This window comes from Streptomyces sp. NPDC014864 (assembly GCF_043081525.1).
In the GTDB taxonomy this organism is placed as follows: Bacteria; Actinomycetota; Actinomycetes; order Streptomycetales; family Streptomycetaceae; genus Streptomyces.
This window is the reverse complement of the sequence record NZ_JBIBWT010000015.1, coordinates 113501-171171: the sequence shown is the minus strand read 5'-3', so window position 1 is coordinate 171171 and position 57671 is coordinate 113501. Positions and strand designations below refer to the sequence as shown.

At 71.6% G+C, this 57671-nt stretch carries 47 protein-coding genes and 1 pseudogene (2 of these 48 running past the window's edge); 27 read left to right on the top strand and 21 right to left on the bottom strand.

What is annotated here, in order from left to right:
• Together recA and recX are read left to right on the top strand one after the other, a co-directional pair.
• Positions 1 to 498, top strand: partial view of a recombinase RecA gene (gene recA, locus ACF1A5_RS25595; protein ID WP_392195201.1) — the final stretch only. 627 nt of this gene lie to the left of the window's left edge; the window shows 498 of its 1125 coding nt (coding positions 628–1125); its start codon lies beyond the left edge, outside the window; it ends in the stop codon at positions 496 to 498.
• Between the two features lie 3 nt (positions 499 to 501).
• Positions 502 to 1290, top strand: a complete 789-nt coding sequence (gene recX / locus ACF1A5_RS25590; protein ID WP_392195200.1) for a recombination regulator RecX — start codon at positions 502 to 504, stop codon at positions 1288 to 1290.
• Positions 1291 to 1356: 66 nt separating this feature from the next.
• On the opposite strand, the gene ACF1A5_RS25585 is transcribed toward recX, so the two are convergent.
• The 6 genes from ACF1A5_RS25585 to ACF1A5_RS25560 form a co-directional block, all read right to left on the bottom strand.
• Entirely contained in the window at positions 1357 to 1809 is a 453-nt protein-coding gene (locus ACF1A5_RS25585) for a rhodanese-like domain-containing protein (protein ID WP_392195199.1), read from the bottom strand.
• Positions 1806 to 2360, bottom strand: a complete 555-nt coding sequence (locus ACF1A5_RS25580) for a cysteine dioxygenase (protein WP_392195198.1) — start codon at positions 2358 to 2360, stop codon at positions 1806 to 1808. The genes ACF1A5_RS25585 and ACF1A5_RS25580 overlap by 4 nt, the downstream gene beginning before the upstream one ends.
• An 80-nt stretch (positions 2361 to 2440) precedes the next feature.
• Positions 2441 to 2527, bottom strand: coding sequence for a putative leader peptide (locus ACF1A5_RS25575; protein WP_311605579.1), 87 nt, complete (start codon positions 2525 to 2527; stop codon positions 2441 to 2443).
• Between the two features lie 191 nt (positions 2528 to 2718).
• Positions 2719 to 4320 (bottom strand): FAD-dependent monooxygenase, encoded by a 1602-nt coding sequence (locus tag ACF1A5_RS25570; RefSeq protein ID WP_392195197.1) that lies wholly within the window; start codon positions 4318 to 4320, stop codon positions 2719 to 2721.
• A 232-nt stretch (positions 4321 to 4552) separates the two neighbouring features.
• Entirely contained in the window at positions 4553 to 5167 is a 615-nt protein-coding gene (locus ACF1A5_RS25565) for a response regulator transcription factor (protein WP_392195196.1), read from the bottom strand.
• A gap of 1895 nt (positions 5168 to 7062) precedes the next feature.
• Positions 7063 to 7932: a transposase family protein gene (locus tag ACF1A5_RS25560; protein WP_392195227.1), complete on the bottom strand. Its 870-nt coding sequence runs from the start codon at positions 7930 to 7932 to the stop codon at positions 7063 to 7065.
• Between the two features lie 167 nt (positions 7933 to 8099).
• Between ACF1A5_RS25560 and ACF1A5_RS25555 the strand changes: the two genes are divergently transcribed.
• Complete coding sequence (locus ACF1A5_RS25555) at positions 8100 to 8870, top strand: transposase family protein (protein ID WP_392195195.1); 771 nt, start codon at positions 8100 to 8102, stop codon at positions 8868 to 8870.
• Positions 8871 to 8928: 58 nt separating this feature from the next.
• Here ACF1A5_RS25555 and ACF1A5_RS25550 read toward each other — a convergent pair.
• The 5 genes and pseudogenes from ACF1A5_RS25550 to ACF1A5_RS25530 all read right to left on the bottom strand — a co-directional run.
• Positions 8929 to 10092 (bottom strand): annotated as a pseudogene (locus tag ACF1A5_RS25550) (IS1380 family transposase); the annotation flags it as partial.
• Between the two features lie 192 nt (positions 10093 to 10284).
• Positions 10285 to 11229, bottom strand: a complete 945-nt coding sequence (locus ACF1A5_RS25545) for an amino acid ABC transporter permease (protein ID WP_392195194.1) — start codon at positions 11227 to 11229, stop codon at positions 10285 to 10287.
• A complete protein-coding gene (locus tag ACF1A5_RS25540) occupies positions 11226 to 11873 on the bottom strand; it encodes an amino acid ABC transporter permease (protein ID WP_392195193.1) in 648 nt (215 codons plus the stop codon). The genes ACF1A5_RS25545 and ACF1A5_RS25540 overlap by 4 nt, the downstream gene beginning before the upstream one ends.
• 162 nt (positions 11874 to 12035) lie before the next feature.
• Positions 12036 to 12953 carry a glutamate ABC transporter substrate-binding protein gene (locus ACF1A5_RS25535; protein WP_392195192.1) on the bottom strand — a complete coding sequence of 306 codons (918 nt, stop codon included), beginning with the start codon at positions 12951 to 12953 and terminating at the stop codon, positions 12036 to 12038.
• 101 nt (positions 12954 to 13054) lie between these two features.
• Positions 13055 to 13831: an amino acid ABC transporter ATP-binding protein gene (locus tag ACF1A5_RS25530; RefSeq protein WP_392195191.1), complete on the bottom strand. Its 777-nt coding sequence runs from the start codon at positions 13829 to 13831 to the stop codon at positions 13055 to 13057.
• Between the two features lie 286 nt (positions 13832 to 14117).
• Between ACF1A5_RS25530 and ACF1A5_RS25525 the strand changes: the two genes are divergently transcribed.
• Together ACF1A5_RS25525 and ACF1A5_RS25520 are read left to right on the top strand one after the other, a co-directional pair.
• Positions 14118 to 14804, top strand: a complete 687-nt coding sequence (locus tag ACF1A5_RS25525) for a response regulator transcription factor (protein WP_392195190.1) — start codon at positions 14118 to 14120, stop codon at positions 14802 to 14804.
• Between the two features lie 9 nt (positions 14805 to 14813).
• Positions 14814 to 16223, top strand: coding sequence for an ATP-binding protein (locus ACF1A5_RS25520; protein WP_392195189.1), 1410 nt, complete (start codon positions 14814 to 14816; stop codon positions 16221 to 16223).
• Positions 16224 to 16441: 218 nt separating this feature from the next.
• On the opposite strand, the gene ACF1A5_RS25515 is transcribed toward ACF1A5_RS25520, so the two are convergent.
• Positions 16442 to 17440: a TAXI family TRAP transporter solute-binding subunit gene (locus tag ACF1A5_RS25515; RefSeq protein ID WP_392195188.1), complete on the bottom strand. Its 999-nt coding sequence runs from the start codon at positions 17438 to 17440 to the stop codon at positions 16442 to 16444.
• Between the two features lie 95 nt (positions 17441 to 17535).
• Here ACF1A5_RS25515 and ACF1A5_RS25510 point away from each other — a divergent pair, with 95 nt between their 5' ends.
• Positions 17536 to 17940, top strand: a complete 405-nt coding sequence (locus ACF1A5_RS25510) for a MazG nucleotide pyrophosphohydrolase domain-containing protein (RefSeq protein WP_392195187.1) — start codon at positions 17536 to 17538, stop codon at positions 17938 to 17940.
• Positions 17941 to 18008: 68 nt separating this feature from the next.
• On the opposite strand, the gene ACF1A5_RS25505 is transcribed toward ACF1A5_RS25510, so the two are convergent.
• Complete coding sequence (locus ACF1A5_RS25505) at positions 18009 to 19397, bottom strand: glycosyltransferase 87 family protein (RefSeq protein WP_392195186.1); 1389 nt, start codon at positions 19395 to 19397, stop codon at positions 18009 to 18011.
• 162 nt (positions 19398 to 19559) lie between these two features.
• Here ACF1A5_RS25505 and miaB point away from each other — a divergent pair, with 162 nt between their 5' ends.
• Both miaB and ACF1A5_RS25495 read left to right on the top strand, forming a co-directional pair.
• Positions 19560 to 21080, top strand: a complete 1521-nt coding sequence (gene miaB / locus ACF1A5_RS25500) for a tRNA (N6-isopentenyl adenosine(37)-C2)-methylthiotransferase MiaB (protein ID WP_392195185.1) — start codon at positions 19560 to 19562, stop codon at positions 21078 to 21080.
• A 330-nt stretch (positions 21081 to 21410) separates the two neighbouring features.
• On the top strand, positions 21411 to 22124 hold the full coding sequence (locus tag ACF1A5_RS25495) for a class III extradiol dioxygenase subunit B-like domain-containing protein (protein ID WP_392195184.1): 714 nt from the start codon (positions 21411 to 21413) through the stop codon (positions 22122 to 22124).
• Positions 22125 to 22149: 25 nt separating this feature from the next.
• On the opposite strand, the gene ACF1A5_RS25490 is transcribed toward ACF1A5_RS25495, so the two are convergent.
• A complete protein-coding gene (locus tag ACF1A5_RS25490) occupies positions 22150 to 22581 on the bottom strand; it encodes a hypothetical protein (protein ID WP_392195183.1) in 432 nt (143 codons plus the stop codon).
• 196 nt (positions 22582 to 22777) lie between these two features.
• Here ACF1A5_RS25490 and miaA point away from each other — a divergent pair, with 196 nt between their 5' ends.
• From miaA to hflX, 6 genes are all read left to right on the top strand, one after another.
• The gene (gene miaA / locus ACF1A5_RS25485) at positions 22778 to 23716 is read left to right on the top strand and encodes a tRNA (adenosine(37)-N6)-dimethylallyltransferase MiaA (RefSeq protein WP_392195182.1); all 939 of its coding nucleotides are present in this window, start codon (positions 22778 to 22780) and stop codon (positions 23714 to 23716) included.
• Positions 23717 to 23824: 108 nt separating this feature from the next.
• Positions 23825 to 24325 (top strand): hypothetical protein, encoded by a 501-nt coding sequence (locus ACF1A5_RS25480; protein ID WP_392195226.1) that lies wholly within the window; start codon positions 23825 to 23827, stop codon positions 24323 to 24325.
• Between the two features lie 155 nt (positions 24326 to 24480).
• The gene (dapF, locus tag ACF1A5_RS25475) at positions 24481 to 25350 is read left to right on the top strand and encodes a diaminopimelate epimerase (RefSeq protein WP_392195181.1); all 870 of its coding nucleotides are present in this window, start codon (positions 24481 to 24483) and stop codon (positions 25348 to 25350) included.
• A gap of 301 nt (positions 25351 to 25651) precedes the next feature.
• Entirely contained in the window at positions 25652 to 28156 is a 2505-nt protein-coding gene (locus ACF1A5_RS25470; RefSeq protein ID WP_392195180.1) for a RelA/SpoT family protein, read from the top strand.
• An 88-nt stretch (positions 28157 to 28244) separates the two neighbouring features.
• Positions 28245 to 29831 (top strand): M1 family metallopeptidase, encoded by a 1587-nt coding sequence (locus ACF1A5_RS25465; protein WP_392195179.1) that lies wholly within the window; start codon positions 28245 to 28247, stop codon positions 29829 to 29831.
• Between the two features lie 359 nt (positions 29832 to 30190).
• Entirely contained in the window at positions 30191 to 31519 is a 1329-nt protein-coding gene (gene hflX, locus ACF1A5_RS25460) for a GTPase HflX (protein ID WP_392195225.1), read from the top strand.
• Between the two features lie 70 nt (positions 31520 to 31589).
• Here hflX and ACF1A5_RS25455 read toward each other — a convergent pair whose 3' ends face one another.
• Together ACF1A5_RS25455 and ACF1A5_RS25450 are read right to left on the bottom strand one after the other, a co-directional pair.
• Positions 31590 to 32810: a trypsin-like serine peptidase gene (locus ACF1A5_RS25455; protein ID WP_392195178.1), complete on the bottom strand. Its 1221-nt coding sequence runs from the start codon at positions 32808 to 32810 to the stop codon at positions 31590 to 31592.
• Positions 32811 to 32975: 165 nt separating this feature from the next.
• The gene (locus tag ACF1A5_RS25450; protein ID WP_392195177.1) at positions 32976 to 34217 is read right to left on the bottom strand and encodes a trypsin-like serine peptidase; all 1242 of its coding nucleotides are present in this window, start codon (positions 34215 to 34217) and stop codon (positions 32976 to 32978) included.
• Positions 34218 to 34583: 366 nt separating this feature from the next.
• Here ACF1A5_RS25450 and ACF1A5_RS25445 point away from each other — a divergent pair, with 366 nt between their 5' ends.
• The 4 genes from ACF1A5_RS25445 to ACF1A5_RS25430 all read left to right on the top strand — a co-directional run bounded on the left by ACF1A5_RS25445 (position 34584) and on the right by ACF1A5_RS25430 (position 41412).
• Complete coding sequence (locus tag ACF1A5_RS25445; RefSeq protein ID WP_392195176.1) at positions 34584 to 36044, top strand: diaminobutyrate--2-oxoglutarate transaminase family protein; 1461 nt, start codon at positions 34584 to 34586, stop codon at positions 36042 to 36044.
• Between the two features lie 277 nt (positions 36045 to 36321).
• Positions 36322 to 38415 (top strand): IucA/IucC family protein, encoded by a 2094-nt coding sequence (locus ACF1A5_RS25440; RefSeq protein WP_392195175.1) that lies wholly within the window; start codon positions 36322 to 36324, stop codon positions 38413 to 38415.
• A 66-nt stretch (positions 38416 to 38481) separates the two neighbouring features.
• Positions 38482 to 39297: a GNAT family N-acetyltransferase gene (locus ACF1A5_RS25435; protein ID WP_392195174.1), complete on the top strand. Its 816-nt coding sequence runs from the start codon at positions 38482 to 38484 to the stop codon at positions 39295 to 39297.
• Positions 39298 to 39435: 138 nt separating this feature from the next.
• Complete coding sequence (locus ACF1A5_RS25430; RefSeq protein ID WP_392195173.1) at positions 39436 to 41412, top strand: ATP-dependent DNA helicase; 1977 nt, start codon at positions 39436 to 39438, stop codon at positions 41410 to 41412.
• A 318-nt stretch (positions 41413 to 41730) separates the two neighbouring features.
• Here the strand turns inward: ACF1A5_RS25430 and lexA are convergent, their stop codons facing one another.
• A complete protein-coding gene (gene lexA, locus ACF1A5_RS25425; protein ID WP_392195172.1) occupies positions 41731 to 42510 on the bottom strand; it encodes a transcriptional repressor LexA in 780 nt (259 codons plus the stop codon).
• A 573-nt stretch (positions 42511 to 43083) separates the two neighbouring features.
• Here lexA and nrdR point away from each other — a divergent pair.
• Complete coding sequence (gene nrdR, locus ACF1A5_RS25420) at positions 43084 to 43644, top strand: transcriptional regulator NrdR (RefSeq protein WP_392195171.1); 561 nt, start codon at positions 43084 to 43086, stop codon at positions 43642 to 43644.
• A gap of 163 nt (positions 43645 to 43807) precedes the next feature.
• Positions 43808 to 46702 carry a vitamin B12-dependent ribonucleotide reductase gene (locus ACF1A5_RS25415; protein ID WP_392195170.1) on the top strand — a complete coding sequence of 965 codons (2895 nt, stop codon included), beginning with the start codon at positions 43808 to 43810 and terminating at the stop codon, positions 46700 to 46702.
• Positions 46703 to 46789: 87 nt separating this feature from the next.
• Here ACF1A5_RS25415 and ACF1A5_RS25410 read toward each other — a convergent pair whose 3' ends face one another.
• The gene (locus tag ACF1A5_RS25410) at positions 46790 to 47323 is read right to left on the bottom strand and encodes a TerD family protein (RefSeq protein WP_392195169.1); all 534 of its coding nucleotides are present in this window, start codon (positions 47321 to 47323) and stop codon (positions 46790 to 46792) included.
• 157 nt (positions 47324 to 47480) lie between these two features.
• Between ACF1A5_RS25410 and ACF1A5_RS25405 the strand changes: the two genes are divergently transcribed.
• From ACF1A5_RS25405 to ACF1A5_RS25395, 3 genes are all read left to right on the top strand, one after another.
• Positions 47481 to 48086 carry a YdbC family protein gene (locus ACF1A5_RS25405; RefSeq protein ID WP_392195168.1) on the top strand — a complete coding sequence of 202 codons (606 nt, stop codon included), beginning with the start codon at positions 47481 to 47483 and terminating at the stop codon, positions 48084 to 48086.
• Between the two features lie 134 nt (positions 48087 to 48220).
• Positions 48221 to 48880: a histidine phosphatase family protein gene (locus ACF1A5_RS25400; RefSeq protein WP_392195167.1), complete on the top strand. Its 660-nt coding sequence runs from the start codon at positions 48221 to 48223 to the stop codon at positions 48878 to 48880.
• A gap of 12 nt (positions 48881 to 48892) precedes the next feature.
• Positions 48893 to 49801, top strand: a complete 909-nt coding sequence (locus tag ACF1A5_RS25395; protein ID WP_392195166.1) for an ADP-ribosylglycohydrolase family protein — start codon at positions 48893 to 48895, stop codon at positions 49799 to 49801.
• A gap of 38 nt (positions 49802 to 49839) precedes the next feature.
• On the opposite strand, the gene ACF1A5_RS25390 is transcribed toward ACF1A5_RS25395, so the two are convergent.
• Complete coding sequence (locus ACF1A5_RS25390) at positions 49840 to 51387, bottom strand: MFS transporter (RefSeq protein ID WP_392195165.1); 1548 nt, start codon at positions 51385 to 51387, stop codon at positions 49840 to 49842.
• Positions 51388 to 51569: 182 nt separating this feature from the next.
• Between ACF1A5_RS25390 and ACF1A5_RS25385 the strand changes: the two genes are divergently transcribed.
• From ACF1A5_RS25385 to ACF1A5_RS25375, 3 genes are all read left to right on the top strand, one after another.
• A complete protein-coding gene (locus ACF1A5_RS25385; protein WP_392195164.1) occupies positions 51570 to 52193 on the top strand; it encodes a TetR/AcrR family transcriptional regulator in 624 nt (207 codons plus the stop codon).
• Positions 52194 to 52275: 82 nt separating this feature from the next.
• On the top strand, positions 52276 to 52977 hold the full coding sequence (locus ACF1A5_RS25380; RefSeq protein WP_392195163.1) for a ribonuclease HII: 702 nt from the start codon (positions 52276 to 52278) through the stop codon (positions 52975 to 52977).
• Positions 52978 to 53045: 68 nt separating this feature from the next.
• Positions 53046 to 53675 (top strand): hypothetical protein, encoded by a 630-nt coding sequence (locus ACF1A5_RS25375; RefSeq protein WP_392195162.1) that lies wholly within the window; start codon positions 53046 to 53048, stop codon positions 53673 to 53675.
• 392 nt (positions 53676 to 54067) lie between these two features.
• Here the strand turns inward: ACF1A5_RS25375 and ACF1A5_RS25370 are convergent, their stop codons facing one another.
• Both ACF1A5_RS25370 and ACF1A5_RS25365 read right to left on the bottom strand, forming a co-directional pair.
• Positions 54068 to 54682, bottom strand: a complete 615-nt coding sequence (locus ACF1A5_RS25370; protein WP_392195161.1) for a hypothetical protein — start codon at positions 54680 to 54682, stop codon at positions 54068 to 54070.
• A gap of 328 nt (positions 54683 to 55010) precedes the next feature.
• Entirely contained in the window at positions 55011 to 57176 is a 2166-nt protein-coding gene (locus ACF1A5_RS25365; protein ID WP_392195160.1) for a RecQ family ATP-dependent DNA helicase, read from the bottom strand.
• A 132-nt stretch (positions 57177 to 57308) separates the two neighbouring features.
• Between ACF1A5_RS25365 and ACF1A5_RS25360 the strand changes: the two genes are divergently transcribed.
• Positions 57309 to 57671 carry the beginning of a DUF4192 family protein gene (locus ACF1A5_RS25360; protein WP_392195159.1) on the top strand. The gene runs 1458 nt beyond the window's last position, so only the first 363 of its 1821 coding nucleotides appear in the window; its start codon is at positions 57309 to 57311; the stop codon falls past the right edge of the window.

The following is a 57671-nucleotide window of genomic DNA, read 5'->3' as shown; positions in this document are numbered from 1 at the left end:
ACCGGTGGCCGGGCGCTGAAGTTCTACGCCTCGGTGCGCATCGACATCCGCCGCATCGAGACCCTGAAGGACGGCACGGAGGCGGTCGGCAACCGCACCCGCTGCAAGGTCGTCAAGAACAAGGTCGCGCCGCCCTTCAAGCAGGCCGAGTTCGACATCCTCTACGGCCAGGGCATCAGCCGCGAGGGCGGTCTGATCGACATGGGCGTGGAGCACGGCTTCGTCCGCAAGGCCGGCGCCTGGTACACGTACGAGGGCGACCAGCTCGGCCAGGGCAAGGAGAACGCGCGCAACTTCCTGAAGGACAACCCCGACCTGGCCAACGAGATCGAGAAGAAGATCAAGGAGAAGCTGGGCGTCGGCGTCCGTCCGGAGGAGCCGACCGCCGAGCCGGGCACGGACGCCGCGGTCTCCGCCGGCGCCGGGGACGCCCCGAAGGCGGTGCCCGCGTCGGCGACCAAGACCACCAAGCCCAAGGCCGCCGCAGCCAAGAGCTGACCCGTGACACGACGAACGGACTGGGCCGAGTACGAGTACGCCGTTCCCGGTGCCCCACGGGGGAGGGGCACCGGTGACGACACCGGCTCCGTCACGGACGGCGCGATGGACGGTCTCGGCGCGCACGGGGGTGCCGAGACCGGATCACGCGCGGGCGGCTCGCGCGCAGGTGGCTCACGTGACGGTGGGTCGCAGCGGGGCCGTGGGCGTCGTCGGCGTGGGTTCGGCGAGACGTCCGCCGAGGACGGAGGCGCCTTCTCCTCATCGAGGGCCGAGCAGGAGGAGTCTCCGGGGGACCCGGTGGAGCGGGCGCGCGCGATCTGCCTGCGCCTGCTCACCGGGACCCCGCGCACCCGCAAGCAGCTCGCCGACGCCCTGCGCAAGCGGGAGATCCCGGACGACGCTGCGGAGGAGGTGCTGTCTCGGTTCGAGGAGGTCGGGCTGATCAACGACGGCGCGTTCGCGGACGCATGGGTGGAGTCCCGGCACCACGGACGGGGACTGGCCCGGCGGGCCCTCGCGCAGGAGCTGCGCACCAAGGGCGTCGACGCGGCGCTGATCGACGAGGCCGTCAACCAGCTCGACACCGAGCAGGAGGAGGCCACCGCGCGCGAACTCGTCGACCGCAAACTGCGCGCCACGCGCGGCCTCGACCGTGACAAACGCCTGCGCCGTCTCGCCGGCATGCTCGCCCGCAAGGGCTACTCCGAGGGCATGGCCCTGCGGGTGGTCCGCCGGGCCCTGGAGGAAGAGGGCGAGGACCCGGAGTTCCTGGGGGACGAGGGCTACTGACGGGTGCTGAGAAGGCACCTCACGGCTCTCCCCCGTACCCCGGTGTCCAGCGGTGTGCGGCGGCTGTCAGGTCGCACCGGGCCGTCGCGGACCGGTCCGTGCCTGGGCGTCGTGAACCGGTGGCGGTGTCACGGGCAGCCCGGCCGCCCGCCACGCCTGGAAACCACCCACGAGGTCGGTCGCCCGGTGCAGACCCAGCTGGTGCAGGGACGCGGCGGCCAGGCTCGACGCGTAGCCCTCGTTGCAGATGACGACGATGCGCAGGCCGTGGCCGGTGGCCTCGGGCACGCGGTGGCTGCCCCGGGGGTCGAGTCGCCACTCCAGCTCGTTGCGTTCGACGACGAGGGCGCCGGGGATCAGGCCGTCCCTGTCGCGCAGCGCCGCGTAGCGGATGTCCACCAGGAGGGCCTCGCCGGCCCGGTGGGCCCAGTGCGCCTCCCGCGGTTCGATCCGGTGGTAACCCTGGCGCACCCGCTCCAGCAGTTCGTCGATGCCGACCGGCGGCCGACCCGCGCTCACTGCCAGTCCTCCGGTCGCTCGACCTGCTCGAGGCGCAGTACCTGCCCGGTGCGGCTGTAGCGGCGGATCCGGGGCAGCGGCGGGTGGTAGGCGTGCACCGAGACGGCGTGCCGGTCGGGGGACTCGTTGACTACCTCGTGGACATGGTGACGGCCGAAGGAGCGGCCCCGGCCCGCCGGGAGGCGCCGCTCGCGGTCCACGCCGTCGGTGAGCTCCAGGGTCTTCCAGCCGTCGGTGGGCAGCGGGGCGGCGAGCGAGTTCTCCTTCAGCTCGCCGGAGGCGGTGACGAAGGCGCCGACCGACACGGCGTGGTCGTGCCAGCCGGTGCCACTGCCGGGCGGCCAGCCGATCAGCCACGCCTCGCTGCCCCCGGGGCCCTCCAGGCGCACCCAGGTGCGGCCTTCCGGGTCGAGCGGGAGCGAGGCGATCAGCTCGGAGTCGGCGGCGGTGCGCCGGACGAAGTCGAGGAGGTCCGCCTGTGTGGGCGCCGGCGCGGCGGGCGCGGTCACGGGAACGGACGTGGAGGGGGAGGGCGAGAGGGAGACAGACACGTACACCGTCCTGGAAATGCGTCGAGAAGGGCGCGCGGCGGCAGGGAGCGGCGTGGCGCCCGAGGAGGGGAAATGCGCATTCAGCAGGACGGACGACACACGCAGCCCGCGTAGCGGACGAGGTCCATGTGGACCCTCCGCCACAGGCGCACATCGGTGTCGGTCATGATCCGGAGTACACCACGGGGGTGCGAAACGGTCAACCGACCGTCACCATGCGGACGCGGCGGCGCGCCGGGCACCCGCAGGCCGGCGCCTGCGCGGGACCGCGCCCGCCCACCAGCCTGCGACCCCGCGCCCTGCGTCCCGCGCTCGGCGCGTCCCCGCCGCCGGCGTCAGCGAGCCGACCCACCGATGCTCAGCGCGCCCCCGCCTCAGCCCGTGCCGTCGACGGGAGGGGGCCGCCGAGTGTCGCCTCCGCCGCCGAGTACAGGTCGGCCGGCCGTACCCCGCTCAGCGCGGTGACGAGGTGCCCGTCGGGCCGTACGAGGAGCACGGTGTGGGCGGCGGCGCCCGGGTAGCTCTCGGCGACGAGCAGTTCGGCCGGTCGGGGCAGCGCGGTCACCGCGGCCGCCAGCCGGGGCATGAGACCGGCGCTCACCCAGTGCCGGCGCTCCCACACGACGGTGCCCGGCGCGACCAGCACCACCAGCAGCGCGCCGCGGCCGAGCCGGTCCCGCAGCGGTACGAGGGAGCCGTCCTCCGCGGTGACCGGTACGTCGGCGACCTGCGCACCGACCGGCGTCTCGACCGGGATCTCGCTCTCGGCGGGCGGGGGCGCGAGCGGCGAGTCGGCGTACGTGCCCGGCGCGCCCAGCGGCCCGCGCCCCAGATGGGCGTCCAGGAAGAGGGCGTCGTGCCCGCGGGACGTCCCGGGGACGTACGAGCGCAGCCCGCCGCCCCCGCGCAGCAGGGGCAGGGCCTGGTCCGCGGCGCGCAGCCGGGCGGCGACGGCGGCCCGTCGCTCCGCCTGGTAGCTGTCCAACAGGGCCTCGTGCGGCCCGTGGTGCCAGCCGAGCGAGAGCTTCCAGGCGAGGTTGTCGGCGTCCCTGAGTCCCTCGTCGAGGCCCTGTGTGCCGAACGCGCCGAGCAGGTGCGCCGCGTCGCCGGCGAGGAAGACCCGCCCGGCGCGCCAGCGGCGGGCCAGCCGGTGGTGGACCGTGTGGACGCCGGTGTCCAGCAGCTCGTACGTCGGTGTGGGGTCGCCGGTCCAGCCGGTGAGGGTCTCGCGGACGCGAGTGATGAGCAGTTCCGGTGTGACCAGGTCCTTGCCGGGCGGCAGCAGCCAGTCCAGGCGCCAGGTCCCGCCGGGAAGCGGGCGCGCGGAGACCTCCCCGGCCGAAGGGCCGGTGGTCCGCCAGGGCGGCAGCCGGTGGAGGAACGCTTCGCCCGGCCGGGGGAGTTCCGCGCGCAACGCGGCGACGGCGTGCCGCTCGACGGCCGTACGGCCGGGGAAGCGGATGTCCTCCAGCTTGCGCACGGTCGACCGCGGACCGTCGCAGCCCACCAGGTAACTGCCGCGCCACCATGTGCCCTTGGGGCCGCGGGTGTGTGCGGTCACGCCCGACGGCTCCTGCTCGATCGCGTCGAGGCGGCTGTCCACGGCGAGTTCGACCAGTGGTTCGTCGGCGATGGCGGCGCGCAGGGCGCCGGTCAGGACGTGCTGGGCGAGGTGCAGGGGAGCGGACCCGGCGTCGTCGAAGGCGACCTCGCGCATCACCTGCTTGCGCCGCATCGACCGCCAGCCGGCCCAGCGCAGTCCCGCGTCGCCGAGCGGGACCCGCGCGAGGCGCTCCACCAGGGCGGCCGTGTCGGCGCGCAGCACCACGGTGCGCGCGGCGCGCGCCGCGTCCCTGCCCGGCCCCTCGTCCAGGACGACGGACGGCACCTCCTGACGCGCCAGCGCCAGCGCCAGCGTGAGCCCGACGGGCCCCGCCCCGACGACGATCACCGGATCCACGACGCAGCGCCCCCTGCCCGTGTCGGTGTCCCGAGGGCCGCGAGCGAACAGGTTGGTGAAGCAGGGTGCACGATCACAGAACGTATGCAACAGATTGCCGTTGTCTGCGTCAAGCGATGCCGACTGTGCCATGGCCGGGCGTCACCTCGGCCGGTGACCGTTCCCTCCTTACCCGCGCTGATTCGGCTGGTGCTCGTGAGTTCCCTGGGTGGTGCCGATGCGTGACCAGTCGTCAGGCGGGCATGGCGACGACTCCGGCCTGCCACGCGATTCGGGCCGCGTGGATGCGATTGCCGGCTTGAAGCTTGACGCACAGTGTGCGTACGTGGTCCTTCACCGTTTCCGGGCTGATGTGGAGTGCCTCGCCGATGGCCCGGTTCGGGAGGCCGTTGCTGAGGAGTGCCAGGACCTCGCGCTCCCGTGCGCTCAGGTTGGCCACGCGCTCCCGCGCCCCGTGGGACGAGCGAACCGGCGTGGGGCAGCCCTGGATGATCGCGTCCGCGATCTCGGGGGAGAGCGCACGGCTGCCCTCGGTGACGGCGGTGAGTGCCCAGGTCAGATGTTGGGGGGCGGAACGGTGGAGCAGGACGCCGGCCGCGCCCCGGGCGAGGAGGATACGAACGTCCTTGTCCGTGATGCGCTCCGCGATCACCAGAATGGCGGGTGACGCCGGAAGCCGGGAAACGGTCTCCACCAGCGGGAGAGAGTCCCTGCCACACGCGTCACCGCTGATCAGAAGGTCCGGGCGGGTCGTCTTCACCAGCGTCGCCGCCTGCGCGCGCTTCCCTTCGGCGACGACGCTTGCCAGCAGCTTCCGGTACGGATCCGGAGCCAGGTCCTGCAACATCCCCCGTAGTCCTGCGCGGCACAGCGATCTGTCATCGGTGATTCCCACCGGTGGCATGCGATCCCCGTGTGGTTCTGTCCGTACGCGACGATACCTGCGACATCGCTCCCGTCCGGTCACGACGAGAGCACTAGCCGCGTGAAAGATCGAGGCTAAAAAAGCTCAGCGTTGCGGGATAAGGATGGCTGCGGCAATCGACGTGATTCGATTTCAGGCTGACGCGGGACCTGCAGAAAATTCGCCGGAACTTCAGCGCGTTACATCTCGTTCGACGTTTACCCGAGGCTGGGCCCATGCACGGTTGCCCTGCACTGAATCAGGACGAATAACGAAGAGCGCGCCCTCGCGCAGGCCGCTTGGCAGACAACAAGAAGATCTCCGGGCCGATATTATGGCGACTTGAAACGCCCCGCTGGCACGATAATATCGTGTGTTGCGGACCTCGGCCGCCATCGCCCTAGCCACCCGGCCAGCAGTCGTGAAAAAGTCGAGTAAACCTTCTGTCCACTGTATCGGCAGAGCGAACGAGGGATGTGGCGTCCCATTCGGGAAGCCCGATGGGACGCCACATTGGCCAGACCGGCTCGCAGGTGGTCATCGTTCCGGACGCTGCGAGCGATTCAGTTTACCTGGTGGCCCTAGTCCAGATGCCAGCCTCCTTGTACACGCTAAATGCCGGGCAGAAGACTAAGGATTCTCCGCTGGTTTTCCAGACTGTCGCATCGCGAGTGAAGGCACTTCCGCCATCCAGGGGAAGGCATATAACATTCGCCTTGTAGCTGCCGCCGTTGCTGTGATCGCAAGAGGCGCGCGCGCCGTTGCTGCCCTGGGGCGCCCTCCCGTAGGAGCATCCTGTGGGATGGGCTGTGGGGGCCGCAGTGGCCGTGCCTTGGAGTCCGAGGGTTGCCATGGCGATGGTGGCGAACAGTGTCGCGCATACCTTCTTCACTGCCGTTGATCCTTTCTGGATCGATCAGTCCGCTATCGGACTCGAGTCTCGATGCCCGGGGTAATTGGCTTGGTGATTCCGTTGCAGTACGCGTAGGACCATCCTGTCTTCCTCCACGCGCCATAATAGTCATACGTCTTTCCGGTCTCCGGGTCCTTGCAGATGACCGCAGCTCGGTAGGAGCCGCCGTTATCGCTGGTACAATGCGCGACCGCCCCAAATTTGGCGTCGGGAATTTCGTAGTGACAACCTGTAGGATGCGCCATGACGCTGGTATCGGAAGCTGATGCGGTTGTCCCGGCACCGAGCGAGAAGAGACCGGCCAGCAGCACTCCAAGTGCCGGGGCAGTGACAGTTCGCCGAAGGCGAGTATTATTCAGCAACTTTTTCACCTATTTCCTTTGCGGTGGTGAACGCTTGAAGGTTATTCGGCAGGATCACAGGGGGCGCGGTAAACATACGCACCACAGGTCCTGTTGTGCGCAGGAAGCACTTCCGCTCCGGCGCGGTCATGACAGTTCCATACCGCGCAAAGTCACGCAAGGGGGAGAGTGATTATTTGAGGGTTGCTTGAGCATCATCCCCAAAAGAACATAGAGACAGGCGAAGCGTGACACGGTCGCCTTCAAAATGAAAGGTTTAATTCCGGTTCCGTCAGGTCGAAATTCGCAAGAAGTATTTCGGCCGCATGACGGCCGGAACTCGAGAGAAGTAATTTCGGCCGCACGACGGCCGAAATGCGTCGCACGTCTACTGTCACGCTCGGTCCGATGGCAATCCGGCACCCGGTCAACCCATGGACATCCCGTACGTTTTCACACGAGGACACCCGCATGACGGCGACGATGCGCCTGCTGCGATCGAGCAGGCTCGCGCTCAGCGCCGCCGCTTACGAGCTCGTGCACGGTAGGCGGAGAGGCGTCGAGGGTGGCGTGGAGCTTGGTGCTCACATCTGCCGAGCCGACGTCAGGTCCGCGGTCTGCTGGTGGGACAGCAGGCTGGCGACGGCTTGGACGATGTCGCTCATGTGCTCGCGGCGGCCGAGATGGCGAGCCAGGGCACGCCAGTTCTTCATGTGCGCAATGCCGTGCTCGACCCGGATGCGTCGTGAGGAGTGCGCGTTGCGCTGTCGCTCGTGCATCTCCTCGTACCAGTCCGGGGCGTTCTTCTTGAACTTGCGGTGCGGAGGTGTGACCACACGTCCGCCTGTCTGGGCACCCAGGCCCTGGTAGCCGGCATCGGCGAGGATCTCCACGGCGGGACCGTCGGCCAGGAGCTTGACCAGCCCTAACTGGCGGGCGTGGGTGATGTCCGCGCAGCTTCCAGGCCTGGTCGGGCTGCAGAACAGCATCCGGCCGTCCCCGTCGGTGAGCACCATGGCCTTGACGGCGTTCTGCTTGCTCTTGCCAGAGATGAACTTGTCCCGGTCCTTGCGTCCGACGGCCGGCCGCCGGACCCGGATCTCGGTGCCGTCGATGATCCCGGTCGTCCCGCTGGTACCGAGATAGTCGACGACCTCGGTCAGAGTCTGCAGTCGCACGCCGGGACTCACAGTGCATCCTCGCTCGGCGAGCAGCGGTCGTACCTCGCCGATGGCGCGGGTGATGGTGGAGCGGTCCACGTTGAACCAGCAGGCCAGCACGTCGTGCGTGGCCCCGTGTCGCAGATGCACGAGGGTGGCCAGGAGCCGGTCGACGAAGACCAGCCGGTGCTTCGCCCCCGCAACCAGAGCGCGCTTCCGCGGTCTCGAGGCAAGCCTCGCCTGGTGCCGCTCATGCCACAACGGCCCCAACTCAGCTACGAGTTCAGCGATCACATCGGCCGACAGGCCCGTGATCCTCCGGTCGCTGATGATCGCTGCACGAGACGCATTCCGAACCACACGACCATGATCGGCGATCCGGAGCTCGACGCCTCTCCGCCTACCGTGCACGAGCTCGTAAAGGGTGTTGCACAAGGCCGTGAGCTGGGCATCTCCTAGGTATGGCCGCGGTGTTACGTGCTGAGCGGGTGTGGGTGGAGACGTTCACGGGGCTGCGGATGACGCAGTTTTCGGGTCTGTTGAAGGTGGTGCGGGAGCGGGGCGGCAACGGCACCCTGCAAGGGCGACCGTGGGCCTTACCGCTGGCCGAGCGGGTCCTGATGGTCGCGGTGTACTACCGAACGAACCTGACCATGCGGCAGCTGGGCCCGCTGTTCGGCGTCTCGTCCTCCACGGTGTGCCGTGTCATCCAGCGGCTGGGACCGTTGCTCGCGCTGGAGCCCGTCTCCCGCCCCTCTGACGCCCCGGAGCGGATGTGGATCGTGGACGGCACCCTCATCCCGGTCCGCGACCGTGGCGTCGGTGCCTCTTCCCGCAACTACCGGTTCTCGGCGAAGGTGCAGGTCATCGTGGATGCCGTTACCCGCCTCGTGGTGGCAGCAGCCCGGCCAGTGCCCGGCAACACCGCCAATGCCAGGGCTTGGCGGGACTCCGGTCTGGCCGAGCACTGCCACGGTGTGACGGTGCTCGGCGACGGCGCTTATATCAACACGGGTCTGGTCGTCCCGCATCGCAAACGGCCGGGACGAGCGCTGATGAAGGGCGAGGAAGAGGACAACGCTGCCCACCGCAAGGTCCGCGCACGCGTCGAGCACGTCTTCTCCCGCATGAAGAACTACAAGATCCTCCGCGACTGCCGGCAGCGCGGCGACGGTCTCCACCACGCTGTCCAGGCCGTGGCCCGCATGCGCAACCTTGCCCTCGCCGCATGACCACCAAGCCCAGCCTCACGCTTCAGGCTGCTTGATCACGGCCTTGTGCAACACCCTTCGCGATCTGGACGATCTCCAGCCAGATGCGGTTCTGGGCGGCGTCATGCAGGGGGAGGTTCCGCAGGCCGGTGGCCCGGGCGGCCCTGATGCGGTCCTCCGCGCGGGCCCGCAGGCGGTGACGGAGTTCGAGGTCGGCGATCGGCAGGTTGTTGGTGTTGGTGGCGAAGCAGGTCAGCCGCATGCCGTCCGCGTCGATGAGTCTCAACTGGGCCCCGGGGGGCGGTCTTTCTTTGCGGACGATCAGCCGCATGCCCGTGGGCCAGCCGGCCAGGACATCGCCGCTGAGTTCGGCGACCCAGGCGCCGTCCCGGATCTCGCGGTCCGGCTCGACGGCCGGTGTCCAGGCCGACGCCGGGACCCTCAGCACGTGCTGGTGGATCGCGTCGGTGATCACCATGCCGACGGAATAGGAGAGCCAGCGCCCGCGCTGGGCGAGCCAAGCGACGAAGTCATGGGTGCCGCCGGCGGAGTCGGTGCGGATCAGGGTCTGCCGTCCGCGCCGGTATTTCTTCGGTAGTTGCGCCAGTGCCAGGCGGGCGGCGGTGATGTGGTCGCAGGCGGTGTTCGAGCCCGCGTTGCCCGGTCTGAGCAGGGCCGCGACAGGTTCCCTGGTGCCGCCCGGGCCGTGGTCGACGAACCCCATCAGTGGGTGGTGGCCATAGGCCCGCTTCCAGGTCGGGGCGGCGTCCTGCTTGTCGGAGTGCGCGATCACCAGCACCCCGTCCAGGTCGATGGTCACCGTCCCGTCCGCGTCCGGCGCCTTCCGGCCCGCCAACCGCCAGACTGCGTCACGGACTCCGGACCGGGCGGAGCGGATGGCCCGAAGGGCGGTGTCGCCGCAGGAGGCAAGGGTGTCGATCAGGCGGGAGACCGTCGGGTCGGAGGCGACCGGCCCGAACACGGCCGGCTCCGTCCGCAGCATGCCGACGTCGGCCAGGCAGTCGCCGCCCATCGCGATCGCCAAGGCGAGGTCCAGGACAACCTTCCCCGGATCGTGGACGGCCCGCGGCCTCCGCCACGGAGCAAGCGCGGCGGACATCGCCTGGTCAAGACCGGCCTTGCGGAGCGTCTCCAGCAGCAGGACCGAGCCGGCCTGCGAAACCACCTGGCGGCCGTCCCCCTGGACACGGACACGCGGGTACGACGAGATAGGCTCTCTCACCTGGAAAGTGCTCTTTTCCTTGCAGCCAACAGGACCCTCAGCAAGTCCCATCGTTGCAGGTCAAGGGCACTTTCCGCGTTTCTGATCAGCTCTTGGACAGCCTGCCTCGTGAAAGCGCGAGGCTAATCCGAGGCACCGCAGGTGTCCTGGCCGTCCCCACCGCGGCGGCCAGGACACCTGCGCTTCGGCGGGCTACCTCACTGTTTTGTTGGCGTCGCCGTCGGCTGCGCCGAGGGACCCTCCGGTCACGTCGAGCACCCCCGGCTGCTCGGCCGGTTCGGCCGCAGCCGCCACGGCGACTCCGGTCCTCGTACGGCGCCCCCGCCGCTCGATCCAGGTCGCGAGCGAGGACAGCGCCAGACACATCGCGATGTAGATCGCCGCGACGACGATGGTGACCGCCGTGAACGGGTTCTCCCCGTTGACGATGATGTTGTTCGCCATCGTCCGCGTGGCGAACAGAAGCTCCGTGTAAGTGATGACGTAGCCGAGCGAGGTGTCCTTCAGGGTGACCACGAGCTGACTGATCATCGTCGGCATCATGGAACGCACCGCCTGAGGCAGCAACAGCGTCGTCATGACCTGGTACTTGCGCAGACCGAGCGCGTACGCGGCCTCCACCTGTCCCCTGGGCACCGCGTTGATGCCCGCGCGGAAGACCTCGGCCTGGACACAGCCGTTGTAGACGGTCAGGCCGATGACGAGACCCCAGAACGCGGTGTTCTCCCCGACGACTCCGAGATCGCTCTTGTAGGTGAGGAACAGCACCCACAGGGCGTAGATGGTGATGAGGAGCGGGATCGCGCGGAACAGTTCGACGAAGGTGGTCGCGACCCAGCTGACTGCCCGGTGCTCGGAAAGCCGCGCCACGGCGAGCAGCAGCCCGAGAGCCAGGGACAGCGCACCCGCGAGGGCGAACACCTTCAGGGTGGTCAGTACGCCGTCGCGGATGTTTGTGCGCACCCCGGCGTTGTTGAAGATATCCCAGACCTTCGGGTCCAACTGGCCCTTGACGTCCAGCCGATATACGACGAAGGCGAGCACGGCGGCCACGGCCAGCGAGCCGATCACCGAGTAGAGGCGGTTGCGGGTACGGGCCTTGGGACCCGGCGCGTCGTACAGAACGCTCGAACTCATCGTGCGACCCCCAGACGTCGCTCCAGCAGTCGGAAAAGACCGCTGATCGAGAACGTGATCACGAGATAGCCCAAAGCCACCCACAGAAAGATCCAGGCGATGGCGAACCCTTGGTCGCTCAACATCTTCTGCACGCCGAACAGCTCCGTGACGCTGAAGGCGCCCGCGATCGCCGAGTTCTTGGTCAGCGCGATGAAGATCGAGCTCAGCGGCGGGAGCACGGTGCGCGTCGCCTGCGGGAGGACGATGAGACGCAGGGTCTGCGAGAAGGTCATGCCGATAGACCGGGCGGCCTCAGCCTGCCCCAGGGGCACGGTGTTGATGCCGGACCGCACGGCCTCGCAGACAAAGGCCGAGGTGTACAGGCCCAGGGCCAGGAGTGCCTTCGCCCACGGGCTGAGCCCCGGCACGAAGATGACCGGGACGACGAACCAGGCGATGAGGAACAGCAGGGTGAGGGGGGTGTTCCGGAAGAGGGTGACCCACGCGGTGCCGAACATCCGCAGCGGAGGCACGGGGGAGACACGGAACCCGGCGATGATGACACCCAGCACCATCGCGAGGACTCCGCTGGCGAGGGTCAGCAATACGGTGCCGATGAACCCCTCGCGGAATTCAGCGAGATGGTCGAGCAATACGTTCACGGGGAGGTCCTCGTGGCGGTGTACGGGCAGGGAAGAGCGCGTCCACGGCGGTGCGCCGAGCGGCGCCGCCGGGACGGGCCGGCCTGCCGACCGGCCCCCGGTGAGGGACCGGGGCCGGTCGGCAGACCCGTCCGACGCTGTAGCTGCGACGTCTCGGACTTGTCAGTAGCGGTTGACGGCCGGCGGCTCCGTGTACGGGGACCCCGACAGGCCGAGGGTCGCCTCGTACGCCTTCTTGTAGTCGCCGTTCTTCTCGTGCTTCTCGATCGCGTCGTTGACTGCGTCGCGCAGGGCCTTGTCGTCCTTGTTCATCCCGACGCCGTACGGCTCCTGAGTGAACGGCTTGCCGACCACCTTGAGCTTGGTCGGCCGCTGCGCCGCGTAACCCTTGAGGATCGCGTCGTCAGTGGTCACGGCGTCGACCTCGTTGTTGAGCAGCTGCTGCACACACTCGGAGTACTTCGACAGCTCAACCGTCTTGGCCCCGTACTTGGGCTTCTTGATCTCCTGCAGAGGCGTGGAGCCCTTGATGGAGCAGACCGTCTTGCCCTTAAGTGAATCGGGTCCCGTGATGCCCTTCTCGTCCTTGCGGACGAGCAGGTCCGCGCCGGCCAGGAAGTACGGACCCGCGAAGCCGACCTGCTTCTTACGCTCGTCGTTGATCGTGTACGTACCGACGTACAGGTCGACCTCTCCCTTGGAGATGGTGGTCTCACGGACGTTGGAGTCGACGGTCTTGAACTCGATCTGGGAGGGCTTGAACCCAAGGTCGGCGGCGACCATCTTGGCGATCTCGATGTCGAAGCCGGTGCGCTTGCCGCTCGTGTCCTCGAAGCCGAGATACGGCTGGTCGTTCTTGGCGCCGATGACGAGCTTGCCGGCCTGCTGGGCCTTCTTCAGCGTGGGGGAGCCAAGCTTCACGCTCCCCGCGACGGCATACGTCGGCAGCTTGGGCGCGTTCGAGCCGCTGGCCTCGCCCGCGGGCTGGTCGCCGGCGTTGCCGGATTCCCCGCCGCAGGCCGTGAGGGCCAGCGCGAGCGCGGTGAGGACTGCCGCGGAGGCAGACGTACGGAACTTCATCGTGGACATCCTTCGAGTCGGCAGATGCATGAGCAGCATCGTGGGTGTCACTTGGCTCGGACTCCCGAGGTCGTCGGAGTCGGCGGGACGTGGGCTCGGCGTCAGTGGTTGAGGATCTTCGACAGGAAGTCCTTGGCCCGGTCGCTGCGCGGGTTGCTGAAGAACTGGTCGGGGGTGGCCTGCTCGACGATCCGGCCGTCGGCCATGAAGACCACACGGTTGGCGGCCGACCGGGCGAAGCCCATCTCGTGGGTGACGACGATCATCGTCATGCCGTCCCGGGCGAGCTGCTGCATGACCTCCAGGACCTCGTTGATCATCTCCGGGTCCAGGGCGGAGGTCGGCTCGTCGAAGAGCATGACCTTCGGGTCCATCGCCAGCGCCCGGGCGATGGCCACGCGCTGCTGCTGGCCGCCCGAGAGCTGGGCGGGGTACTTGTCGGCCTGGGCGCCCACGCCCACCCGGTCGAGCAGGGCACGGGCCCGCTCCTCGGCCTTCTTCCTGTCCGCCTTGCGGACCTTGACCTGGCCCAGGGTGACGTTCTCGAGCACGGTCTTGTGCGCGAAGAGATTGAAGGACTGGAAGACCATGCCGACGTCGGCGCGCAGCCGGGCCAGCTCCCTGCCCTCGTGGGGCAGCGGCTTCCCGTCGATCGTGATCGTGCCCGAGTCGATCGTCTCCAGGCGGTTGATGGTGCGGCACAGGGTGGACTTCCCGGACCCGGAGGGCCCGATGACCACGACGACCTCGCCGCGGGCGATCGTCAGGTCGATGTCCTGGAGCACGTGCAACGCGCCGAAGTGCTTGTTGACGCTCTTCAGGGCGACCAGATCCCCGGTCGAAGCCACGTCTTCCTTGGCCATCGATACTTCGGTCATCGCTTCTCTGGCTCCGTCCTCCTCGGTTTCGGAGGACACTAATTTCCACGTACGACCTGCGTCATTACATCTGAGGGAGATCTGAGCATCACGATCCGATAGCAATCGGACACGTGTCGTAGCAGTGGCCGCCGGGCCGCGTACCGGCTGCATAACGGAAGCCGTGCGCGACCGGAACCCTCTTGACGCCGTCGTCGTCCATCAGCGTGACTGCCATGGTGCACACGTGCGTGCACACGCCTCTACAGACCACGATCGTACGACGCATGAACCGGAGGGGGCCGGGATGAGACTGCTCCTCGTCGAGGACGACAACCACGTCGCCGCCGCCCTGTCCGCGATCCTGGCGCGGCACGGTTTCGACGTCACGCACGCCCGCAGCGGCGAGGAGGCCCTCCAGGCACTCGTTCCGGAGAGCGCCGGCTTCGGGGTGGTCCTGCTCGACCTGGGCCTGCCCGACCAGGACGGCTACGAGGTCTGCGGCAAGATCCGCAAGCGCACCAGCACTCCGGTGATCATGGTCACCGCCCGCTCCGACGTCCGCTCCCGCATCCACGGCCTCAACCTCGGCGCCGACGACTACGTCGTGAAGCCCTACGACACCGGAGAGCTCCTCGCCCGCATCCACGCCGTCAGCAGACGCACCGCCCACGAGGAGCAGGACAGCGGCGGCGAGACCGCGCTGCGCCTCGGCCCCGTGCTCATCGAACTGCCCACCCGGCAGGTCAGCGTCGACGGCTCGGTCGTCCAGCTGACCCGCAAGGAGTTCGACCTCCTCGCCCTGCTCGCCCAGCGCCCGGGTGTCGTCTTCCGGCGGGAGCAGATCATCAGCGAGGTGTGGCGCACCAGTTGGGAGGGCACCGGACGCACCCTGGAGGTGCACGTCGCCTCCCTGCGCTCCAAGCTGCGCATGCCGGCCCTGATCGAGACCGTACGCGGCGTCGGCTACCGCCTCGTCGCCCCGGCCGCGTAGCGGGCACGGGTGCGCACGCGTCTTCTGCCGCTGCTCATCGTCCTGATGGCGGCGGTGCTGCTCGCGCTCGGCGTCCCGCTCGCCGTCAGCGTGGCCGCGGCCGAGCAGCAGAAGGTGGTCGTCGACCGGATCGACGACACGGCACGCTTCGCCGCCCTCGCCCAGTTCGTCACCGACCGCCCCTCCGGCTCCCGCCAGACGACCCCGGACGAGCGCCGCGACACCCTCGGCCGTGAACTCGAGAGCTACTACGAGGTCTACGGCATTCGGGCCGGGGTCTTCTACCGCACCCGCACCCCCATGGCCAACGCGCCGACGGACTGGTTCCTCCCCCGGACGGGCGAGGTCCGCGACGCGTTCCAGGAGGCGCTGCTCAGCCGCCGCAGCCACGACCCCGCCCAGGTCTGGCCCTGGCAGCGCCGCCGGCTGGTCGTCGCCTCGCCCGTCATCCGGGACGGGGACGTCGTCGCGGTCGTCGTCACCGACTCGCCGACCGGGCAGATGCGGGCGAGCACACTGCACGGCTGGCTGCTCATCGGCGCGGGGGAGATCGCCGCGATGCTGCTCGCCGTCGGCGCCGCGCTGAGGCTGACCGGCTGGGTGCTCAAACCCGTCGGGGTCCTCGACGCCACCACGCACGACATCGCCACCGGACGGCTGAAGTCACGGGTCGCGGTGGCCAGCGGGCCGCCGGAACTGCGCCGGCTGGCCCGGTCGTTCAACGAGATGGCGGACAACGTCGAGGACGTGCTGGAGCAGCAGCGCGCCTTCGTCGCCGACGCCTCGCACCAACTGCGCAACCCGCTCTCGGCACTGCTGCTGCGCATCGAGCTTCTCGCGCTGGAGCTGCCCGAGGACAACGAGGAGATCGCCTCGGTCCGCACCGAGGGCAAGCGCCTGACCCAGGTCCTGGACGACCTGCTCGATCTGGCGCTAGCCGAGCACGCCGAGGCGGACATCCGGCTCACCGACATCGGCGCGCTGACCGGGGAACGGGTCGCGGCCTGGGCTCCGGCCGCCGAGGCCAAGGGGGTGCGGCTGGTGGCGGACTGCCCCGCCACCACGGCATGGGCCGACCCGGTGGCGCTGTCGTCGGCGCTGGACGCCGTGATCGACAACGCGGTGAAGTTCACCCCGGAGGGCGAGCGGGTCGAGGTGACGGTCTCCGCGGACGGCGGCACCTCGACGATCGTCGTCGCCGACCGCGGCCCCGGCCTCGCCGAGGAGGAACTCGCCCGCGTCGGAGACCGCTTCTGGCGCAGCGGCCGCCACCAGAACATCAAGGGCTCCGGCCTCGGCCTGTCCATCGCGCGGGCGCTCCTCGCGGCGGGCGGCGGCTCTATCGCCTACGACCGCAACGAACCGCACGGCCTGAGGGTGACCGTGACGGTGCCCAGGTCGGAGCCGGGGGCGGGGTAGGCCCAAGGGCGGGTTCGCAGGTGCCGGGGCGGATGTGCCGTTGGCGGGGGTGCTGCCCGTGGGCGTCCTGGGGGGTGTGTCCGCAGGTTCCCTGGAGGAGGTTGGACGGCAGGCGCCGGGGCCGGTGTGCCGCGGCGGAGGCGCCGGACCGCGGGCGCCCGGGCCTCAGGGCCGTGGTGTCCAGGCGCAGGGGCCGTGCGCCCGGGCGGCGGCGGGTGCTACGGCTTGACCGAGCGGTAGTAGCGGCGCGCGCCCTCGTGCAGGACCAGCGGGTCGGTGTAGATGGCGGTGCGCAGATCGACCAGCTGGGCCGAGTGGACGTAGTGGCCGATCTTGTCGCGGCTCTTGATCACCGTACGGGTCACCCAGTCGGTGAGGGTGGGGTCCATGTCCTTGCGGGTGATCAGCACATTGGACACGGCGATCGTCGGCACGGTCGAGCCCTGCTGGACGGTCGGATAGGCCGACTCCGGCATGTTCGTGGCGCGGTAGTAGCGGGTGGCGCCCCCCGTCGCGTGCAACCGGGCCACGAGGTCGGGCTCGATCGGCACGAAGCGGAACGCGAACTTCTCGGACAGTTGCGTGAGCCCGGCCGTCGGCAGCCCGCCCGACCAGAAGAACGCGTCGATCGCGCCCCGCCGCAGCTGGTCCGGGGCGGTGTCTATGCCGTCGCGCTGCGGCCGGATCCCCTTGACCGGGTCGATCCCCGCAGCCTTGAGCACCCGGCCGGCGATCAGCCGCACCCCCGAGTCCTGGGGCCCGATCGCCACCCGCTTGCCCCGCAGGTCCGCGACGGAGGCGATGCGCGAGTCACGCGGGACGACGAGCTGCACGTAGTCGTCGTAGAGGCGGGCGACACCGCGCAGGCGGGCGGTGCCCGGTCCGTCGTTCAGCTCGTACGTCTCCACCGCGTCGGCCGCGGCGATCGCGAAGTCGGCCTGTCCGGTCGCCACGCGCGCGACGTTCTCCTGGGAGCCGTCGCTGTTCCGCAGCCGCACCTTCAAGCCCGGCAGCTCCCGGTCGAGCTCGGTGCGCAGCAGCGTGGCGTACTCCTGGTAGACGCCGCGGGAGGTACCGGTGCTGATGGTGATCGTCCCGCTCGGCGGCTCGTCGCCCAGCGGCAGCAGCCACCACAGCAGGAGGCCGAGCGCCACGACGCCGGCGGCCGCGCCCCGCAGGGCCCCGCGCCTGCCGATCCGGGAGAACATCTTGGACATGCGCGCGATCCTGCCAGCAGGGACGCCGTGCTGACCAGGGCCGGGCGCCCGCATGCCCGGGCGGGGAGGTCCCGGGCGGCGACTACAGTCGCCGTATGAGCTCCTCGCCCGCCGATCTCGTCCGTGAGTTCCACCGCGCCTTCGGGCTCGACACCCGCGGCACACCCGCCGAGGTGTCACCGGAACTCGCCGCGCACCGCGGGGAACTGCTCGCCGAGGAGGCCGCGGAGGTCGCCGAGGTCTCGGTCGGCGGACCGCTGGACCGGCTCGCGCACGAACTGGCGGACGTCGTGTACGTGGCGTACGGCACAGCTCTGGTGCACGGCATCGACCTCGACGAGGTGATCGCCGAGATCCACCGCTCCAACATGACCAAGCTCGGCCCCGACGGGAAGGTGGCCCGCCGCGCCGACGGCAAGGTGCTCAAGGGCGACCACTACCGCGCACCCGACGTGTCGGCCGTCCTGCGCCGTCAGGGCTGGACGCCCGAGGGCGCCTGACATCCACGCGTCGGGATGGTGCGGTGCCCCGGCGTGCCCGAGACGCGCCGGTCGGCCGCCCCGCGTGGTCAGCGGCTGCCTTCACGCACGCCGTTCCGGGACGGCGCGCGGCCCGAGGGCGGGAGGGGCACCTGGGGAACGGGACGGTCCGGATTCCGCGCCCGATCTGCGGTCCGCGCCCGGTCCGTGGCCGGTGCCCGGTCCGCGGGCAGCGCCCGGTCCATGGACGGCGCCGGCTCGGCGGCCGCCCGGGCGGGGAACGGCCGCGCGCACCGCACGGCCAGCGCCGACGCGAGCAGGGCCAGGGTGACCGCGTCCTTGAACGCCCGGCGCATCGGGGCGTCCAGCAGCGGAAACGTGAACTCGGGGACCTGCGGGAGGAGCGCCGCCCAGAACCACGGCGAGCGCGTCACCGAGTCCCTCTCCAGCGCACCGGCCACCAGCAGCGGCACGACGACGACCAGATAGTGGTCGTAGGACGGGCGGGACACCAGGTAGGACGCCAGCATGAGCATCGCGGCCGTGTCCGCGAGCCGCGCCGGGCCGGGGTCGGCGCGGCGGCGGCGCAGCCAGGCGCACCCCACGCCGGCCGCCGCCGCGGCCAGGGCGACCCCTTCCGCGAGGGCGGGCGGCACCCCCAGGCGCGGCAGCACCGCGGGCAGGGAGGAGTCGAACGGACGCATCAGGGCGTCCCCGCCCTTGAGGAGGAAGGGCAGCGTGCGGGTGAAGAACCCGCCCGGGTCCGGCATCATCAGGGCCGCGCCCAGCGACAGTGCCGCGGGCAGTCCCGCCATCCACGCCAGGGCGCGCCACCGCCGGGCCAGGACGAACAGCAGGACGACGGGCAGCAGCAGCGGCTTGACGGCCACGGAGATCCCGAGGACCACCCCGGCGGCGTCCCAGCGTCCGCGGTCCGCCAGCAGCAGCGCCAGCGGCAGGGCGAGGGCACTGACGGCGGTCCAGTTGCCGAGGTTCACCAGGTGGCCGACGGGCGCCCAGGCCAGCACCAGTCCCAGCAGTCCGAGGACCGCGAACCGGCTTCGCGCCGGCACCCGGAACAGCCGTACGGCGCACCACCAGCCGCCGGCGATCAGCGCCACGCAGACGACGGGCGCGGCGACGCGCAGCAGGGGCGCCGGCAGCGCCGCCTGCGCCCCGGCGAACAGCACGGCGCTCGGCAGGTACAGAAACCGCCGGTCCGCGTAGGGGGCGCCACCGTGCAGCCAGACCTGCCCGGCGTGGACGACGAAGGCGTTGTCCATGCCGCCCCCCGCGAAGGCGACCGCCACCCGCGCGGCCCGGGCGGCCAGCACGACGGCGAGGAGCGCGACCGTGACGGGCCCGGCCGGACGCAGCAGCCACGCGCGCAGCGCCCCGGCCGAGGGGACGCCGGCCCGGGGGGCGCCGATCGAGGTGGCGCCGGGCGCGGTCGTCCGGAGGGCGTCACGAAGCTGCATCACACCTGCCTGTCCGGGAGGGTCCGCGGGAGCGGCGCTCCGCGGTGGCCATGCTGCGACCCCATTTTGTGCTCTTTGCCCTCATTTCCCGGTGATTCCGGTGAGGCGTTCCCCGCCCTTCCGCCGTCCGGACGCACTTCGCGGACCGCCTACCCTTGTGGCATGAGCAGCATCGACCGGAGCCGAGAAGTGGGCGTCACTCGCAGCTATGAGATCCGCACCTACGGGTGCCAGATGAACGTCCACGACTCCGAGCGGCTCGCCGGGCTGCTCGAGGACGCCGGCTACGTGCGGGCGCCGGAGGGGGCGGACGGCGAGGCGGACGTCGTCGTCTTCAACACCTGCGCCGTGCGGGAGAACGCCGACAACCGGCTCTACGGCAACCTCGGCCACCTCGCGCCGAAGAAGGCCGCGCGGCCCGGGATGCAGATCGCGGTCGGCGGCTGCCTCGCGCAGAAGGACCGCGACACCATCGTGAAGAAGGCGCCCTGGGTGGACGTCGTCTTCGGCACGCACAACATCGGCAAGCTCCCGGTCCTGCTGGAGCGCGCACGCGTCCAGGAGGAGGCGCAGGTCGAGATCGCCGAGTCCCTCGAGGCCTTCCCCTCCACGCTGCCGACGCGGCGCGAGAGCGCGTACGCGGCCTGGGTCTCCATCTCGGTCGGCTGCAACAACACCTGCACCTTCTGCATCGTCCCCGCGCTGCGCGGCAAGGAGAAGGACCGCCGCACCGGCGACATCCTCGCCGAGATCGAGGCCCTCGTCGGGGAGGGCGTCTCCGAGATCACCCTGCTCGGCCAGAACGTCAACGCCTACGGCTCCGACATCGGCGACCGCGAGGCGTTCAGCAAGCTGCTGCGGGCCTGCGGGAACATCGACGGCCTGGAGCGGGTCCGCTTCACCTCCCCGCACCCGCGCGACTTCACCGACGACGTCATCGCCGCGATGGCGGAGACGCCGAACGTGATGCCGCAGCTGCACATGCCGCTCCAGTCCGGCTCCGATCCGGTCCTGAAGGCCATGCGCCGCTCCTACCGGCAGGAGCGCTACCTCGGGATCATCGAGAAGGTCCGGGCCGCCATCCCGGACGCGGCGATCACCACCGACATCATCGTGGGCTTCCCCGGCGAGACCGAGGAGGACTTCGAGCAGACGCTGCACGTGGTCCGCGAGGCCCGGTTCGCGCAGGCGTTCACCTTCCAGTACTCCAAGCGGCCCGGCACCCCGGCCGCCGAGATGGACAACCAGATCCCCAAGGAGGTCGTCCAGGCGCGCTACGAGCGTCTCGTCGTCCTCCAGGAGGAGATCTCCTGGGAGGAGAACAAGAAGCAGGTCGGCCGCACGCTGGAGCTCATGGTCGCCGAGGGCGAGGGCCGCAAGGACGGCGCCACGCACCGCCTCTCCGGTCGCGCTCCCGACAACCGGCTGGTCCACTTCACCAAGCCGGAGCAGGAGGTCCGCCCCGGCGACGTGGTCACGGTGGAGATCACCTACGCCGCTCCGCACCACCTGCTCGCCGAGGGCGCGGTGCTCGACGTGCGCCGCACCCGCGCGGGCGACGCCTGGGAGAAGCGCAACGCGGCCGAGGCGGCCACGCCGGCCGGCGTGATGCTCGGCCTGCCCAAGATCGGCGTTCCGGCCCCGCTGCCGGCGGCCACGGGCAGCGGCTGCGGCTGCGACTGATGGGCGGCAAACGGCTGCGTCTGGTCGGCGGCCGCGGCTGAGTGGCGCGGGCTCCGGCTGAGTGGCGCGGGCTCCGGCTGAAGGCCGGACGGGCCGGCCCCTGCGGCAGCGGCCGCGAGTGACCGGCTGCAACGACTGCGCCTGACCGGCGGGCGCGGCCGGGGGCCGGCTCCGGCTGAGGCGCGGAGAGGAGCCGGCCACTACTGCGGCTGAAGACCGGGACCGGCCGGCGGCTGAAGAGCACCGGCTGCGGCGACCGGGCGACCGGCTTCCGGCTCTCCCACCCCGGGGAATGCCGTACCGGCGGCGAGCGGCGTTACCCTGCCGATCATGCTTGTCGCCGCCGCAGTCTGCCCCTGCCCGCCCCTTCTCGTCCCCGCGGTCGCCGCGGGAGCCGCGCACGAGCTGGACGTCGCGCGGGCCGCGTGCACCGACGCCCTCGGCGTCCTCGCCGCCGCCCGGCCCGACAGGCTCGTGGTCGTGGGACCGGCCGAGGGGCCCGGGCGCGGACAGCACCCCGAGGGCACCCCGGGCTCGTTCCGGGGCTTCGGCGTGGACCTCGACGTACGGCTCGGCCGGGACACGGGCACCGCGTCCGGGCGCACGCTGCCGCCCTCGCTCGCCGTCGCCGCATGGCTCCTGGAGCGGACAGGCTGGTCCGACGCGCCGATCGAGGGGCTCGGCGTCGGGGAGACGCTGGAGCCCGAGCGGTGCGCCGAGACCGGGCGGGACATCGCCGCGCGGTCCGAGCGGGTCGCCCTGATGGTGATGGGCGACGCCAGCGCCTGCCGCACCCTCAAGGCGCCGGGTTACCTCGACGAACGGGCCGCGCCCTTCGACGCGGAGGTCGCGCGCGCCCTCGGGGAGGCGGACGTGGCGGCCCTCAGGGCGCTCGACCCCGGACTGGCCGACGAGCTGAAGGCGTCGGGCCGGGCCCCCTGGCAGGTGCTCGCGGGCGCCGCCGAGGAGGCGGGCCTCTCCGGTGCCCTGCTCTACGACGACGCTCCGTACGGGGTGGGATACATGGTCGCCACCTGGTCGTGACGGCCCCGCGTCCGGCGCCCCGGCGTCAGGTGCGGGCGCCCTCGCCGACCTCGTGCCCGGCCGCCTCCGAAGCGGACTGCTGCCGGGGAAGCTCCACACCTTCGGCATCGGAGCCCGCGCCTGCCGGGCTCTTCGGCTCGTCGGCGGCCGGCTCCGCCACACCGTCCCCGGCCACCGGGGCTGCCGCGACCGCCGCCACAGTGCCCTCCTCGGCCCCCGCAGCCGCCACAGTGCCCTCCTCGGTCCCCGCAGCCGCCACAGTGCCGTCGTCGGCCTCCGCAGCCGCCGCGGCGCCGTCGTCGGTCCGCGCCGTCGCCGGCGCGTCCCCCTCGCCGGCGCCCTCCGCCTCCGGGCCGGCCGGCGCCGGGTCGAGATCGGTGCGGTCCGCTCGCTCCCCGGCGGCCGATGCCTCCTCCGCAGCCCTCGACCTGCCGAAAAGCCGCGCGAATACGCCCATGTCCACTCCCTAGGTCACTCCTGCGTGCGGGCGACGACCCGACCGGCCCGGCGCGTCCCACCGCGATGTCCCGCAAGGGGCGGACCGCGGCGGCCGGAATCCGGCAACGGATGTCTCACAACGCGCAACGAACCCCGGCCCGGGCCGTCACGTAACTCGTTCGAGGCGCCGCCAGGACGTTTGCGAGACTGGTGCGGTGAGCAGTGCACCCACCGCCCCCCGTGTCATCGCCGTCGTCGGCCCCACCGCTGCCGGAAAGTCCGATCTCGGCGTCTTCCTGGCCCGGCACCTCGGCGGTGAGGTCGTCAACGCCGACTCCATGCAGCTCTACCGAGGGATGGACATCGGTACCGCGAAGCTGACGCCCGAGGAGCGTCAGGGCGTCCCGCACCACCTCCTCGACATCTGGGACGTCACGGTCGCCGCCTCCGTCGCCGAGTACCAGCGGCTCGCCCGGGAGCGGATCGACGCGCTGCTCGCCGCGGGACGCTGGCCGGTCCTGGTCGGCGGTTCCGGCCTCTACGTCCGGGGGGCCGTCGACAACCTGGAGTTCCCCGGCACCGACCCCGAGGTCCGCGCCCGGCTGGAGGACGAGCTCGCGCTGCGCGGCTCGGGAGCGCTGCACGCCCGCCTCGCCGCCGCCGACCCCGAGGCGGGGCGGGCGATCCTGCCCAGCAACGGCCGCCGCATCGTCCGGGCGCTGGAGGTGATCGAGATCACCGGCAGCCCCTTCACCGCCAACCTGCCCGGCCACGACTCCGTCTACGACACCGTGCAGATCGGTGTCGACGTGGCGCGCCCCGAACTGGACGAGCGCATCGCCCGCCGGGTCGACCGGATGTGGGAGGCGGGTCTCGTGGACGAGGTGCGCGCGCTGGAGGAGCAGGGTCTGCGCGAGGGGCGCACGTCCTCACGCGCGCTCGGCTACCAGCAGGTGCTCGCGGCGCTCGCCGGGGAGTGCACCCTCGACGACGCGCGCGCGGAGACCGTGCGCGCCACCAAGCGCTTCGCGCGCCGCCAGGACACCTGGTTCCGCCGCGACCCGCGAGTGCACTGGCTGAGCGGAGCTGCGGCGGATGTCACAGAACTTCCGCACCGCGCCCTGGCATTGGTCGAACGACCGGTTACAGCCTGATCACGTGATTGCATCGGGACGCCCAGGCCGTCATCCGGGCCTCCGGCGCCATGCCATCATCGAGCTTCGATCGACCAAGTGGAGTCCGAGTTGGGAGGGCGCGTGGCGATGGAGGCCGGCCCTCGCGACACCGCACAAGGCACCGAGCACATCATCGTGGAACGCGTTGACGCGGATCCGGACGAGGGCTCGCTGAGCCCCGACGGGCCCGACGAGACGCAGGGCGGTGTGACCGACGACGGTCCGGCGCCCGAGGAGATGTTCGTCGGGCCCCAGGTCGAGGTCGAGCTGCGCCCGCAGCGGCGGCTGCGCATCTGGCAGCTCGCCCCCATCGTCGGCCTGGCCGCGGTCGGCTCCCTCATGTTCGCCTTCCCGCTGGCCTTCGACTTCGGCGACAGCGGCGCCGTGATCGCCATGCTGGGCCTGCTGATCTGCTCCTGCGCGGCCGGCTGGGGCATGATGGCCGCCCGCCGGGTCGGCCACACCTGGCCGGGGTTCCCGCAGCGGGGTTCCGGCCGGCGCCCCGACTGGCGCGTGGTCGGCATGTACGCCCTCCTCGTCGCCGTGGTCGTGTTCCTCGCCGTGTGGAGAGTGGCCCGGCTGCGCTAGGCACGTCCGGCAGCCCATGGCCGTGCTCGTGCCCATGCCTGTGCCGAGCCGGGCAACCGAAGCCCGGAAGCCCTGCCCGGTGGGTCGTGCTCACGCGCCACCGACCGTGATCGGCCGGCGGTCCTGTGGACGTACCGACCACGTACGATCGAGGGATGAGCACGCGGATCGCCTTCCTCAAGGGGCACGGTACGGAGAACGACTTCGTGATCGTCCCCGACCCGGAGAACACCGTCGACCTCTCCCCGGCCGCCGTCGCCGCCCTGTGCGACCGCCGCGCGGGCATCGGCGGGGACGGCGTGCTGCACGTCGTACGGTCGGCCGCCCACCCGGAGGCCAGGGCGATGGCCGCCGAGGCGGAGTGGTTCATGGACTACCGCAACGGCGACGGCTCGGTCGCGGAGATGTGCGGCAACGGCGTTCGGGTCTTCGCGCGCTACCTCCAGCACGCCGGGCACGTGACGGAGGGCGACCTCGCGATCGCCACGCGCGGGGGAGTGAAGACCGTGCACCTCGCCAAGGACGGGGACGTCACCGTCGGCATGGGCCGGGCACGGCTCCCCGAGGGCGACGTCACGGTGAGCGTCGGCGAACGCAGCTGGCCCGCCCGGAACGTGAACATGGGCAACCCGCACGCGGTCGCCTTCGTGGACGACCTCTCGGACGCCGGGACCCTGTACTCCGCGCCCCCGTTCAGTCCGGCCTCCGCCTATCCGGACGGGGTGAACGTCGAGTTCGTGGTCGACTGCGGCCCCCGCCATGTGGCGATGCGCGTACACGAGCGCGGCTCCGGTGAGACCCGCTCGTGCGGCACGGGCGCCTGTGCCGTCGCGGTGGCGGCCGCCCGGCGGGAAGGCGCCGACCCCGCGGTCACCGGCAGCCCGGTGACGTACACGGTCGACCTGCCCGGCGGCACCCTGGTGATCACCGAACGGCCGGACGGCGAGATCGAGATGACCGGCCCGGCGGTGATCGTCGCCGAGGGCGAGATCGACGCCGAGTGGCTGGAAAACGCGGTTCGCTGACACCACGGCGGGCGAGGCATCGCAGCCGGGGCCGCCTTTCGTCACGGCCTCTCACCTGTTCGCGGGCCGGCCCCGGAAGTGAATCCACGGCTGACCGCCCATCAGGTGACCGGAAATCGTAAACCTCGCAACTATCGCTCGATTGGGTGATCCGTTTCACGCTCGCCGAGAGACGGCCGGTTGCGCGTGCTGGGGTCGGTAGCATCAAGCACCGGCCCGGACGGGGGAATCCGAAGCCATCCCCTGAGCCGTGTACGCCCTGGGGCACCCCGTCCGTCGGTCCACGCAGCCGGAGGTGCCCATGAGTGCGGATGCCACGAATCCTGCGACGCCGGGCCCAGTCGCTCCCGCGGCGCCCCGCAGGAGGGCGCGCCCCCGGATCGACCTGCGCCGCCTCGGCCGGGCGGCCTTGCTCGGCACCGCCTCCCGCGACCGGCTGCCCGACGCCATCGGCCACGTGGCCGAGGCTCATCGCGCCCACTTCCCCGACGCCGACCTCGAACCGCTGCGCCGCGCCTACGTCCTGGCCGAGTCCTCGCACCGCGGCCAGATGCGCAAGAGCGGCGAGCCGTACATCACGCACCCCCTCGCCGTGACCCTGATCCTCGCCGAACTGGGCGCGGAGACCACGACGTTGACGGCGTCCCTGCTCCACGACACGGTCGAGGACACGGACGTGACCTTGGATCAGGTCGGCGAGCAGTTCGGCGCGGAGGTGCGCTATCTCGTCGACGGCGTCACCAAACTGGAGAAGGTCGACTACGGCGCCGCGGCCGAGCCGGAGACGTTCCGCAAGATGCTCGTCGCCACCGGCAACGACGTCCGCGTGATGTCGATCAAACTCGCCGACCGGCTGCACAACATGCGCACCCTGGGCGTCATGCGCCCGGAGAAACAGGCCCGCATCGCCAAGGTCACCCGGGACGTCCTCATCCCGCTCGCCGAACGGCTCGGCGTGCAGGCGCTCAAGTCCGAACTGGAAGACCTCGTCTTCGCGATCCTGCACCCCGAAGAGTACGAGCACACCCGCGAGTTGATCGCGCACAACGCGGCCCGCCCGGACGACTCGCTGGCCGTGACCGCCGAGAGAGTCCGGACCGTCCTGCGCGAGGCCGACATCCAGGCCGAAGTCCTCATCCGCCCACGGCACTTCGTCTCCGTGCACCGGGTGGCCCGCAAACGCGGCCGACTGCGCGACTGCGACTTCGGCCGCCTGCTGGTCCTGGTCAACGAGGACGCCGACTGCTACGCGGTCCTCGGCGAACTGCACACCTGCATGACGCCCGTCGTCTCGGAGTTCAAGGACTTCATCGCCGTCCCGAAGTTCAACCTGTACCAGTCGCTGCACACCGCCGTGGCCCTCCCGAAGGCGCGGCCGGACGGCCCCGCGGGGCTCCCGGCGGACGAACAGGTCGTCGAAGTCCTCATCCGCACCCACCAGATGCACAAGGTCGCCGAGGCCGGCGTCGTCGCGCTGGGCAACCCCTACGCCCCGGTCGCCGACCCCTCCACCGCCGACACCACCGCCCTCGACGCCCCCGCCGACGGCGAGCGCGTCGACCCCACCCGGCCCGGCTGGCTCTCCCGCCTCCTCGACTGGCAGCGGGCCGCACCCGACCCCGACACCTTCTGGTCCACCCTGCGCGAGGACCTCGCCCAGGACCGCGAGATCACCGTCTTCCGCCCCGACGGCGGCAGGCTGGTCCTGCCCGAGGGGGCCAGCTGCGTGGACGCCGCTTACGCGCAGTACGGCGAGGACGCGCACGCGTGCATCGGCGCCCGGGTCAACGGCCGGCTGGCGACGCTGAGCACCGTCCTGCGGGACGGCGACACCGTGCAGCTCCTCATGGGCCAGGACCCCGCCTCGGAGCCCTCCAGGGAGTGGCTGGACCATGCGCACACCCCGGCAGCGCGCATCGCGATCCAGCGCTGGCTGACGGCCCATCCGGCCCCGGCCGGCGACGGGACCGGGGAGAACGTGGCCGCATACTCCCCTTCTTCCGGTTCTTCCGGTCCGGCGGCCGGAGCGCCGGGGAGACCCGCCTCGGTCGCCCTCGCCCCGGACGGCCCGGCCGGCGCGGCGGCTTCCGACGGCACGAGAGAGGGCGCAGGTCCGGGAGGGCGGGAGGGCGCGGAGGCCGGGGAAGGCGACGCCGTGAATTCCCTCCCGACCACGAGCGCCGCACCGACAGCGCAGACGGCACACGCCGCACACGTCGCACAAATCCCACGGACCGCACGGGGATCACACGGGGCACGGACCGGACAGTTCACACAGCCCGCACAGACACCGCAGGCCGCACCACCCGCCGACGGCACCTCCGCGAGCGGCCCGGCCCGCCGCCCCGGCCGGGCGAGCGCCGTGGTCGTGGACCGGCCGCGGGCGACCGCGCGGCTCGCCGGCTGCTGCACTCCGGTGCCGCCCGACGAGGTGACCGGGTTCTCCGTGCGCGGGGGAGTGGTGACGGTGCACCGCGTGGAGTGCTCCGCGGTGGAGCGGATGAAGGAGGCGGGGCGCGCGGAGGTCGCCGTGCGCTGGGGCGACACCACCGCGTGCCGGGTCACGCTGCTCGCCGAATCGTTCGGCCGCCCGCATCTGCTCGCCGACCTCACGGAGGCCATCGCCCTCGAAGGCGTCGAGATCGTCTCGGCGACCGTGGCCCCGCCGGCCCAGCAGCGCGTCCGCCACACGTACACCCTCCAACTCCCCGACGCGGCCGGACTGCCCGCCCTCATGCGGGCCATGCGCAACGTCCCGGGCGTGTACGACGTGAGCCGCACCCAGCCCCAGCCGCCGAACGCCTGAGCGGAACCGACTGCCGGGAAAACCCCGTTCGGGTGGGCCGGGCGCGCGCCGCCGCCGCCCCGCCCGTGCGCGCTGGTAGCCGTGGTGCATGGCGATCACCTTCCGCAATCAGGTCCGCCCCTCCGGCCCCGGCGCCTCCGATCCAGGCGCCGACGTCCACCCCCACGACATCCGGCCGACCGGCCCGCGCCCCGCGGCCCGCCGACGCCCCCTGACGGCGGCACTGCTCGCGAGCGCCGCCTCCCTCGGCCTCCTCGCCGCGAGCGCCCCGCCCGCACCGCTGGGCGTCGGCGACAGGCTCTTCCCGACCCTCGGAAACCCCGGGTACGACGTGACGTCGTACGACCTCTCCTTCACCTATCCCGGCCGCAACAGCGAGCCGCTGCGCGCCGTCACCACGATCGACGCGCGGGTCACCTCCACGCTCGAGCGCGTGAACCTCGACTTCGCGCACGGCACCGTCGACTCGGTGCAGGTCGACGGACTGCCCGCGACGTTCGCCTCCGCCGGCGAGGATCTGGTGATCACCCCGGCCGTGCCGCTGCCCCGGGGCAGCTGGATGCGGATCACCGTGCACCACACCAGCGACCCCGTGCCCGAGAAGGGACGCGACGGTGGCTGGGTGCGCACCGAGGACGGCCTCGCCATGGCCAACCAGGCCGACGCCGCCCACCTGGTGTTCCCGTGCAACGACCACCCCTCCGACAAGGCGATGTTCACCATCCGGGTCACCGCACCCCACGGCTACACCGCCGTCGCCAACGGGCTGCCCGTCACCGACGTCGTGCCCGGCCGCGCCGGCCGGACCGCCGGCGAGACCACCTGGACGTACCGCACCCGCCACCCCATGGCCACCGAACTGGCGCAGGTCTCCATCGGCCGCTCCACGGTGCTGCACCGCACCGGCCCGCACGGCCTGCCCGTGCGGGACGTCGTCCCCACCGCCGACCGCGCGGCGCTGGAACCCTGGCTCGCCAAGACCCCCGGCCAGATCGCCTGGCTGGAGGGCAAGGTCGGGCGGTACCCCTTCGAGACCTACGGTGTCCTCATGGCCTCCGCCGCCACCGGCTTCGAACTGGAGACGCAGACCCTCTCCCTCTTCGAGAAGGGCATCTTCACCCAGCCCGCCTTCCCCCAGTGGTACGTCGAGTCGGTCATGGTGCACGAGCTCTCCCACCAGTGGTTCGGCGACAGCGTCACCCCGCGCACCTGGTCCGACCTGTGGCTCAACGAGGGACACGCGACCTGGTACGAGGCCCTGTACGCGGAGGAGAAGGCGGACAAGCCCATGGCGGTCCGCATGAGGGCCGCCTACGCCGCCTCCGACGGCTGGCGGGCCTCCGGCGGCCCGCCCGCGCTGCCCAAGGCGCCCAAGCCGGGCCAGAAGATCAGCATCTTCCGCCCGAACGTCTACGACGGCGCCGCCCTCGTCCTCTACGCGCTGCGCCAGGAGATCGGCAAGCCCGCCTTCGAGCGCCTGGAGCGCGCCTGGGTGCGCACACACCGGGACGGCACCGCGACCACGGCCGACTTCGAACGCCTCGCCGAACAGATCTCCGGACGCGACCTGAGCGGCTTCTTCCAGGCCTGGCTGTACGGCGCGAAGACCCCGCCGATGCCGGGCCACCCGGACTGGAAGCCCGCACCGCCCCGGCCGGCGAAGGTCAAGAAGTAGCTCCGGGAGGCGAAGCAATAACACCGTGGCGGGACGATCCGTGCCGTGCGACCATCTTCGGGTCGGCGCGGCACGGGGCACGGGAATCTCCCGGGGCACCCGAGCGTTGTGAGCAGTGACGGAGTGGCTGTCGAGGCCCTGAGGTTCCGCCGCGGCTCCGTCGCCGCACTACGGATTCCCAACGACGTAAGGACCCAATGACCTCCTCTTCTTCCTCTTCCCAGGCCACCAAGCGCCTCGCGCAGTCCCACCCCGAAGGTCTTCGGGCCGATGCCCTGATGGAAGAGGACGTCGCCTGGAGCCACGAGGTCGACGGAGCGCGGGACGGCGACCAGTTCGACCGCTCCGACCGCGCGGCCCTGCGCCGGGTCGTGGGTCTCTCCACCGAGCTCGAGGACGTCACCGAGGTCGAGTACCGCCAGCTCCGCCTGGAGCGGGTCGTACTCGTCGGCGTCTGGACCTCGGGAACGGTGCAGGACGCGGAGAACTCGCTGGCCGAACTCGCCGCCCTCGCGGAGACCGCGGGCGCGGTCGTGCTCGACGGCGTGATCCAGCGCCGTGACAAGCCGGACGCGGCGACCTACATCGGCTCCGGCAAGGCCCTCGAGCTGCGCGACATCGTCCTCGAGACGGGCGCCGACACCGTCATCTGCGACGGTGAGCTGAGCCCCGGCCAGCTGATCCAGCTGGAGGACGTCGTCAAGGTCAAGGTCATCGACCGCACGGCCCTGATCCTCGACATCTTCGCCCAGCACGCCAAGTCCCGGGAGGGCAAGGCACAGGTCGCGCTCGCCCAGATGCAGTACATGCTGCCGAGGCTGCGCGGCTGGGGCCAGTCGCTGTCCCGGCAGATGGGCGGCGGCAGCGGCGGCCTCGCCACCCGAGGCCCCGGTGAGACCAAGATCGAGACGGACCGGCGCCGGATCCGCGAGAAGATGGCGAAGATGCGCCGGGAGATCGCGGACATGAAGACCGGCCGCGAGATCAAGCGCCAGGAGCGGCGCCGCAACAAGGTGCCGTCCGTCGCCATCGCCGGCTACACCAACGCCGGCAAGTCCTCCCTGCTCAACCGCCTGACCGGCGCGGGCGTCCTGGTCGAGAACGCACTGTTCGCGACCCTGGACCCGACCGTGCGCCGGGCCGAGACCCCGAGCGGCCGGCTGTACACGCTGGCGGACACCGTCGGCTTCGTCCGGCACCTGCCCCACCACCTGGTCGAGGCGTTCCGCTCCACCATGGAGGAGGTCGGCGACTCCGACCTCATCCTGCACGTGGTGGACGGCTCGCACCCGGACCCGGAGGAGCAGCTCGCCGCCGTGCGCGAGGTGATCCGGGACGTCGGCGCCACCGACGTGCCCGAGATCGTGGTGGTCAACAAGGCGGACGCGGCCGATCCGCTGGTGCTCCAGCGGCTGCTGCGGGTGGAGAAGCACTCCATCGCCGTCTCGGCCCGCACCGGCCGCGGCATCGCCGAGCTGCTCACGCTCATCGACGACGAGCTGCCGCGGCCGTCCGTCGAGATCGAGGCGCTCGTGCCGTACACCCACGGCAAGCTGGTCGCCCGTGCCCACACCGAGGGCGAGGTGATCTCCGAGGAGCACACCGCGGAGGGCACCCTGCTCAAGGCCCGGGTGCACGAGGAGCTCGCGGCGGACCTGGCGCCGTACGTGCCCACGCCCGCGCTCTGACCTGCAGTCCGACCGGCAGCGCGAAGGCCCGCCCCTGCATCGCGGGAGGCGGGCCTTCGCCGTGCCGTCGTCAGCGGCCGCCGTACGTCCGGCTCATGTTCTGGTAGAGCGCCTCGGCGCCCCGGCCGAGCTGCGGTCCGGCCAGCCAGGTGTGGTCGGACGGGCCGATCGACGTGTTGGAGACCAGTTCGGTCCTGCCGTCGACCACCCGGAACCAGCCGCCGCCGGACGAGCCGCCGGTCATGGTGCAGCCGATGCGGTACATCGTGGGCAGGGCGGGGCTGAGCGACAGCCGGCCCGGGCGGTCGACGCACCGGAACATCTTCAGGCCGTTGTAGGGCGGCGCGGCCGGGTAGCCCCACGCGCCCATCTTGGCGGCCTCGGCGGCCGACGGGGCGGAGAAGTCCACGTCCAGGGCCGCGCCCACCGTCTCCTCCAGGGACTTCGCACCGGACTCCGGCTTCACGTGCAGCACGGCGTAGTCGTACGCCGCGCCCGCGCCGCCCGTCTCCGAGCCGCCCTGGATCCACTGGTCGGAGGTCGAGGCCCAGTCCGCCCACCAGGCGCCGTACGGAGCGACCTCGGTGGAGTCCGCGCCGCTCAGTTCGGAGGCGGGCCTGCCCAGGTCGTTGTAGGCCGGGACGAAGGCGATGTTGCGGTACCAGCCGCCGCCGCGGCCGGCGTGCACGCAGTGGCCCGCCGTCCACACCAGGTTGGACCTGCCCGGGTGGTTGACGTCCTTGACGACGGTGCCGGAGCAGACCATCGAGCCCTCGGGCGAGTCGAAGAAGACCTTGCCGACCGGAGCGGCGTTCTCGTGGTACGGGATCTTCTCGGCCTGCGCCTGGACCGGTCGCGGCTCCGGGTCGCTGACGCCCTCGGCGGGGGCGTCCTTGGTGACCGTCTTGTTGGCCTCCTGCGCGGACTTCATCCGCTCCGGCTTCCACAGACCCTTGATCATCGGGTTGACGAAGTCCTTGGCCTCACTGAGCCACTTGTCCCGGTCCCAGTTCTTCCAGCCGCCGTTCTTCCACTGGCCGACATCGATCCCGTGCTCCTTGAGCTTGTTCGCGATGTCGGCCGGGACGTGGACCTTGCCGTCGTCGCCGCCTGCCGCCCGCGAGGCGGTGGCGGCGGGTCCGGCGCCCTCGTCCTTGCCGTCGGAGCCGCCGCAGGCGGTGGCCGTGAGCGCCAGGACCGCGACGAGACCGCCGGCCACGAGGACGGTGCGCCGCCGGTCGCGGCGGGACACCGAAGGCGTACGTATGGAACGCGTACGTATGGAACGCATGGTGTGTAGACCCCCGTTGAAGCGTGTGGGGACGGCTCCCGCGGTGACGCGGACGAGCGGTCCGAAGTGACACCCCACTATGCCCGTGGAGTTGGGAGAGAACTGCGAGGGGGCTGTGAAGGTTCCCGTGCGACCGGACCTCCACCGCCGTGGACGTCAGAAGTCCTACCGGCCCGCGAACTTCCTGCTGACCGAGTCGTAGACGCCCTTGGCCACCGTGCCCAGACGCGGTCCCGCCAGCCAGCCGGCCGTCACCGGACCGATCGAGGTGTTGGAGACCAGCGCGGGCTTGCCGTCCGGTCCCGTCTCGACCCAGCCGCCGCCGGAGGAACCACCGGTCATGGTGCAGCCGATGCGGTACATCGTCGGGTCCGGGGTGTTCAGCGACAGCCGTCCGGGCTTGTCCTGGCACTGGTACAGCCGCTGACCGTCGTACGGCGGCGCCGCCGGGTAGCCGGTCGCGGTGATGCTGTCCACCTTCGGCACGGCCGGGGCGTCGAAGTTCACCGGCAGCGCGCCGCCGACCGTCTCCTCCAGCGACTTGCCGTCGCCGCCCTTCTCCGGCGTGACGTGGATGACCGCGAAGTCGTACGAGGCGCCCTGCCCGCCGGTCGAACCGCCCTGCTCGATCCACTGCTCCGAGGTCTGCGCCCAGTCGCCCCACCACACGCCCAACGGGGCGACCTGGTCCCGGGTGGCGCTCTCCAACTGGCCCTCGCTGCGGCCCGCGTCGTTGTACGACGGGACGAAGGCGATGTTGCGGTACCAGCCGCCCTTCTTGCCGGCGTGCACGCAGTGACCCGCCGTCCACACCATGTTGGACCTGCCCGGGTGGGCCGGGTCCCGCACGACCGTCGCCGAGCAGACCATCGTGCCCTCGGGGGAGTCGAAGAACACCTTGCCCGCCGTCGCCGCGTTGGCGTGATAAGTCGGACGCACCGCCCGGGCCTCCACCGGGGCGGGCGCCGGGTCGGTGACCCCCTGGTCACCGGAGAGGTCGTTGTCGTCGACCGGCTTGTCGGGGTCCTCGGCCCGGCGCATCCGGTCCGGGTTCCACAGGCCCTTGATGATGGGGTTGACGAAGTCGTTCGCCTCGCGCAGCCAGTCGTCCCGGTTCCAGTTCTTCCAGGCGCCGTTCTTCCACTGGTCGACGTCGATCCCGTGTTCCTTCAGCTTCCGCCTGATGTCGTCCGGGATCCTGACCTTGCCATCGCCGGTGGCGCCGGGGTCGCCGGCGGTCGCGGAGGCGGTCGCGGCCCGGCCCTCCGCCGTGTCCTTGCCCGAGTCGCAGCCGGTGGCCGTGAGCGCCAGCGCCGAGACCAGGACAACGGCGGTCAATGCGCGGGGACTTGTGCGACGGGCACCTCCTCCTCGGCGGGCGGTGCGGGACGGCCGTATGGGACGCATGGTGGTGACTCCCCCTGATGTGGTCGAACTCTTTGTGCGGCCGCGGCACTCCACCGGATGTGGCGGACGGCTCTCGGGACGTGCTCACGGCGAGCTGGAACGGCACCACACACTATGCGTTCGCGGTGGGGGACCACCGACGGAAAGGCAACGGTTTCGCCACGGGGGCGGTCCGGCCGGCGCTCCGGCTGCCCGGCTTCTTCCGTCTCCGCGCGTGGATCTCCGAACAACCCGTAACCGTGCGGGCGTTCCGCTGTTGTAGCGGGTGGGGGGCCCGCTGCCCAAGTCCGGGTCCGCCCGTGGCGAGGGCGGAAAGCCGCCTGGTCAGCGCGAGAGCGCCTGGGGACATCGGGAGGACAGAGAGCCGTGACCGTGACCGAGTCAGCGCCCGGGGAGTGCGCGCCCACGGGGGCGCGCGCCGCGCACGAAGGGATCCTGCGGCGTCAGTCGGCGCGCGAGTCCGCGGCGCGCACCTATGCGCGCGCCCTGCCGATCGTCCCGGTCCGGGCGCGCGGACTGACCATCGAGGACGCCGAGGGCCGGCGCTACCTCGACTGCCTCTCCGGCGCGGGAACCCTCGCCCTCGGGCACAACCACCCGGTCGTCCTGGAGGCCGTCCGCGCGGTCCTCGACTCGGGCGCGCCGCTGCACGCCCTCGACCTCGCCACACCGGTCAAGGACGCCTTCATCACCGAGCTGTTCCACACCCTGCCGCCGGGACTCGTGGACCGCGCGCGCGTGCAGTTCTGCGGACCGGCCGGCACGGACGCGGTGGAAGCCGCGTTCAAGCTGGTGCGTGCCGCCACCGGCCGTACCACGATGGTCGCCTTCGCCGGCGCCTACCACGGGATGACCGCGGGATCCCTCGCCGCCTCCGGACACGCCCCCGACGTGCAGGTCGCCCACCTGCCCTATCCGCAGGACTACCGCTGCCCGTTCGGTGTCGGCGGCCCGCGCGGTGCCGAACTCGCCGCCCGCTGGACCGAGTCCGTCCTGGACGATCCCAAGTCCGGAGTCCCGCTGCCGGCCGGGATGATCCTCGAACCGGTGCAGGGGGAGGGCGGGGTGATCCCCGCGCCGGACGCCTGGCTGCGGCGGATGAGGCAGCTCACCGCGGACCGGTCGATCCCGCTCATCGCCGACGAGATCCAGACCGGTGTCGGGCGCACCGGCGCCTTCTGGGCGGTGGAACACAGCGGTGTGACACCGGATGTGATGGTGCTGTCCAAGGCCATCGGCGGCAGTCTGCCCCTGGCCGTCGTGGTCTACCGCGACGACCTCGACGTCTGGGCACCCGGCGCCCACGCGGGCACCTTCCGCGGCAACCAGCTCGCCATGGCCGCCGGTACCGCCACGCTGGCCTACGTCCGTGCGAACGCGCTCGCCGAACGCGCGGCGACCCTGGGCTCCCGGATGCTGACCCAACTGGAGCGTCTCGCCGCGGAGTTCCCGTGCGTCGGTGAAGTGCGCGGGCGGGGACTGATGATCGGGCTGGAACTGGTGGATCCGCAGGGGGAGGCGGGGGCGCCGGCCGGCACTCAGGGGCCGCACCCCGCGGCGCCCGCACTCGCCGCCGCCGTACAGCGGGAGTGCCTGCGGCGGGGCCTGATCGTCGAACTGGGCGGCCGGCACGCGAGTGTCGTACGGCTCCTTCCGCCCCTGACGATCAGCGACGAGCAGGCGGCGGCGGTGCTCGACCGGCTGTCCGACGCGGTCGCGGCGGCATCCCGCGGCCACGACGAGCGCACCGGGCGGCCGGGGCCGTCGCACGGGCGGCCGCCCGAGCGAGCGCCACGCCCGGCCGGGCCCGTCGAGGGGTCGGGGTAGCGCCGGGGCGCGGGTGCTCCGGTTGGGCGCGGTAGGACGTACGGGGTGCGGGGTGGCCGGTCGGCGCGGGTGGCGGGGCCGGCCGGCGCCGACCTGGGCGGGACCGACTCCGCCGTAGCTGACGCGGCCGGGAGCACCCCGGCCGGAGGTGACCGGCCCGGACCGACCCCGCCGTACCTGAACCGGCCGGTAGCGCCCCGGCCGGGTGCGCCCTGTCGGCGCAGAGCCGCGCCCCCTCCGCCACCGCCCCGACCCGAACGACCCCAGAGGAGCCTCCTTGAACGCCAGCCCCGAAACCGACGGCCGCTCCCGGGCCCTCGACGCGACCGAGACCGCGACTGCGACCGCGATTGCGCCCGAGACCGGCTCCGCCTCCGAGACCGGAACGGTCCCGCCCCAGTGGGGAGGGGCGGACGCCGGACAGCAGCCGGATACCCGGCAGCCGTCGGACGCCGGGCACCACTCGGACCCCGGGCACCACTCGGACACCGGTCAGCAGGGGAACGGCGCGACCACCGACCTCCTGGACCACCCCGAGCCGCACACCGCCGCCCGGGCCGCCGCCGTGGAGAGTCTGCTGCGCTGCTGGGTCCGTGAGACCGGCACCGCCGCCCCCCGTGACGGCACCCTCCGCCTTCCTCTCCCGGCCAGCGCCACGGACCTGTGCGTGCCGGTGCGCCACTGGTCCCCGACCGGCTGGCACCGCTTCGGCCTGCCGTACCTCGCCGGCGCCCCGGAGGACGCCCCGCCTGTCGACGCGCCCACCCTCGCGGCCCTGATCGCCCGGGAAACGCGCAGGCGACCCCTCTCACCGCCGTCTCCGGAGCCGGCGCCGACCACTCCGTCGCGGCCCCGGAACGCGGCACCGAGGGCAGCGGCGCCCGCGGGCTCCGCCGACGCCGTCGATCTCGTCGCGCGGGTCGCCGACTCCGTCCGTCGTACCGCGCTCTTCCTGGCCGACCGCCGGGAACGCCCCGCCGACGGCCCCGACCGCTTCCTCTCCGCCGAACAGGCCCTGCTGTTCGGGCACCCGCTGCACCCCACCCCGAAGAGCCGCGAGGGCCTGTCGGAGGCCGAGGCCCGCCTGTACTCACCGGAGTCGCGCGGCTCCTTCCCGCTGCACTGGCTGGCTGTCGCCCCAGCCGTGCTCGCCGCCGACTCCGCCTGGACCGAACGCGGCCGCCCCGTCCCCGCAGCCGGGCTCACGGCCCGGCTCGCCGGGGCCGACCTGCCGCTGCCCGACGGCCACGCGGCCCTGCCGCTGCACCCGTGGCAACTGCGCGAGGTCCGTCATCGCGCCGACACGGCGGCCCTGTTCGAGGCGGGACTGCTGCGCGACCTCGGCCCCCACGGCCCCTCCTGGCACCCCACGTCCTCCGTACGCACCGTGCACCGCACCGGTTCCCCGGCCATGCTCAAGCTGTCGCTGGGCCTGCGCATCACCAACTCCCGGCGCGAGAACCTCCGCAAGGAACTGCACCGCGGTGTCGAGGTCCACCGGCTGCTGCGCACCGGTCTTTCCCGGCAGTGGCGAGTGGCCCACCCGGGCTTCGACATCGTCCGCGATCCGGCCTGGCTCGCCGTGGACACCGAGGCCGGCGCCCCCGTACCCGGACTGGACGTGGTGATCCGGCACAACCCGTTCGGCCCGTCGGACGACGTCTCCTGCATCGCCGGCCTCGTCGCACTCCGCCCCTGGCCCGGCGCCCATTCCGGCTCCCACGCCCGCGCCGGGGCCGCCGCCCCGCCCCTGCGCTCCCGGCTGGACGACGTCATCACCCGACTGGCACTGCGCACCGGCCGTCCCCGGGGGGCCGTCGCCGCCGAGTGGTTCCTGCGCTACCTCGAACAGGTCGTACGCCCCGTTTTGTGGCTGGACGGCGAGGCCGGCATCGCCCTGGAGGCGCACCAGCAGAACACGCTGCTCCTGCTGGACGCCGACGGATGGCCCGCGGGCGGCCGCTACCGCGACAACCAGGGCTACTACTTCCGTGAGTCCCGACGCGCGGAACTCGACGCCCGGCTGCCCGGCATCGGCGAGCTGAGCGACACGTTCGTGGCGGACGAGGTCACCGACGAACGCTTCACCTACTACCTCGCCCTGAACAACGTGTTCGGCCTCATCGGCGCCTTCGGTTCCCAGCGCCTCGCCGACGAACGGCTGCTGCTGGCCGCCTTCCGCCGCTTCCTCGGCGCCCTCGCCTCCGGCCCTGCCCGCACGCGCTCCACCCTCCCGGGCCGGCTGCTCGACTCTCCGGTCCTGCGCTGCAAGGCCAACCTCCTGACCCGGCTGCACGGTCTGGACGAACTCGTCGGACCGGTCGACACCCAGTCCGTCTACGTCACCATCGCCAACCCGCTGCACCCCTGACCGCCCCGCCCCCCCTTCTTGTCTCCACGGGGCACGCCCCACCCCGTCTCCCGAGAGGAACGCGCCATGCCTCCCACCGACGCCGACGCCAGTACCGACGCCGGCCAGGCCTCCGGCACCGGGACCGCGCTCGGAACCGCCGCGGGCCCCGCCACCGGGACCGCCCTCGGCCCCGCCGCCACCGGCCACCCGGTGGGGCCGTGCCGCGTGGACCCCGACGGCGAGGACACGCTCGACCTGCGTCTGCCGGACGGCTTCCCGGCCCTCTTCACCGAGACGAAGCGGACCGACGTCACCGCCCCGGCCGTGGACGACCTCCTCGACGGCGTCGGCGGCTGGGGCCCCACCGCGACCCCGGCCGGCGTCTTCCACCTGGTCCCCGTCCGCCTCGAGCGCGACCTCCCGCTCATCAGCGGCTGGATGAACGACCCCGCCGTCGCCAAGTTCTGGCACCTGGCCGGCACTCCTGGTGTGACCGAGGCCCATCTGCAGGCCCAGCTCGACGGCGACGGACGCAGCGTGCCCTGCCTCGGCCTCCTGGAGGGGACCCCGATGAGCTACTGGGAGATCTACCGGGCGGACCTCGATCCGCTCGCCCGCCACTTTCCCGCCCGCCCGCACGACACGGGCGTCCACCTCCTCATCGGCGGTACCGCCGACCGCGGACGAGGGCTCGGCCGTGTGCTGCTCAGAGCCGTTGCCGACCTGGTGCTCGACCGGCGGCCGGCCTGCGCGCGCGTCGTGGCGGAACCCGATCTGCACAACGCGCCGTCCGTGGCCGCCTTCCTGAGCGCCGGCTTCCGGTTCTCCGCCGAGATCGAACTGCCCGCCAAGCGGGCCGCCCTCATGATCCGCGACCGATCCCTGCGCGACCAGCCGTGACATGAATTCCCCCGTGTGCCTCCGTCCGCCGTGCCACGCGTACGGATCCGGCTGGCGGTCCCGGTCGTCCCCGGGGCGCAGTCCGCTTCCCCGCTTGATCGCCCCTTTGTCAGTCCCGAGCCGTAGGGTGGTCGCGCTATGACGAAGCCCTCCCTCCCCGAACTCCTGCACGCCGCCGTCTCCGCCGTCGGCGGCACGGAGCGCCCCGGCCAGGTGACCATGGCCCAAGCCGTCGCCGACGCGATCGACGACGGCTCACACCTGCTGGTCCAGGCCGGCACCGGCACCGGAAAGTCCCTGGGCTATCTCGTGCCCGCGCTCGCTCACGGGGAGCGGGTGGTCGTGGCGACCGCCACCCTCGCCCTGCAGCGTCAGCTCGTGGAGCGGGACCTGCCGCGCACGGTCGATTCCCTGCATCCCCTGCTGCGCCGCCGCCCGGAGTTCGCGATGCTCAAGGGCCGGTCGAACTACCTGTGCCTGCACCGCCTGCACGAGGGCGTGCCGCAGGACGAGGAGGAGGGCCTCTTCGACCAGTTCGAGGCGGCGGCACCCACCAGCAGACTGGGCCAGGACCTGCTGCGGCTGCGCGACTGGGCGGACGAGACCGAGAGCGGCGACCGCGACGACCTCACGCCCGGCGTGTCCGACCGGGCCTGGACACAGGTGTCGGTCTCGTCCCGTGAGTGCCTGGGCGCCTCCAAGTGCGCCTACGGAGCCGAGTGTTTCGCCGAGATGGCCCGCGAGCGCGCCAAGCTGGCCGAGGTCGTCGTCACCAATCACGCGCTGCTCGCCATCGACGCCATCGACGGCGCGCCGATCCTCCCGCAGCACGAGGTGCTGATCGTCGACGAGGCGCACGAACTGGTCTCCCGGGTGACCGGCGTCGCCACCGGCGAACTCACCCCCGGCCAGGTCAACCGTGCGGTGCGCCGCGCCGCGAAACTGGTCAACGAGAAGGCCGCCGACCAGTTGCAGACCGCGGCCGAGGGCTTCGAGCGGCTGATGGAGCTCGCGCTGCCCGGCCGCCTGGAGGAGATCCCGGAGGACCTCGGATACGCGCTGCTGGCGCTGCGGGACGCCTCCCGCAACGTCATCTCCGCCATCGGTGCGACCCGCGACAAGTCCGTCCAGGACGAGGACGCGGTGCGCAAGCAGGCACTGGCCTCGGTGGAGAGCGTGCACGACGTGGCGGAGCGCATCACCAACGGCTCCGAGTGGGACGTCGTCTGGTACGAGCGGCACGACCGCTTCGGCGCCTCCCTGCGGGTCGCCCCCATGTCGGTGTCGGGCCTGCTGCGCGAGAAGCTCTTCGCGGACCGCTCCGTCGTCCTGACCTCGGCCACTCTCAAGCTCGGCGGCGACTTCAACGGCGTCGGCGCGTCCCTGGGCCTCGCCCCCGAGGGCACGGAGGGGGACGACGTACCGCAGTGGAAGGGCGTCGACGTCGGCTCGCCCTTCGACTACCGCAAGCAGGGCATCCTCTACGTGGCCAAGCACCTGGCGCGCCCCGCGCGGGACGGTGACCGGGGGGACATGCTCGACGAGCTCACCGAGCTGATCCAGTCGGCCGGCGGCCGGACGCTCGGGCTGTTCTCCTCGATGCGGGCCGCCCAGCTCGCCGCGGAGGACCTGCGTGCTCGTATCCCGGAGTTCCCGATCCTCCTCCAGGGCGAGGAGACGCTGGGCGAGCTGATCAAGAACTTCGCGGCAGACTCCAGGACGTGTCTCTTCGGCACGCTGTCCCTGTGGCAGGGCGTCGACGTGCCCGGCCCCAGTTGCCAGCTGGTCGTCATGGACAAGATCCCGTTCCCGCGCCCGGACGACCCGCTGATGAGCGCCCGCCAGAAGGCGGTCGAGGACGCCGGGGGCAACGGCTTCATGGCGGTCGCCGCCACGCATGCGGCGCTTCTGATGGCACAGGGCGCCGGGCGTCTCGTCCGGGCGTCCGGGGACCGCGGTGTCGTCGCCGTCCTGGACCCGCGACTGGCCACCGCCCGCTACGGCAGCTACCTCAAGGCGTCACTGCCGGACTTCTGGTACACCACCGACCGCAACCAGGTACGCAGGTCGCTGGCCGCGATCGACGCGACCGCGCAGCAGGCGGAGGCCCAGTGACGGTGCGGTGAGTCGCGGCGGCACAGATCAGAGGCTGACCCGGGCAGGGGCGAAGAGGGGCTGCGCCCGGGACAGCTCAAGTGGACCGGCTCGGCACAACGCCTGGAGGCCCGCCCCGGCCCAGCGCAAGGTGACGCAAGTCCGCCCCGCGCAGGGTGACGCAGGCCCGGCACAGCGCAGGACCCCGGAACCGGCGCAGGGGTTCCGGGGCCCGGTCTGGAAGCGGATACGCGTGATCCGCGGCCCGACCGCTCGGCGCGGGCCGCCGTCAGGGCGCGTGAGGCGCGTGTCCCTGCGGCCGGCTCGCTCGGCCGGGCGTCAGACGCGCCGCAGAACGGCCACCACCTTGCCGAGGATCGTCGCGTCGTCGCCGGGGATCGGCTCGTACGCCGCGTTGTGGGGGAGCAGCCACACGTGGCCGTCCTCGCGCTTGAAGCGCTTGACGGTGGCCTCGCCGTCGATCATGGCGGCCACGATGTCACCGTTCTCGGCGACCTGCTGGCGTCGGACCGTGACCCAGTCGCCGTCGCAGATCGCGGCCTCGATCATCGAGTCGCCGACGACCTTCAGGACGAACAGCTCACCGTCACCCACCAGCTGCCGGGGGAGAGGGAAGACGTCCTCGACGGACTCCTCGGCGAGGATCGGGCCACCGGCCGCGATCCGGCCGACCAGCGGGACGTAGGAGGCGGCGGGCTTGCCGACCGTGTCCGTGGACTGCAGCGTCGCGGCCTGGTCGGAGCCGCGGACCTCGTAGGCGCGCGGGCGGTGCGGGTCGCGGCGCAGGAAGCCCTTGCGCTCGAGTGCCATCAGCTGGTGCGCGACCGAGGAGGTGCTGGAGAGGCCCACGGCCTGGCCGATCTCCCGCATGGACGGCGGGTAGCCGCGCCGCTGCACGGAGTCCCTGATGACCTCGATCACCCGGCGCTGCCGGTCGGTGAGTCCGGAACTGTCCGCCCGGATGCCTGGCGGTCGGCCCGGCAGGGAGCGCTTGTGCCCCTCCGGATTCATGGCTTCGTTCATCGCATGCACCGGCTCGAGTCGGCCCTGGGAGCGGTCCTGGGCAGTGATGGTGGCACTGTCTGCGGTGGTGGTCACGTCGGCCCCTCTCGATGGTCTCCCTGCTGCACAACGGTAGAGGCTTTCGAAAGGTTGCGCCAAACACACGTTCGAGTGAAAAACCGCGAATCAGCGGACTTGATCATGGTCCGGGGTGTATAGCTGATGCGGATCCTGGCGGACAAAAGGGCCCATTGCTGTACTCTTCTCCGCCGGGGTGGCGACCTCGTGGGTGCCTTCCCAGTCTGCCATCCGGCGCCCCGCCGACCGGCCGCCGACTCGCATCTGCCCGGGAGTCCCACGCGCCCCCCGTGCGGCGCCCACGGTATCTCCGCAACCGCGCCGGCGGTACGTGCGTGTCTCCACGTGTTTCCCGCGGCGATGGGGGCACCTGTCGCCTGCGGGTACGCGCGCCGCGGCGGGCGACACGCGTGCGTGGGTTCGATGTAACGGCCAATCCCCACATCTAGTGGTTGGATGGCTACAGCAGCCCACAAGTTGTGGTCCCCCGGGTCTTCGGTCCCTCGATCATCGCCTATGCTTGGGGCTGCTTCGCGGGGCTCCTGGGGCTCGGCGAGGCTATTGAGTCTGCTGTGAGGAGGGTTGGAGTCCATGCACTGCCCCTTCTGCAGGCACCCCGACAGCCGTGTGGTCGACAGTCGTACGACCGACGACGGCACGTCGATCCGCAGGCGCCGCCAGTGCCCTGACTGCTCCCGTCGGTTCACGACCGTGGAGACGTGCTCGCTCATGGTGGTCAAGCGGTCCGGAGTCACCGAGCCCTTCAGCCGTACCAAGGTCATCAACGGCGTGCGCAAGGCATGCCAGGGACGGCCTGTCACCGAGGACGCGCTCGCGCTGCTCGGCCAGCGGGTCGAGGAGGCGGTGCGGGCCAGCGGAAGCGCCGAGGTCGCCGCCCACGACGTGGGGCTGGCCATACTCGGCCCTTTGCAGGAACTCGACCTCGTCGCCTTTCTGCGGTTCGCCTCCGTCTACCGGGCGTTCGACTCGCTCGAGGACTTCGAGGCCGCGATCGCGGAACTCAGGGAAGGGACGCGACACCCCGCCGCGGAGGACGTGGACGGTGACGACGCCGTCGGGGGGAGCCAGGAAGACGACCGCGGGCGCGGTGGGACGGCTGAGGTCCCCGTGCCCGCGCGTGCCGCCGACTGATCGGCGCGCCGGGTCGGACCACGTGTCCGGGGCCGGCCGGACGGCGGCGACGAAGACCGGTTGCGGGCGGCAGCGACAGGGGTGCCCGCAGCACCAGACAGAACACCGTGTCTCCGGAACATCGGGGCACTTCAGGGCGTTTTCGCCCGTAGAGGGAGGCGGCATGACAGAGACGGCGAGCGGTCCGGCACGAGGTTCCCGCGCCAAGGGCGGCAAGGGCACCAAGGGACTGCACATCGAGCGCATCCACACCACCCCCGGCGTGCACCCGTACGACGAGGTGGCCTGGGAGCGCCGTGACGTCGTCATGACCAACTGGCGCGACGGCTCGGTCAACTTCGAGCAGCGTGGCGTCGAGTTCCCCGACTTCTGGTCGGTGAACGCGGTCAACATCGTCACCAGCAAGTACTTCCGCGGTGCCGTCGGCACCCCGCAGCGCGAGGTCAGCCTGAAGCAGCTGATCGACCGCATCGTGAAGACCTACCGGAAGGCCGGCGAGGACAACAAGTACTTCGCCTCGCCCGCCGACGCCGAGATCTTCGAGCACGAGCTGGCCCACGCCCTCCTGCACCAGATCTTCAGCTTCAACAGCCCCGTCTGGTTCAACGTCGGCACCCCGCAGCCCCAGCAGGTCTCCGCCTGCTTCATCCTGTCCGTCGACGACTCCATGGAGTCGATCCTCGACTGGTACAAGGAAGAGGGCATGATCTTCAAGGGCGGCTCCGGCGCCGGCCTGAACCTCTCCCGCATCCGCTCCTCCAAGGAGCTGCTCTCCTCCGGCGGCAACGCCTCCGGTCCGGTCTCCTTCATGCGCGGCGCCGACGCCTCCGCCGGCACCATCAAGTCCGGCGGTGCCACCCGCCGCGCCGCCAAGATGGTCATCCTCGACGTCGACCACCCCGACGTGGAGGACTTCATCGAGACCAAGGTGAAGGAGGAGGAGAAGATCCGCGCGCTGCGCGACGCGGGCTTCGACATGGACCTGGGCGGCGACGACATCACGTCCGTCCAGTACCAGAACGCCAACAACTCGGTCCGTGTGAACGACGAGTTCATGAAGGCGGTCGAGGAGGGCGGCAAGTTCGGCCTGCGCGCGCGGATGACCGGCGAGGTCATCGAGGAGGTCGACGCCAAGTCCCTGTTCCGCAAGATGGCCGAGGCCGCCTGGGCCTGCGCCGACCCGGGCATCCAGTACGACGACACCATCAACCACTGGCACACCTGCCCGGAGTCCGGCCGGATCAACGGCTCGAACCCCTGCAGCGAGTACATGCACCTGGACAACACGTCCTGCAACCTCGCCTCGCTGAACCTGATGAAGTTCCTGAAGGACGACGGCAAGGGCAAGCAGTCCTTCGACGTCGAGCGCTTCTCGAAGGTCGTCGAGCTGGTCATCACCGCGATGGACATCTCCATCTGCTTCGCGGACTTCCCGACCCAGAAGATCGGCGAGAACACCCGCGCCTTCCGCCAGCTCGGCATCGGCTACGCCAACCTCGGCGCCCTGCTGATGGCGACCGGGCACGCCTACGACTCCGACGGCGGCCGCGCCCTCGCCGGCGCCATCACCTCCCTGATGACCGGCACCGCGTACAAGCGCTCCGCCGACCTGGCCGCGGTCGTCGGCCCGTACGACGGCTACGCCCGCAACGCGCAGCCGCACCTGCGCGTCATGAAGCAGCACTCCGACGCCAATGCCACGGCCGTCCGCATGGACGACCTGGACACCCCGGTGTGGGCCGCGGCCACCGAGGCCTGGCAGGACGTGCTGCGCCTCGGCGAGAAGAACGGTTTCCGTAACTCCCAGGCGTCCGTCCTCGCGCCCACCGGCACCATCGGTCTCGCGATGTCCTGCGACACCACCGGTGTCGAGCCGGACCTCGCGCTGGTGAAGTTCAAGAAGCTGGTCGGCGGCGGCTCGATGCAGATCGTCAACGGCACCGTCCCGCAGGCCCTGCGCCGCCTGGGCTACCAGGAGGAGCAGATCGAGGCGATCGTCGCCCACATCGCCGAGCACGGCAACGTGATCGACGCACCCGGCCTCAGGCACGAGCACTACGAGGTGTTCGACTGCGCCATGGGCGAGCGTGCCATCTCCCCGATGGGCCACGTCCGCATGATGGCCGCGATCCAGCCGTGGATCTCCGGCGCCATCTCCAAGACGGTCAACATGCCGGAGTCGGCGACCGTCGAGGAGGTCGAGGAGATCTACTTCGAGGCCTGGAAGCTCGGCGTCAAGGCGCTCGCGATCTACCGCGACAACTGCAAGGTCGGCCAGCCTCTCTCCGCCAAGAAGAAGGAGGAGGAGAAGGTCGAGGTGACCGCCAGGACCGAGGCGACGATCCGCGAGGCGGTCGAGAAGGTCGTCGAGTACCGCCCGGTCCGCAAGCGTCTGCCGAAGGGGCGTCCCGGCATCACCACCTCCTTCACCGTCGGCGGCGCCGAGGGCTACATGACCGCCAACTCCTACCCGGACGACGGTCTCGGTGAGGTCTTCCTGAAGATGTCCAAGCAGGGTTCGACCCTCGCGGGCATGATGGACGCCTTCTCCATCGCCGTCTCGGTGGGCCTGCAGTACGGCGTGCCGCTGGAGACGTACGTCTCGAAGTTCACCAACATGCGCTTCGAGCCGGCGGGTATGACGGACGACCCGGACGTGCGGATGGCGCAGTCGATCGTCGACTACATCTTCCGCCGCCTGGCGCTGGACTTCCTGCCCTTCGAGACGCGCTCCGCGCTCGGCATCCACTCCGCCGAGGAGCGCCAGCGTCACCTGGAGACCGGCTCCTACGAGCCGATCGACGAGGAGGTCGACGTCGAGGGCCTGGCCCAGTCGGCGCCGCGCGCCCAGGAGCTGAAGGCCGTCGCCGCGCCGAAGGCCGAGGTCGAGGCGGCCAAGCCCGCTCCGCAGCAGGCGCACACCAGCGCCGAGCTGGTGGAGATGCAGCTGGGCATCCAGGCCGACGCCCCGCTGTGCTTCTCCTGCGGTACGAAGATGCAGCGGGCCGGCTCCTGCTACATCTGCGAGGGCTGCGGCTCGACGAGCGGCTGCAGCTGATCCGGACGGCGGCGCGGTGCCGTGACACCGTGACGTGAGGTGAGGGGCGTCGGCCTGGCCGACGCCCCTCACCCGTCTCCCACCGGACTACGACAGGTGCACCCGGCCCATACGTCGGGTGAACGTCGCCGGATCGTCCTCGAAACCGTGCGTGCCCGGACGGAAGTCCCAGCTCCCGGACTCCTCGCGCACGAACTCCGCGACCGCCGCGGCCGTCGCCCCGGGCACCCCGCCGAAGCCGTCCTCGGCGAGGACCGTGTAGCCCTCGCGGATGCGCAGCCCCGGGCCGAGCACGTCGGCGAAGGTCCGGTGGTCGTCACCCTGCTGGATGACGACGCCGACCACCACGCGCGCGTACCGGTCGGCGAGCCGGTCGAGCTCCAGCGTCATGATCTCGTCCCAGCCGAAGCCCTTGCCGTCCCTGCTGTCCCGGTTGAGGTAGATCGTGCCGTCCGGGGAGCGGCTGTCGAAGTGCACCACGTACGCCGGGGTCCCGTGAGGATCGTCCGCGGTGTAGGTCGCGGCGACGATGTCCAGGTCCGTCGGCGGCTGCCCCGCCGGACTCGGGTCCCACCTCAGTGACACCTCGACCTTGCGGATCCCCTTGCTGAGCCCGCTCACCAGCCTCCCCCTTCTCCGGTCGCCGTGCCTCCCCGTGCCCCAACTGCGCGGCATCGGGGGCTCGTTGTCCATCGTGCCACGCGCGCGGGGGCGCTTGCGCGGGTGCTGTCCCCACGAGCGTGACCGGCGCCACGCTCCCTGGCCTTACGATGGCGCGGTGCTGGTCAAGTGGATTCGCTGCACCGTGGTGGACCGCCGCGGCTTCGAGCGGGGGCAGCGGAAATGGGCGGGGCTTCCGGGAGAGCCGGGATTCCGGGGGCAGGGCGGTGGCTGGAGCCGGCTGCGGCCGCAGGTGGCGCACGTCTTCGCCTTCTGGGAGAGCCGCGCCTTCTACGACTCCTTCATGGCCCGCTCCCACGACCGGCTGGCGGCGGCGCAGGCCGGCACGTTCAAGGACGCCCAGGTCAGGCTGTTCGACTACCGGTTCGACGTGAAGACCGGCTTCGAGCCGCGCTTCACCGACGCCGACCTGCTGCGGGTGGCCCTCTGCCGCATCCACGAGGAGCGCGCCGAGCACTTCACGCTGATGCAGGAGAAGGTCTGGAACCCGGCGATGGCGGGGTCGCCCGGCATGGTCCGCGGCCTGTTCGGCGAGGCCCCGGGGAACGAGTTCCTGGTGCTGTCGATGTGGCAGTCCTCCGCCGAACACGGCAAGTACCGCACCGAGCGGGTGGAGCGGCTCGCCCTGCGCGCCCAGACGGAGGCCGACGTCGCGGCCCTCACGGGAGACATCGTGGAGCTGGAGCCCGGCTGGACGGTGTGATGGTGATCCCGCCGATCACCTGGAGGCGATGCTCGTGTGCTCTGTGTGGTGCACGGTGCACGATCTGTGTGACCTACGCCGTACGGTGCCCTTTCGAGTCCTCGATCGGGCGTCACCCGATCTAGTGTTCTGGCATGGCACGACCACGGCGCATCGTCCTTGTCCGGCACGGCGAGTCGACGGGCAATGTCGATGACTCCGTCTACGAGCGTGAACCCGACCACGCCCTGGCGCTGACCGAGCGCGGCTGGCGGCAGGCGGAGGAGACCGGCAAGAAGCTGCGCGAGGTGTTCGGACGCGAGCAGGTCAGCGTCTACGTCTCGCCCTACCGCCGCACCCACGAGACCCTCCGCGCCTTCCATCTCGACCCCGAGCTCATCCGGGTGCGCGAGGAGCCCCGGCTGCGCGAGCAGGACTGGGGGAACTGGCAGGACCGCGACGACGTACGCCTCCAGAAGGCCTACCGGGACGCCTACGGTCACTTCTTCTACCGCTTCGCCCAGGGCGAGTCCGGCGCCGACGTGTACGACCGGGTCGGCGGCTTCCTGGAGAGCCTCTTCCGCAGCTTCGAGGCCCCCGACCACCCGCCCAACGTCCTCCTGGTCACCCACGGGCTGGCCATGCGGCTCTTCTGCATGCGCTGGTTCCACTGGACGGTCGCCGAATTCGAGTCGCTGTCGAACCCCGGGAACGCCGAGATGCGGATGCTCGTTCTGGGGGACGACGGCAAATACACCCTTGACCGGCCGTTCGACCGATGGCGGAACCCGGAACCGTACGGGATCACCGGATAGAGTGACAAAGCGATGACCCCTGACCTCTCTCCTCACGGGCGCCTGGAGCGCGCCCTCGCAAGCCTGCGCGGACTCGCGGTGGGGGACGCCCTCGGCTCCCAGTTCTTCGTGCCGGTGAACCACCCGCTGCTCAAGCTCCGCGAGCTGCCCCCCGGCCCGTGGCAGTGGACGGACGACACGGAGATGGCCTGCTCCGTGGTCGCCGTCCTGACCGCACACCACCGCATCGACCAGGACGCGCTCGCGCTGTCCTTCGCGACCCACCACGACTTCGACCGGGGCTACGGCCCCGCGGTCAACCGCCTGCTGCGGCTGGTCAGGGAGGGCGGCGACTGGCGCGAGCTCGCCGCCGCGCTCTTCAACGGCCAGGGGTCCTGGGGCAACGGCGCGGCGATGCGCATAGCTCCGCTGGGCGCCTGGTACGCGGACGACCCGGAGCAGGCGACCCACCAGGCGGAGATCTCGGCCTACCCCACGCACCAGCACCGCGAGGCCGTGGTGGGCGCCATGGCCGTCGCCGCGGCCGCCGCGCTGGTCGCCGCCCCGGGCGGCCCGCCGACGGCCGAGTCCCTGCTCGACGGGGTCATCGCCCTGGTCCCGGCGAGAAGCGCCGTGGGCGCGGGCCTGCGACGCGCCCGCGACATGCTCGACTACGCCGACGCGGGCACCGTCGCCGCCGTCCTCGGCTGCGGCCGGCGGACGACGGCCCACGACACGGTGCCCTTCGCCCTCTGGTCGGCCGCGCGGGCCCTCGACGACTACGAGGCGGCCTTCTGGACGACCGCGCAGGCCGGCGGAGACGTCGACACCACCTGCGCCATCGTCGGCGGGGTGCTGGCAGCCGGGAAGGCCGGCGCTCCGCCCGGCCCGTGGCTGGGACGGACGGAGACACTGCCGGAGTGGATCCCGGCCGCCGTGTGAGGTTCCCGCGTGGCCGCTCGCGCGGGGCGGCCGCGCGGTCAGCCGAGGGCGGGGCCCGCCGAGCCGGACAGGGCCTCCAGGTCGCTCCTGCGGACCCGGATCACCAGCCAGGCCGTGACCAGGGCGAGCACGGCCATGGCCGCCGCCGGGACGAAGGCCGTGGCGATGCCGTGGGCGAGCACGTCGTGCCCCCAGGGAGCGGGCAGCTGACGGGTCCTGGCGAACTCCGCCTTCTGCTCCGCCGAACCGTCGGCGAGGAACTTCGGCAGCTGCTTCTTCGCCTCGTCCTTGCTGGCCGAGCCGAACACCGTGGTCAGGATGGACAGTCCGAGCGAACCACCCACCTGCTGCGTGGCGTTGAGCAGGCCGGAGGCGGCGCCCGCCTCGTGCGGGGCCACGCCCGAGACAGCCGTCACCGTCGCGGTCACGAAGTTCAGGCCCATGCCGAACCCGAAGACCAGCATCGGCCCGAGGACCCCGCCGAGGTAGGAGCTGTCCGGGCTGATGAGGGTCTGCCAGGCCAGTCCGGCCACCACGAGCGTGGAGCCGGTGAGCATGAACGGCTTGGGCCCGAGCTTCGGGAGGAACCGCTGCGACAGACCCGCGCCCACCGCGATGGCCGCGGTCACCGGCAGGAAGGCCAGCCCCGCCTTGATCGGGCTGTACCCCAGCACGTTCTGCACGAAGAGCACGATGTAGAAGAACATGCCGAACATCGCCGCGGCCAGGCTCAGCATGATCACGTACGTGCCCGAGCGGTTGCGGTCGGCGAACATCCGCAGCGGGGTGATCGGCTCCTTGGCACGCCGCTCGGTGAGCGCGAAGGCGAGCAGCAGGACCGCCGCGGTCGCGAAGGACCCGACCGTCAAGCCGTCCCGCCAGCCGTCCTCCGACGCGCGGATGAAGCCGTACACGAGCGCGGCCATGCCGACCGTCGAGGTCAGCGCGCCCGCGATGTCGAAGCGCCCGGGGTGCCGCTCGGACTCGTGGATGTACATCGGGGTGAGGAACGCGATCAGCACTCCGATCGGCACGTTGACGAAGAGCACCCAGCGCCAGTCGAGCCACTCGGTGAGCATGCCGCCCGCGAGCAGACCGATCGCGCCGCCTCCCGCGGAGACGGCGGCGAAGACGCCGAAGGCCCGGTTCCGCTCCGGGCCCTCGGGGAAGGTGGTGGTGATGAGGGCCAGCGAGGTGGGCGACGCGATCGCGCCGCCCACGCCCTGCAGGGCGCGCGCGGCCAGCAACTGCCAGGGCTCCTGGGCGAGTCCGCCGAGCAGCGAGGCGAAGGTGAAGAGCAGGATTCCGGTCATGAACACCCGGCGGCGGCCCAGGATGTCGCCGGCCCGGGCGCCGAGGAGCAGCAGGCCGCCGAACGTGAGTGTGTAGGCGCTGACGACCCAGGTGAGGTCGGTGGTGCTGAACTTGAGCGCGTCTTGAATGTGCGGGAGGGCGATGTTCACAATCGTCGCGTCGAGTACCACCATGAGTTGGCAGGCCGCGATGACCGTGAGCGCGATACCGGGATGCCCGTCCCGGCGGGCCGCACCCGGCTTCTGGTGTCGAATCAACTGAGAGGTTGTCACTATGGGTCCCCCACAACAGCTTTAGTGAACGATGGCGTTCACTGTCGCGTCAACGGTAGTGAGTCCCCGCTAGTGAACGCAAGCGTTCACTTATGGCTCCGTCATGCGGCGTGTCCCCCGCCGCGGCCGATGGACCTCCTCACCCCGCACAATCCGCTCCCCTGTTCGCTGGAGAATCACAGATGGTTACCTCGCGCTGGGCGGCTTCCCCCGCCCGGACGGCCACCCCCCGCCGGCGCGGCGCCGTGCTCGAACGCGCCATCCTCGACGCCGCGCTGGAGCAGCTCAGCACGGTCGGCTGGAAGGGCCTGACCATGGAGGGCGTGGCCGCAGGCGCCCAGACCGGGAAGGCCGCCGTCTATCGCCGCTGGCCCTCCAAGGAGGAGCTCGTCGCCGACGCCCTGCAGGCCGGACTGCCACGCGTCGACGGGGCGCCGGATCTGGGAAGTGTGCGCGAGGATCTGCTGGCGCTCTGCCGTCAGGCCCGCGACGCGATGTACTCCCGTCCCGGCTTCGCGCTTCGCGCCGTGATTCACGAATGCGACCCGAGTCAGGCGGAGCGCTTCCATGGCGTGATCTTCGAAGGTGTCGTGGAGCCGATGATCCAGCTGCTCCGCGAGGTCATCGTCCGTGGAATAGAACGCGGAGAGGTCCGTCCCGACGCGGCCAACGGCTATGTCTTCGACGCCGTACCCGCCATGATGATGTACCGCTCGAAGATGTGCACCAGCGAATGGAGCGATCAGGATCTGGAGGAGATGATCGACCAGCTGATGGTTCCGCTGCTGCGGCCGGGCGGACCCTGAACGCCCGCCCGAACGGCCCTGGAGCCACCAGGGACGACCAGGGTGTCGCGACGGGATCCGGGCGGCGTACGCTAAGGGCGCCATGCCGTACGAACCACCCACTCACACCGTCGAGCGCTCCCTCCGGGCCACGACCGGAGCGAAGGTCATTGCCGGTGTCGACGAGGTGGGGCGCGGTGCCTGGGCCGGTCCCGTCACCGTCTGCGCGGCGGTCACCGGACTGCGCCGGCCCCCTGTGGGCCTCACCGACTCCAAGCTGCTCACCGTCAAGCGCCGTACCGCGCTCGCCGGGGAGTTGCGGACCTGGGTGACGGCGTACGCGCTCGGTCACGCCTCCGCGCAGGAGATCGACGACATGGGGATGACGGCGGCGCTGCGGCTCGCGGCGGTGCGTGCCCTGGAGGGGCTGCCGGTCCGCCCCGAGGCGGTCATCCTCGACGGCAAGCACGACTACCTCGGCACACCCTGGACCGTCCGTACGGTCATCAAGGGCGACCAGTCGTGTGTGGCCGTCGCGACGGCTTCGGTGATCGCCAAGGTTCACCGCGACAAAATGATGGCCGAACTGGGTACCGACCATGCAGACTTCGGTTTTGCGGCCAACGCCGGGTATCCGTCGCCCGTGCACCGGGCCGCGCTGGAGGAGCGGGGCCCCACCCCGTACCACCGGCTCACGTGGGCGTATCTTGATGCGCTGCCCCGGTGGCGGCACCTCAAGAAGGTCCGCGCCTGGGCGGACGGAGGCGCTCCGGAGATCGAGGGTCAGCTCGGCTTCGACTTCTGACGGTTCCACCCGCCCCGATGTGCCACCCGCCCACGCGGGCCGTACCAACGTTTGATAAACATCAGCCCATGCCTCTCCTTCCCGAGGAGCCTCAGATTCACGAGAGTGCCCAGGGTCCCCGCGCCACTCCGGCCACCGGACGCACCGCGCCGACCCCCCGTCCCGTACCCGGCCCCCGCCCCGCGGCTCCGTCGCGTCCCGGTCGTCCCGGCCCTGTGCGGCCGGCGCCGTCGGCGCAACGCGTGCCACGGGACGTGACCGCCGCCAAGCCCGGGCCTTCGGCCCCGGCTGCCCCCGCGCCCTCGGGGAGCCCGCAGATCCAGCTGATCCCGGCTTCGGCCGAGGGGGCGCTGGACGCGGCCGAGGAAGCGGTCGACCTGCTTCTGGACTCGGGTCGCGCGCCCGGTGAGGTGCTGGTGGTCACCACCGGTGAGCCGCACCCGTGGGCCGCCCACGAACTGTCCTTCGGCGAAGCCGCCTACTGGGCCCAGCACGACGCGGGCGACGACGTCTTCTACGCGAACGCCTCCGCGGTCACCCGTGCCGCGGGCCGTCCCGTGGTCGTGGTCGCCGTCAACGGCGGTGCGACTGCCGCTGTCGCCGAGGCTCTGCCCCTGGCGCACACCCGGGCCGGCGCCCTGCTGATCGTCTGCGGCGATCCGCAGCAGATCAACTCGGTGCTGGGCGCGAGCGTCTGACCGCCTGACCGCCGGCAGCCTGACCCCTTCCCGGTGTGCCGGGGAGCGGGTGCGTCGCTGCGTCAGGTGCCCCGGTGCGTCCGGGCACGCCTGTCCGGCAGGCTTCGTACGCGGCAGGTGTGTTCGGACGTACGGATGCGGACGGACGTACACGGTGGAGGGGCCCTCCGGCGTCACTGCACAGCGGGCCCTCCGGCATGCCCGGACAGCCGTGCCGGACGGCCACGCGCCGGACGGCCGGGGCGGGTCGGCGGTGGCCGTGGGCGGGAGGCGCGGGCAGGCTCGCAGCCGCGGTGGTCGTCACCGGATTCATGTGGCCGCAGGGCCCCGGTGTCCCTCGATACGTCCGTGGTGTCTGCGGTGGCTCCCGGGTGCCTGTGGTGGGTCCGCGGTCAGCGGGCCGCCACGCGCCGCAGGACCTCGGAGGCAGCCCCGCCGGTGCGCGGCAGCGGAGGCAGTGACGCGGCGGAGCCGAACGGTTCGGGCGCCGAGTCCGCGTTCGGCCGGCGGCCGCCGCGGCCCTCGCCGAGCACCTGCCAGCCCTCCCGGGTCAGCGTGATGTACGCCCCGCAGCGCAGTCCGTGCAGTGTGCAGGCGTCACGCAGCCCCCACATCCAGGCGCCGTCCTCCTCGGTCCAACGCCCGTCCCCCTCACGGCAGTAGAGCAGCACGGCGGTGCGCACCGGAGTGCGGCGCCGCAGGTCGTGCGGGATGACCCGGCGCAGCTGGGAGAGCAGCGCGTTGCGGAACATCCAGCCGTCGGCGGGGGCCGGGCGGCGCACGAAGGAGGCGCTCGCCTGCACGCGCTCGTCCGGGTCGAGGACCGCGACGACCGCGGTCGCCGGTCCGGGATGGTGCCGGGCATGCAGTCCGCTGACCACTTCCCGGGGGTTGCGCAGCAGAGGGATGCCCGCGGAGGCCCACTCGGCGGGTTCGAGCACACGATGGGCGGAGGCGGCGGACGTCGACAGCGAGGCCGCCGAGGACGGAGCGAATCCGAAGGTCACGTTCCTCCCTTCGGCTACGCGCCCACACTGCGGGCGGGGTCGGATTCGGGGGAGCGCACACCGCAGCGGAGCCCTACCGGATCACGTCCGAGCCGTGCGGGGAGCGGACTTCAATTCTTCCTGCCGAACTTGGATGCGGCAACGAGCAATTGGGGCCACCGACCGTTATCGGGTGAGCCGTGGCTTATATCCTTACCCCGAGTGCACCCGCGCGACTCCCGAGCCGTTCGAACCCCCCACGTTCCTACGCCACGGAGCCGTGCGCGGTCCAGAGGGGCGCACGTTCCGTGACGGCGGGAACGCGGGCAGCCCCCCCGCGGATCCCTTTTCAGCCCTGCACGGCCAGGACCAACGGCAGCACACCCTGGGCGCCGGACCTTCTCAGCAGGCGGGCGGCGACAGCGAGGGTCCAGCCGGTCTCGGTGTAGTCGTCGACCAGGAGCACCGGACCGGGGTTCCCGGCGAGGGCCGCGGCCAGGGCGGGCGGCACCGTCAGCGCCCCGTCGAGAGCCTTGAGGCGCTGGGCGCTGTTGCTCCGGGCCGCCCGGTGCGCCTGCCCGGCGTACTCCACGGTGCCCAGCAGCGGCAGCCTTCCGATCCGGGCGATGTGCTCGCCCAGGGAGTGGATCAGCCGCGGCCGGGTGCGCGAGGCGAGTGTGACGACGCCGACCGGGCGCGGTGCCCCGTCCGCCGCCCCGGCGGCCCAGCCGTCCGGCCCCTTCGCCCAGTCGGCCAGCACGCCCACCACGGCCCGCGCCACGTCTTCCGGCACAGGGCCGTCGGGCGCGTGCGGCGCGAGCATCGGGCGCAGCCGGTTGCCCCAGCCGATGTCCGACAGGCGCCCCAACGCCCTGCCCGGCCCCGCCTGTTCACCGGCCGGAATGCGTCCCTTGAGCTCGACGCCGATCGCCGGGAGGCCCGTCGGCCACATGCGGCGGGGCTCCACCTCGACGCCGGCCCGGCCGAGATCCACGCGCGCGGCCTCCACCGCCGTGGTCGACGTGTCAGCCGTGAACCGGGCGCCCGCGCACATGTCGCAACGTCCGCACGGTCTGGCGGTGTCGTCGTCGAGCTGGTGCTGGAGGAACTCCATCCGGCAGCCCGGCGTCGCCGCGTACTCGCGCATCGCCTGTTGTTCGGCCTTGCGCTGCTTCGCGACCCAGTCGTACCGCTCCGCGTCGTACGACCACGGCCGGCCGGTCGCGACCCAGCCGCCCTTGACCCGCCTGACCGCCCCGTCGACGTCGAGGACCTTGAGCATGGCCTCCAGGCGGGAGCGCCGGAGCTCGACCAGCGGTTCCAGAGCGGGCAGGGACAGCGGGCCCGCCGCGCGGGCGAGCACGTCCAGCGTCCGGCGCACCAGCTCCTCGGAGGGGAAGGCCAGCGACGCGAAGTACTCCCAGATCGCCTCGTCCTCCTTTCCCGGCAGGAGGAGCACCTCCGCGTGCTCGACACCGCGGCCGGCGCGGCCCACCTGCTGGTAGTAGGCGATCGGGGAGGACGGTGAGCCCAGGTGCACGACGAATCCCAGGTCGGGCTTGTCGAACCCCATGCCGAGCGCCGAGGTGGCGACCAGGGCCTTGACCTTGTTGGTCAGCAGATCGTCCTCGGCCTGCTGGCGGTCGGCGTTCTCCGTCTTCCCCGTGTAGGAGGCGACGGTGTGGCCGCGTCCGCGCAGGAAGGCGGTGACCTCCTCGGCGGCCGCCACGGTGAGCGTGTAGACGATCCCGGACCCGGGCAACTCGTCGAGGTGGTCGGCGAGCCAGGCCATCCGGTGCGCGGCGTCGGGCAGCCGCAACACGTTCAGGCTGAGGCTCTCCCGGTCGAGCGGGCCGCGCAGCACCAGCGCGTCCGACGCGCTGCCGGTCCCCAGCTGCTCGGCCACGTCGGCGGTCACGCGGGCGTTGGCCGTGGCCGTGGTCGCGAGGACGGGCACTCCCGGCGGGAGCTCGGTGAGCATCGTGCGCAGCCGCCGGTAGTCCGGGCGGAAGTCGTGGCCCCAGTCGGAGATGCAGTGGGCCTCGTCCACGACGAGCAGCCCGGTCGCGGCCGCGAGCTTGGGCAGGACCTGGTCGCGGAAGTCGGGGTTGTTCAGCCGCTCCGGGCTGACCAGGAGTACGTCCACCTCGCCCGCGGCGATCTCGCTCTGGACGGTGTCCCACTCCTCGGTGTTCGCCGAGTTGATGGTGCGGGCGTGGATGCCGGCCCGGGCCGCCGCCTCCACCTGGTTGCGCATCAGCGCCAGCAGCGGGGAGACGATCACCGTGGGGCCGGCGCCCCGCGCCCGCAGCAGGGAGGTGGCCACGAAGTAGACCGCGGACTTGCCCCAGCCCGTGCGCTGGACGACCAGGGCGCGGCGGCCCTCGGCGACCAGCGCCTCGATCGCCCGCCACTGGTCCTCGCGCAGCCGTGCCGTGCCCGTGCCGTCGCCGACGAGCCGGGCGAGAACCGCGTCGGCCGCCGCCCGGAGGTCCGCGTTGTTCGTGTGCTCCATGCGTTCCATACAACAGGACGGCACTGACAATCGGGACGGCGGCGGTACCGCGCCGGGTGCGGTTGATGTGTTCCTGATTGGACTTGTCCACAGGTCAAAGCGGAATTCGAAGTTCCGCGAGATCGTCGGCGCATGACGAATCACAGCGAAACGACTGGATCCTCCGAAAGCGGAGACTTCGACACGGGCGCACACGGCTCGGGCGAATACGGCAAGGGCATGTCCTGCGACCGCAGGCACGGAGGGGACGGGCAAGCGGGCCCCGAGCTCGGCGGCGACAGCGCCTACGACGCCTTCACCGGCCCGGGGCCGGGCCAGGACCCGGAACATCAGGTCACCCTCCGCACCCCGGCCGAGCTCGCCGACGCCCTGCCCTACCTGCTCGGGTACCGCCCCGAGGACAGCATCGTCCTGGTCGCGCTGCACGACCGGGACGGACGCGGCCGGTTCGGTGGCCGGGCCAGGCTCGGCATTCCACCGGGCATGGACGACTGG

What these genes read in the sequence shown, in the direction of transcription:
- miaB (WP_392195185.1), top strand. Translation starts at nt 19,560, where the DNA reads ATGAGCAGCATCGACCGGAGCCGAGAAGTGGGCGTCACTCGCAGCTAT.
- ACF1A5_RS25495 (WP_392195184.1), top strand. Translation starts at nt 21,411, where the DNA reads ATGCTTGTCGCCGCCGCAGTCTGCCCCTGCCCGCCCCTTCTCGTCCCC.
- nrdR (WP_392195171.1), top strand. Translation starts at nt 43,084, where the DNA reads ATGCACTGCCCCTTCTGCAGGCACCCCGACAGCCGTGTGGTCGACAGT.
- ACF1A5_RS25565 (WP_392195196.1), bottom strand. Translation starts at nt 5,167, where the DNA reads ATGTTGCAGGACCTGGCTCCGGATCCGTACCGGAAGCTGCTGGCAAGC.
- ACF1A5_RS25385 (WP_392195164.1), top strand. Translation starts at nt 51,570, where the DNA reads ATGGTTACCTCGCGCTGGGCGGCTTCCCCCGCCCGGACGGCCACCCCC.
- ACF1A5_RS25450 (WP_392195177.1), bottom strand. Translation starts at nt 34,217, where the DNA reads ATGCGTCCCATACGGCCGTCCCGCACCGCCCGCCGAGGAGGAGGTGCC.
- ACF1A5_RS25505 (WP_392195186.1), bottom strand. Translation starts at nt 19,397, where the DNA reads ATGCAGCTTCGTGACGCCCTCCGGACGACCGCGCCCGGCGCCACCTCG.
- ACF1A5_RS25510 (WP_392195187.1), top strand. Translation starts at nt 17,536, where the DNA reads ATGAGCTCCTCGCCCGCCGATCTCGTCCGTGAGTTCCACCGCGCCTTC.
- ACF1A5_RS25470 (WP_392195180.1), top strand. Translation starts at nt 25,652, where the DNA reads ATGAGTGCGGATGCCACGAATCCTGCGACGCCGGGCCCAGTCGCTCCC.
- ACF1A5_RS25535 (WP_392195192.1), bottom strand. Translation starts at nt 12,953, where the DNA reads ATGAAGTTCCGTACGTCTGCCTCCGCGGCAGTCCTCACCGCGCTCGCG.
- ACF1A5_RS25435 (WP_392195174.1), top strand. Translation starts at nt 38,482, where the DNA reads ATGCCTCCCACCGACGCCGACGCCAGTACCGACGCCGGCCAGGCCTCC.
- ACF1A5_RS25415 (WP_392195170.1), top strand. Translation starts at nt 43,808, where the DNA reads ATGACAGAGACGGCGAGCGGTCCGGCACGAGGTTCCCGCGCCAAGGGC.
- ACF1A5_RS25380 (WP_392195163.1), top strand. Translation starts at nt 52,276, where the DNA reads ATGCCGTACGAACCACCCACTCACACCGTCGAGCGCTCCCTCCGGGCC.
- dapF (WP_392195181.1), top strand. Translation starts at nt 24,481, where the DNA reads ATGAGCACGCGGATCGCCTTCCTCAAGGGGCACGGTACGGAGAACGAC.
- ACF1A5_RS25530 (WP_392195191.1), bottom strand. Translation starts at nt 13,831, where the DNA reads ATGACCGAAGTATCGATGGCCAAGGAAGACGTGGCTTCGACCGGGGAT.
- ACF1A5_RS25395 (WP_392195166.1), top strand. Translation starts at nt 48,893, where the DNA reads ATGACCCCTGACCTCTCTCCTCACGGGCGCCTGGAGCGCGCCCTCGCA.
- ACF1A5_RS25455 (WP_392195178.1), bottom strand. Translation starts at nt 32,810, where the DNA reads ATGCGTTCCATACGTACGCGTTCCATACGTACGCCTTCGGTGTCCCGC.
- ACF1A5_RS25515 (WP_392195188.1), bottom strand. Translation starts at nt 17,440, where the DNA reads ATGTCCAAGATGTTCTCCCGGATCGGCAGGCGCGGGGCCCTGCGGGGC.
- ACF1A5_RS25525 (WP_392195190.1), top strand. Translation starts at nt 14,118, where the DNA reads ATGAGACTGCTCCTCGTCGAGGACGACAACCACGTCGCCGCCGCCCTG.
- ACF1A5_RS25555 (WP_392195195.1), top strand. Translation starts at nt 8,100, where the DNA reads ATGGCCGCGGTGTTACGTGCTGAGCGGGTGTGGGTGGAGACGTTCACG.
- ACF1A5_RS25365 (WP_392195160.1), bottom strand. Translation starts at nt 57,176, where the DNA reads ATGGAGCACACGAACAACGCGGACCTCCGGGCGGCGGCCGACGCGGTT.
- ACF1A5_RS25430 (WP_392195173.1), top strand. Translation starts at nt 39,436, where the DNA reads ATGACGAAGCCCTCCCTCCCCGAACTCCTGCACGCCGCCGTCTCCGCC.
- ACF1A5_RS25490 (WP_392195183.1), bottom strand. Translation starts at nt 22,581, where the DNA reads ATGGGCGTATTCGCGCGGCTTTTCGGCAGGTCGAGGGCTGCGGAGGAG.
- ACF1A5_RS25545 (WP_392195194.1), bottom strand. Translation starts at nt 11,229, where the DNA reads ATGAGTTCGAGCGTTCTGTACGACGCGCCGGGTCCCAAGGCCCGTACC.
- ACF1A5_RS25575 (WP_311605579.1), bottom strand. Translation starts at nt 2,527, where the DNA reads ATGACCGACACCGATGTGCGCCTGTGGCGGAGGGTCCACATGGACCTC.
- ACF1A5_RS25480 (WP_392195226.1), top strand. Translation starts at nt 23,825, where the DNA reads ATGGAGGCCGGCCCTCGCGACACCGCACAAGGCACCGAGCACATCATC.
- ACF1A5_RS25375 (WP_392195162.1), top strand. Translation starts at nt 53,046, where the DNA reads ATGCCTCTCCTTCCCGAGGAGCCTCAGATTCACGAGAGTGCCCAGGGT.
- ACF1A5_RS25400 (WP_392195167.1), top strand. Translation starts at nt 48,221, where the DNA reads ATGGCACGACCACGGCGCATCGTCCTTGTCCGGCACGGCGAGTCGACG.
- ACF1A5_RS25465 (WP_392195179.1), top strand. Translation starts at nt 28,245, where the DNA reads ATGGCGATCACCTTCCGCAATCAGGTCCGCCCCTCCGGCCCCGGCGCC.